The following is a 56,272-nucleotide window of genomic DNA, read 5'->3' as shown; positions in this document are numbered from 1 at the left end:
AGGAATGGCTGAAGAGCTTATTGTTGAGGATGGAAAATGCTTAGGGATCGTTACGAAAACAGGCGCTGAGTATCGTGCAAAGACAACGGTTGTTACAACGGGCACCTACTTGCGCGGCAAAATTATTATGGGCGAGCTGATGTATGAGAGCGGACCAAATAATCAACAGCCATCGGTTAGACTTTCGGCAAGCTTGAAGGAGCATGGTTTGGAGCTTGTACGTTTCAAGACGGGTACGCCTCCGCGTGTTCACAAAGATACGATTGATTTTTCGAAAACAGAAATTCAACCTGGCGACGATAAACCGAAATTTTTCTCGCATGAGACGGAATCTTCAACAAACGAGCAATTGCCTTGCTGGTTAACGTATACATCTGAAGCGACGCACAAAATTATTAATGACAATCTTCATCGTGCCCCAATGTTCTCAGGTGCGATTGAGGGAACGGGCCCAAGATATTGTCCTTCTATTGAAGATAAAATCGTCCGTTTTGCTGATAAGCCCAAACACCAAATCTTCTTAGAGCCAGAAGGTAAAAATACTTCTGAGTATTATGTACAAGGCCTCTCCACAAGTATGCCGGAAGATGTACAGCTCGGCATTTTACGTTCTATACCAGGTTTGGAAAAAGTTGAGATGATGCGTAACGGATATGCGATCGAATATGATGCGGTAGTTCCTACACAGCTGTGGCCATCTTTGGAGACAAAGGTGATTGACGGTTTATTCACAGCTGGACAAATAAACGGAACTTCTGGTTATGAGGAAGCAGCGGGACAAGGCGTTATGGCTGGCATCAATGCTGCACGCAAGGTACAAGGGAAAGAACCAATTATTATTGGTCGTGCAGATGGCTATATCGGTGTAATGATCGACGATCTTGTTACGAAGGGGACGAACGATCCTTATCGTTTGCTTACTTCAAGAGCGGAATACCGATTGCTGCTTCGCCATGACAATGCAGATTATCGTCTAACGCCAACGGGCTACGAAATCGGTCTTATTTCGGAAGAACGTTACAATAAATTTTTGCGTAAAAAAGAATTGGTTGAAATGGATATTGAACGTCTACGCGGAACTAAAGTAAAGCCTGATCAAGCGAATGAAATGCTGATAGCAGCTGGTACAGCTCCAATGGAGCATGGCACGGATGCGTTATCGTTGCTTCGTCGACCGGAAGTTACTTATGCGATGCTGGAAACGGTCGTACCTTCCGTTCCCGAAATGACAGAGGAAATGAAGGAACAGGTTGAAATTCAAATTAAATATGCAGGTTATATTGAGAAACAGCTTGTGCAAGTGGCACGTTTGAACAAAATGGAGAAAAAACGTATTCCTGATGACATTGATTATAGTGATGTTCGCAGCTTAGCATCTGAAGCAAAGCAAAAGCTTTCTGTTATCAGACCACTATCTATTGGTCAAGCGTCACGGATTGCCGGCGTTACGCCAGCTGATATTTCCATACTGCTTGTATACTTGGAGCATTACAACCGTGTTACTGCAGCGAGAGGATCATAATATGGACGAAACTTTAAAATGGTTTACAAAACGAATGGAGGAGAGCGGCATTCCGCTTTCTCCCGTTCAGCTCGAACAGTTCGAAACTTATTTTCGCCTGCTCGTTGAGTGGAATGAGAAAATGAATTTGACCGGCATTACCGAACGTGATGCTGTATACGAGAAACATTTTTATGATTCCGTTTCGCTTTCTTTTTATACGAAGATGGACAGTGTTCGCAAGCTTGCTGATATAGGCTCAGGAGCGGGTTTTCCTAGTATTCCTTTGAAAATTTGTTTTCCTCATTTGCAAATCATGATTGTTGATTCTTTGAATAAAAGAATACAATTCCTAACGCATCTGACAGAGCAGCTTGGTTTAGATCAGGTTTTATGTTTGCATGGCCGGGCTGAAGATATTGCACAATTGCCAGACCACCGTGACAAGTATGATTTAGTAACGGCAAGGGCAGTTGCGAGATTAAATGTATTAAATGAATTTTGTTTGCCCTTCGTAAAAAAAGGCGGATTGTTTGCTGCAATGAAAGGCTCGCAATCGGATGAAGAAGTTCGGGAGGCAGCTTTTAGCCTAAGAGAGCTCAAAGGAAAAATTAAATCTCAGCATCAGTTATCGCTTCCAAACGAGCAATCCGAGCGACATATTATTTTAATAGAGAAGCTAGATGCTACTCCGCGTAAATACCCTAGAAAAGCAGGCACTCCACTAAAACAGCCACTTATGTAGCTGGCATCTAATGTTCCACGTGAAACATTTTGCAAATGGTTACTTGGGGAAAAGAACTTCCATTTTCTTATAACAATTATTTGTTCTAAAATGATGTCAAGCAGGAGATCGTCCAGTGATAGTCGAATTATTATAGTAGATGAAGAGACTGGACGATACCGTTACATAGACGAACCAAGAAACGTCTTCATAAGACACATTGAAGTTCGTATCACGGGCAAATATAAGCATCGTATCAAGCTTTACAGCCATACCTGATTATATTTTAACTGAAGCCTCTCCTATCATTTCCGAATGAATTTTGTTATGGATGTTCGCCGTGCAGTTGACGATTATTACCTGAGAGAGGTTCTAGTAACCGAAATAATCCAATTGGCAATGAACCAATCTTACTGCTGAAGCGTATTTATTGCAAAAACCTTGTAATTGCTTTTTAATAGAATGGAGACATTTTCCTAGTTTACTAGTGTTAATGCTGACATTTTGTGTGAAACGCATGCTTCCCATTACTATGATGGCGATATGGTTTCTTTTAAAGTGATTAGAAACAAGGTTTATCTCATGATCGGGTGGTAATTATCGATATGAAAGAACAATTTTCTCGATTGTTCGGCCTGTCCGAGCAGCGCATACCGCAAGAAGAAGTTCGGCAAATACCGATTCAAGAAATCGACGCAAGCCCATTTCAGCCGCGGACGATTTTTGATGATGACCGAATTGAAGAATTATGTCAAACGATAAAAACGCATGGTGTTATTCAGCCAATCGTTGTTCGTATGCGTAATGGAAGATATGAAATCATAGCAGGGGAACGTCGCTGGCGTGCTGTTACTAAGCTTGGTTACGATACGATCCCTGGTATTGTTCGTGAATTCAACGATTCACAAACAGCTTCCATTGCATTAATTGAGAATCTTCAAAGAGAAGGTTTATCAGCAATTGAGGAAGCGATAGCCTATCAAAAATTAATCGAGCTTCATCAATTAACACAGGAAAGCTTGGCTCAGCGTTTAGGGAAAAGTCAATCGACGATTGCCAATAAATTAAGATTGTTAATGTTGAATGATACGATTAAGATGGCTTTAATGGAACGGAAAATTACGGAACGACATGCAAGGGCTTTGTTGTCGCTCGATAATGAAGAATTGCAGCTTAAAGTATTAGATGAAATCATAACTAAAGATTTGAATGTTAAGCAGACTGAGGTTAGAATCGCTTTCCTAAAAGAGTCAACCAAACTCAAGAAAGCGAAACGTATTTCTTTTACTAAGGACGTACGTCTGGCCCTTAATACAATCAGACAATCCATTGAAATGGTTTCTGGTTCTGGATTGCAAATTAAGACGAATGAAAAGGATCATGAAGATCATTATGAAATTACGATCCAGATCCCTAAAAGATAGAGTTATATCTTAAAATAGTATAATTTAATGCTTATTTGTGCCGTCCTCACTGAGGGCGGCGATGCCATTTGTAGCTAGTTTTTTATTAAATGTGCTGCACGTGTATGATTCATGATAATTAACAAGTTTTATGTTATTATCATTTTTACGTTAATGGATCTTAAGAAAATAGCACATAAAAGTTGTACACATAGAGGTGAGCCGGTTTTGTCGAAGATAATTGCAATAGCCAACCAGAAGGGCGGTGTCGGAAAAACGACAACGTCTGTCAATTTAGCTGCCTGTCTTGCATCACTTGGTAAAAAAGTGCTGCTAGTTGATATTGATCCACAAGGGAATACAACAAGTGGTCTCGGTATTAACAAAGGGGACGTAACGAATTGTATTTACGATGTGCTTATTAATGAGGTCCATCCAAAAGATGCAATGTTTGAGACGGCTGTTCCAGGTCTGAAAATCATTCCAGCAACGATTCAATTGGCTGGTGCCGAAATCGAATTAGTGCCGACGATATCAAGAGAGCTGCGTTTGAAAAAGTCTTTGCATAGTGAAGCGCCATCACATGGACAAGCTATTATCACATACGACCCGCGTTCTAAAGGTGCAGAAGTTTATCTTGAACTCGCAAAGGAAGTGATTATGTATGAGCAAGCGGCTAGGTAGAGGGCTGGATGCGCTTATCCCATCGCTTTCTGTGAATGACGATGATAAAGTGATTGAAATTACCTTATCCCAACTAAGGCCTAATCCGTATCAACCTAGGAAAACATTTGATGAGGATTCGATTAAAGAATTAGCAGAATCCATTAAGCAGCATGGGATCATTCAACCTATTATTGTTCGTACAGTATTGAAAGGTTACGAAATCATAGCAGGTGAAAGACGTTTCCGCGCTTCGCAATATTGTGGAAATGCGACTATACCTGCTGTTGTAAGATCGTTTACTGATCAACAGGTTATGGAAATTGCTTTAATAGAGAACCTACAGCGCGAGGATTTGAATGCAATTGAAGTTGCAATTGCTTATCAGGCGCTTATCGATAAGTTCAAGCTTACGCAAGAAGAGTTGTCCATGAAGGTCGGAAAGTCCCGTTCTCATATTGCCAACTTCGTTCGATTGCTTTCGTTGCCAACTGAAATAAAAGATAATGTTTCACGTGGAACAATTTCTATGGGTCACGCAAGAGCGTTGGTCGGCATTAAAGATGATAAGGTGCAAAAGGAATTAGCAGATCTTACCGTTTCTCAAGAGTGGAGTGTCCGCGAACTTGAAGAGGCGATTCAGAAGCTTGATTCGAAGCAGCCGGAAGATACAGCCAAGCCGAGTCAGAAAAAACGCGATCCGTATATTGACCATTTAGAGGAGTCGCTTCGTGAACGATTTAAAACGACAGTAAAAATTAAACAGCAAAAAGATAAAGGTAAAATTGAGCTTCAATACTATAGTAAACAGGATTTGGAACGTTTGCTAGAATTGCTTCAATACATGGCATAGACTATACCAAACAATGGCATACCTTAGTTGTAATCTTGCTTTTGAAAGATTAAACTAAGGTATGCCATTGTTGTGAGCAGGCAGCTAGGAAAGGTGTGAAATTCGTGAGCAATCATAATCAATCACTCATTTATTTGGATCATGCGGCAACCTCTTGGCCTAAGCCGCCTGCAGTAACAGAAGCAGTCGTTAATGCTATGTTAAATGACGCTGCTAATCCGGGAAGAGGCAGTCATGCTATGGCTGTGCGAGCAAGTCGAATATTATTTGAAACGCGTAAACAATTGGCTAAACTATTTAACATAAAAAACCCGAATGATATAGCATTCACCTCTAATACGACGATGTCATTAAACATGGCGATAAAAGGTTGGTTGAAGCCTGGTGATCATGTTATCGCAACCTCAGTTGAACATAATTCAGTAAGAAGACCTTTATATTTTCTGGAACAGACAATCGGTATTGAAGTGACATATGTAGAATCGGATGAACGTGGAAATATTAACATAGATGATGTTGCCTCAGCTATTCGTTCTAACACAACACTTGCTATTGTTAATCATAGTTCCAACCTGTTAGGAACAATTATGCCTGTAGCGGATATAGCTGAACTAACAAGGAAGCATGGAATAAAATTGTTAGTTGATGCCGCGCAAAGCGCAGGTATTTTACCTATAGATGTAAGAACAATGGGCATTCACATGCTGGCATTCCCGGGACACAAAGGGTTGCTCGGTCCACAAGGCACAGGAGGGCTGTACATCGATCCCGAGCTTGATTTGGTGCCTTTACTGCATGGCGGAACAGGGAGCCAATCTGAGGCTGTAGAGCAGCCTCAAGTGAGGCCTGATCGTTATGAGGCGGGAACACAAAATACACCGGGATTGGCAGGGCTCAAAACCGGTGTACAGTATGTTCTGAATGAGACGGTGCACAATATCCATACTAAGGAATGGATGCTTACTCAGAGATTAATGCAAGGCCTTGAACCAGTAAAGGGAGTCAAAATACTGGGACCAGAGCTTGGGGAACAAAGAACAGGTATTGTAGCTTTTAACCTAGAGGGCGTTGATCCTTCTGAATTATCATTCATCTTGGATCAGCATTACCGAATTGCTGTGCGAGCTGGATTTCATTGCACTCCACTCGCACATGCTTGTGCAGGAACATTGGAAACAGGAGCTATACGAGCAAGTGTCGGTGTATTTACAACGAATGAAGAAATTGATGAGTTAACAGGTGCAATCAGAGAGATTGCACAGCAATATGGCGTTTAGCATTGAACTGGGGGCGGAGTAGCTAAGATGGAAGATTGGACATCAAATCCGATGAATGCAGTTACGGTGGGCATTGCGTTATTTGCCATCGTATTATTCATTTGGATAGCGGTTTTAGGCGGACGGCTGAAAAAGCTAAGAAAGCAATATACAGCGGTTATGGGGAATACAGGTGTGACGAATATGGAAGATGTCATTGTTGAATTGAAGCAAGGCCTTGCCGAGCAGCAGCAAGCGAATGCGGGGCTGAAGGCGCAGCTAATTGAAATGCAATCTACTGTAACAAAGCAAAAAGGAAAAGTAGGCGTCATTCGTTATAACGCTTTTGCTGAACAGGGCAGTGATCTCAGCTTTTCAATCGCAATTATCAATGATGAGAAGGATGGAGCCGTATTTTCAGGTATTCATAGCAGGGAAAATACTTATGTCTATGCAAAACCTCTTGAAAAAGGCCAATCCGTTTACCCATTAACCCCAGAAGAGCATAAAGCAATTTTGGAGGCAAAATAGGAAGCTTAATTGTTATTAAATATTATCCGATGCTGCGGTTTGTTCAAGAACGCTGGTCGTGATATGCGCATTGTTCGCAATAGCAGTAAATAGACTGAGCGAAATAATGTCGGCCATTTTCATAACGAGATGCAGACGAGTGTTTTGCAGCACAAAATACTCCATAAATCCGCCTACATTAACGATACCAGTAATATGAATGTCGCCAACTGGAGGAAGGTCCTTGTTGACGCCAGCACCAGGACGCACAGGGCCTACACCAACTTGAATGCTGCCTACGCTGGATACTTGACCAAGGCAGGCATCAATGCCAATCACAAATGGTTTGTGGAACCGCCGATTGATCTCGATAAGGGTATCATCTAAATTCATAGCATGAACCGGATTTTCAAGCGTGCCAAATAGCGAAAAATGAGGGCTGCGGTATTTCGATAGCGAGGTTCCAATCAGCGGTCCTAAAGAGTCACCTGTTGAACGGTCCGTGCCTACGCAGACAACTACGATGGGGCGTGCAGCAGCCATTTCTTCGAGCATGGCTGTAAGTCGATTTACTAGCATGCCAATTACGTTTGCGGTGGTGTAGGGTACCTTCAAAGGCGTCTCTTTAATAAATGAAAGCTTCATAGAATCCCTCCGATTATACCGATATGCTACTAGTATATGGATAGGACAACCATTTTATACGTCAGATAGTTTTGATATTTTGTTTGCGAAGAAAGTTTGTCATGCTAATTTAATGGAGGTCTTGCTTGTGTTAATTGCCTTCGATTCAACTCAGCAAGCATTGCGTGCAGAAATGCTGCTCGAATACGCAGATATTGAAATTGACATATGTCCCACGCCGAAGGAAATTACAGCCGGCTGCGCATTATCTATTCATTTTCCTGAGGAAGATTTGATAACGGTTAAGGAAGTTATTGTGCAGGAAAACGTGGAAGTTAGAGGTATATTTAAGCCGATTGAAGCCGGTTATGAGCAAATCGACATGTAAATATATTCAAAGTTAATGAGGAGGAATTGTGATGTCAATCAGAGAACGATATGATGAATTTGTTGATTGGTTGACAAACAATGAATTATGGCAAGCATTTGGTAGTTCTGCGCTGCGAATCGTTATGTTCTTATTCATTGGCCGTGTAGTTGTATGGGTAATCCATAAAACCATTGATCGAATTATTTTAGAGCGTGAGAACAAGATGTTGATCAACCACACAAGGCGAATGACAACCGTAGGCAAGCTGATGAAAAATGTAACTTCCTACGTCGTCTATTTTATAACCATTATGCTCATATTGTCTGAATTCGGGATTAATTTAGGGCCATTGCTCGCAGGAGCAGGCGTACTCGGACTTGCTGTCGGGTTTGGTGCGCAAAGCCTGGTGAAGGATATTATTACGGGATTTTTTATTGTACTCGAAGATCAGTTCGCTGTAGGCGATGTGATTCAGACAGGGCAATTCAAAGGGACCGTAGAAGTCATTGGACTTAGGACAACCCGTATTCAGAGCTGGACAGGGGAGGTTCATATTGTTCCCAATGGCATGATCAATGAGGTTACAAACTTCTCGATTAATAATAGCATCGCAGTTGTTGATATTTCGATTGCTTTTGAGGAAGAAGTCAATCGTGCGCTAGAGGTCATTCGACATACGATGATCACGATGAAGGATGAAAATTTAATTAATGCACCGGAAGTGCTTGGTATTCAGGCTATTGCTCCAACAGGGGTAACGCTTCGAGTGATTGCTGAGTGTCGACCGAATACGCATCCGATCGTATCACGCAAGTTAAATATGGAGCTGAAAAAAGCATTAGATGCGAGTGGTATTGAAATTCCGTATCCTCGAATGGTCACTTATCATCGCAATGGAAAGGGAGGCGAAAAAGATGGAGCGTAAGCAATTTGAGCTAGGTGATGTTGTTCAAATGAAAAAACAGCATCCATGCGGCTCTAATGAAATGGAAGTCATTCGAATGGGGATGGATATCCGCATTAAATGCGTCGGTTGTAAGCACAGCGTTCTAATACCTAGAGCTAAATTTGAAAAAAACATGAAAAAGGTGCTGCGCTCCAAAGCCTCAGAAGAAGGCTTAACGTAATCAGAAGTACGAACGGCTGAGGGATTTTAAGGAAATACTTGCGCGTTGACAAGCACTGTGATACAATAATTTTTACATGCGGAGAGGTACCCAAGAGGCCCAAGGGGGCTGACTCGAAATCAGCTAGGCGGGTCAAACCGTGCGTGGGTTCGAATCCCACCTTCTCCGCCATTATTTCAAACATTTACGGTTCCTTCAGAGGAACCGTTTTTTTATGTCTTTTTTAATAGATTTGGAACAACAACGGACTAAATAATATAGAAAAGAGAGCTCTTGCGAGCTCTCTTCCTGACGGTGAGTAATGGCTGAGTCGATCAATTCTCACTGCAAGCTGTTGAAACATCATTCGTCAATCGGAACAAATCAGCTAAAGCTTCATTAAATCCTTTTGAGCACAATCATACACGGCCGATTGAACGGTARCGTGTATCAATGCTCGAATGCGCGTGTGTTACAGACAAGTGTCTTTGGCACAACCCTCCGCTTCTCTCCTGAGTGGACGAAATCCTCACGCTATGAGAGCTAATCCGTTTTTAGACGGGTATAGTGTCTCTGCGTTTGCCGAAATGGTTCAATGGAACCACACCTCTCTTGCACCGTCAAAAATTAGAATGGCCAAACTGATGTTTTATTATTCAAAACCAAGTAGAAAAATTAATGGCCCATTCGTTTCCATTTACGCTCGTGATTAGAGGTTTCAGGAAAACGCTGCCCTTTGCTGAGCTTAACCTTCTTCGGATTATTGATACCCATATGAAATGAGTTCACACCGTCCTCGATGTATGTGCCATCATTCGGAGCTTTGTCGCCCGGCGAAAACATTGTACCTTCACCCATTATGATCAGCCTCCAGCTTATAGTTAGAGCGGATAGATAAATACACTGGTCTATCCCTTCATGTTGTAGTATTAGCGGGCAATGGAATTTGCATGAGTAGCAGATAACGGCTATAAAATGGATGAACCATCGCCAAAAGTTGCCTGCGCAGTAACATCATCTATTTTCGCTTGTCATAGGCGTTCAGATTTGATATAGTATAGAGATGCGAGCAGAAGCTCGTTCCTTGCTCCATTTATGGGGCCGTTAGTCCAAGAGGAGGTGAAACAATATGCGCAAATATGAAGTAATGTACATCGTTCGTCCAGACGTTGAGCAAGAAGCCTTGCAAGCGATCGTTGACAAATTCCATGGCATTATCTCCAATGGCGGAGAAGTCACAAAGCAAGATGTGAGCGGAAAACGTCGTCTTGCGTATGAAATCAACAAGCTTCGTGATGGTTATTTTGTACTCGTTCATTTCAATGCAACTACTGAAGTTGTAAATGAACTTGACCGTATCATGAAGATTACGGATGAAGTTATCCGTTCGTTGATCGTCAGAGACGCCGCTTAATCCAAGCTGGATTGTTCGATTGGGAGGTCAGAAACGATGTTGAATCGTGTTATACTAATTGGTAGATTGACGAGAGACCCAGAGCTTCGCTATACACCTGCAGGTGTCGCAGTTACACAATTTACGTTAGCGGTAGATCGTCCGTTTACAAGCGGTGGTCAAGGTGAGCGTGAAGCGGATTTTATTCCGGTTGTAACATGGCGTCAACTGGCCGAGACTTGCGCCAACTATTTGCGCAAAGGCCGCTTAACAGCGGTTGAAGGTCGCATTCAAGTTCGGAATTACGAGAACAACGAAGGCAAACGCGTCTACGTGACGGAAGTTATCGCTGATAACGTTCGGTTCTTGGAATCCAACAAAGATGGCGGTGGATCGCGTGAAGAGGGTGGAAGCAGCTACAGCGGCGGTACAAGCACCGGCGGAAGCAATTTCGGCGGCAATGYGTCCCAAAGCAGCGGTAACCGTCCATCTGGTAATAACTCACGTAACGACAGCCGTGATCCGTTTCAGGATGACGGACGCCCGATTGATATATCAGAGGATGATTTGCCATTTTGATAATGGTGTAGCTCAGGCTGCACATGTCAATGGAGCAGTTGCACAGCCTTTATTGAGATATAAAGCTGTTGTGTAATTGTAATATTTTCAACGATAAGGAGGATACCTATCATGGCTTTCAAGCAAAGAGATAACGGTGGCGACGAGCGTCCAGAACGTAAGTTCAGCGGACGTAAAGGCGGACGCAACAAACGCCGTAAAGTTTGTTTCTTCACTGTAAACAAAATTTCTAAAATTGACTATAAAGATGTTGATTTGTTGAAAAAGTTTATTAGCGAGCGCGGCAAAATCTTGCCACGTCGTGTGACTGGTACAAGCGCGAAATACCAACGCTTGCTTACAATCGCAATTAAACGTTCACGTCAAATCGCATTGCTTCCTTACACGACTGAATAGGTTGATGTCTGGAATCAAAAAGCCTACTGAGGTTTCTCAGTAGGCTTTTTTTGTATTTCTAATCGAATGATACGCATATATTCACGAGGTAAATAAGGGGAATATGGCTCTAAATGATGGATGGAATCATGCGCTGAATATATTTTGTATTGCAGTAAGGATGCAGGCTGCAGCAGCTGTTTGCTCCGCTGCTGATCCATTTGCTGATCCAAATGCCATGCGCCAGCTAAAATCAGAATGAAAATGAATGAGCTGATCGCTATTTTTGTATGCCGCATGATGATCACTCCTTTAGTAAGAGTAATCCCCATTTTAACTATTTTCATTCTCCTCGCTTTGTCATCTCAATTCTTTTGACAATTTTAGACTTGAACGATATACTAAAGTGTAGTCAAAAAACAACTAAATTAACTTTTTTTATCGGAGGAGCCTGCCAACAGCGGGCTCTTTTTGCGTTTTTTTAAGGCTCCGGCAGAAAAGGAAGTAACTTTTATAGAAATAGGGAAAAGCTATGGAAGTCATTTGTAGAGGAAGGGGAGAGTGTTCTTGCTATCTATCATCATCATTTTACCATTTATTATGGCTGCTATTAGCCCTTTGCTGCGAAAGCTGCTGCATGGACTTCATACGGGTTGGATTATTCTGCCTTTGCCAATTCTGCTGTTTAGTTATTTTCTATGGAAAATACCAGCGATTCAARGCGGTGAAACCATAACAGCAACCATCCCGTGGATTCCTTCATTAGGAGTCAATTTCACTGTTTATTTGGATGGCTTAGGTTTATTATTTGCCTTATTAATTACGGGAATTGGCGCGTTAGTCGTCCTTTATTCGATTTATTATTTGGATAAAAATAAGGAAGCGATAGCATCCTTTTATGTTTATTTGCTTCTATTTATGGGAGCTATGCTCGGGGTTGTCCTATCAGATAACCTTATTGTGCTGTATGGTTTCTGGGAGCTGACGAGCATTTCCTCGTTCCTGCTGATCGCTTTCTGGAACCATAGAGAGAAATCGAGGTATGGCGCATTAAAATCTATGCTCATTACAGTATTCGGCGGCCTTTCCATGCTTGCTGGTTTTGTACTGCTGTATGTGATGTCAGGCACCTTTAGCATTCGTGAAATCATCGGCGGCGTTGATACGCTAAGCGGCCATTTATTGTTTTTGCCCGCGATGCTGCTTATTCTAGTTGGTGCATTTACAAAATCGGCGCAGTTTCCATTCCATATTTGGCTGCCCGATGCGATGGAGGCTCCAACGCCTGTAAGTGCGTATCTGCACTCAGCGACGATGGTTAAGGCAGGTTTATATTTAGTCGCAAGGTTCAGTCCAATTTTCTCTGGAGAGTCGGCATGGTTCTGGCTCGTTTCGATCTTTGGTCTTGTGACGATGATTTATGGCTCTTTCCGAGCGATGAAGCAGACGGATTTAAAATCATTGCTCGCTTTCTCAACGATTAGCCAACTAGGCCTGCTGATGAGTTTATTTGGACTTGGATCGGCGGCGGCTTTCTACACAGGAGGTACAGATTCACTCTTTTATGCAAAAGCAACGATGGCGGCCATCTTTCACTTGATCAACCATGCCGTATTTAAAGGCGCTTTGTTCATGGTTGTCGGAATCGTTGACCATGAAACAGGGACGAGAGACATTCGCAAGCTAGGCGGTCTTATGGCTCTAATGCCAATAACCTTCTCCATTGCGCTTATTGGAGCTTTCTCGATGGCAGGCCTGCCGCCGTTTAATGGCTTTTTGAGCAAGGAAATGTTTTTTACAGCGGCTCTTAATATTAGGCAGCTGGACTTTTTCAACGTTTCATTTATGCTGGCTATCATTCCCGTTATCGCATGGGTTGCAAGCATATTTACATTTGTATACAGCATGATTTTGCTATTTAGAACGTTTACGGGACCAGCACAGTTTGAGAAGCTGGCGAAGAAGCCGCATGAAGCGCCGCTCGGCATGCTTATTTCTCCGGTCATTCTTGCTTCTTTAGCTGTCGTTATCGGTTTGTTCCCAAATCTGCTTGCGTACTCTTTAATTGAAYCGGCGATGGCTGCGATTCATCCGAATGTGCTGCTGCCCGGCGAGCGATTCCTTGTGCATATTCAATTCTGGCATGGCTGGACAGCTGAGATATTTATGACGATGGGCGTTGTTATTGCAGGGACACTTTTGTTCAAGTTTCATCAACGTATCCAGTGGATCAATCAACCGCTCTTCCAGCACATCTCATTGAACCAAATGTATGATGGAGGGCTTCGAGTATTGGATAAAGGCTCCAATCGGTTGACCAACCGTTATATGACGGGTTCCATTCGCCACTACTTGATGTACATTTTTGTATTTTTAATTGTGTCGCTTGGGTTAACGATGATCCAAGAGAAAGTGAATGTGTTTCAGTTCTCGGATTATGCTCCAATATCCGTATATGAGGCGGTTATTATTATCGTCTTAGTCATATCGGTTATTGCTATACCGTTTACGAAGTCGAGAATGATGGCTATCATTTTGACGGGTGCGGCAGGTTATATGGTCACCTTGTTTTTTGTCATCCTACAGGCGCCTGATCTAGCTTTGACTCAGATGATCGTCGAGACAGTATCGGTGACGCTGTTCCTCTTGTGCTTCTATCATTTGCCGAAGCTGAGCAAGGAAATAGCCGCACTGCGTTTTCGACTATCTAATTTCGTTATTGCGCTTAGTGTGGGGATTATAATGACTTTAATTGCGCTTGGTGCAAGCGGCAATCGCGCGTTTGATTCTATCTCAGACTTTTTCTTAAAAGAGAGCTACGAATTAGCGGGCGGCAAAAATGTGGTTAACGTCATCCTCGTTGATTTCCGCGGCTTCGATACAATGCTTGAAATTGTTGTCCTTGCCATCGCATCGTTAGGTATTTATGCCATGATTAAGCTGAAGCTGGACACAGAGGATGAAAGAGTGTTTCTGCCTAAGCAAAGCAATAGAGGAAAGCTGGCGTTTCCAGTAGTAAGAAGCAACGATGTTATTCTGAAGACGATAGCGAAAGTCGTTATCTTCATTATATTGACGTTCTCAGTGTATTTAATGTTCGCAGGGCATAACCATCCAGGCGGAGGATTTATCGGGGCATTAATGGCGTCGGCTGCATTTATTTTGCTTACGATGGCCTTTGGATTGCAGACGATGCGTGAGGTTATTCCTATTGATTTCCGAGTATTAACAGCGATTGGGCTGTCGATTGCTATTTTGACGGGAGTAGGATCTTTTATATTTGGCGCACCATTTCTCAGTCATGCCTTTGGACACTTCGAGCTGCCGCTATTGGGCGATACGGAGCTTGCTACGGCAATGCTGTTTGATTTAGGGGTATATTTGACCGTTATTGGCGTGACGATGACCATCATTTTAACGATAGGGAGGGATAAGTAGCTATGGAATTGTATATGTCACTCGCAATCGGTGTTATTTTTACAGTCGGGGTGTATCTGATCTTGTCCAAAAGCCTGCTGCGTATCATTTTGGGAACCTCTATCCTTACCCATGGCGTTCATTTGCTGCTGCTTACGATGTCCAAGCTGAAAACAGGAGCTGCGCCGCTGCTTGGCGAAAAGGCGGAAACGTATGTTGATCCGCTGCCGCAGGCTCTGATTCTTACTTCTATCGTTATCAGCTTTGGCGTAACTTCGTTTTTCTTTGTACTCGCATATAAGGCTTATCAGAAGCTGGGTACTGATGATATGGAGCAGTTAAGGGGGAATGACGATGAATAACCTGCTTGTATTCCCGCTTCTCATTCCTTTGTGTACGGCAGTTATTCTTTTATTTTTTAAAAATAGTGTGACCTTGCAGCGCTGGATAAGTGCGGTTGGTATGCTTTTTAATCTGGCTGCAGCTATTGTCCTTATTTATCAAGTAAAAACGGAGGGCATTCAAACGCTCCATATGGGAGGCTGGCTGCCGCCCTATGGAATTGTGTTCGTTGGGGATATGCTTGCCGCATTGCTTGTTCTGGCTACTTCGATTGTCGGCACCTTCTGTTTGTTCTTTGCATTCGGTACGATCGGCAAGGAGAGAGAGAAATATTATTTTTATCCATTTTATCAGTTTCTGCTCGTTGGTGTGAGCGGGTCGTTTCTTACGGGAGATTTGTTTAATTTATTTGTTTGCTTCGAGGTTATGCTTATTTCCTCCTATGCGCTTATCGTGCTTGGAGGGACGAAGAAGCAGCTCCGCGAAACGTTGAAATATATTTTAATTAATATTTTATCCTCAACACTATTTGTAGCAGCAGTCGCCTATTTGTACGGAGTTGTAGGTACTTTGAATATGGCGGATTTATCACAGCGCATAGCTGAAGTAGGTCAGAGCGGCGTCTTGAACGTCATAGCGATACTGTTCATGATCGTATTTTCTTTAAAGGCGGGACTGTTCCTATTTTTCTGGCTGCCCGGCTCTTATAGTGCGCCTCCAGCAGCGGTATCCGCTTTGTTTGGAGCGCTGCTCACGAAAGTAGGCTTATATGCTCTTATACGGACATTTACGCTTATCTTTTATCATGAACCTGCGATTACGCATCATTGGATGGCTTGGATGGCCGCTGCAACGATGGTTTTAGGCGCTTTCGGGGCAGCCGCTTATTCCGATATTGGCCGTATTTTGAACTACAATGTCATCATCAGCGTTGGTTTTCTAGCTTTTGGGTTAGCAGTGAGCTCAAAGGAAGCGCTAGATGGAGTCGTGTTCTATTTGCTGCATGATATGGTTGCCAAGGCACTCCTTTTTATTATTGGAGGAATGCTTATGTATATTGCTGGTACGGGGCGTTTAAAGGAAATGGGAGGCTTGATCAAGCGTTATCCGTTTATGGGCTGGATGTTTTTTATCACAGCGTTAGCCATTGCAGGCATTCCTCCACTTAGTGGATTCACAGGAAAACTGCTGATCATTATGGGCGGCTTTCAGGAAAAATATTTCTGGCTTACAGCTGTGTCGCTAGCATCAAGCTTCATCGTGCTCTATTCCTTGATCAAAATATTTATGGCGGCTTTCTGGGGGACAGAAATGAAAAACGCCGAATCGCTGCCTGCCGTTAATAAAGGATTTATCGTTTCCGCAGCAGGGTTATGCTTGATCGTCGTTGCGATGGGCATCGGATCGGAATGGGTGTATCAATACGTTTCTGAAGCAGGGCATACGCTTATCAATCCGGCGCAGTATATCGATGCCGTATTAAAGGAGTAGATGAGATGGCTTTGCAAATCTTATTAAACTTAATCATTTCTATCGTATGGATGTTTCTTCACAATGACTGGTCGGCTCCGCGATTCATCGTAGGTTACATCATCGGTATTTTATTTATAGGGCTGCTCAGCCGCTTTTGGCCGCATGACTTTTATATGAGGAGAGTATGGGCAATCCTTAAGCTGCTTGTCCTGTTCATAAAAGAATTGTTTGTATCCAGCTTCGTTGTGATTGGACTAATCGTTCGTCCTAAGCTCGCCATACGTCCAGGAATTTTTGCTCTGCAAACCGAGCTCAAAACAGATTGGGAAATCACAGTGCTGTCCTGCCTAATCTGTTTGACACCAGGGACGCTGACGCTCGACGTATCCAAGGATGGCCGAACATTATATATTCATGCGATGGATATGGATGATGCGGAGCTGCTCTCACAGCAAATCAAGGATTCTTTTGAAAAAGCGATTATGGAGGTGACTCGGTAATGCTGTCCACTTTGCTTATTGCATCATTAGTTATACTGTCACTAGCTATTTTGGGTTGTATGTACCGGCTGCTCAAAGGTCCATCCATAACGGATCGGATCGCTGCATTGGATACGATTGGCGTCATTTTATTATCGATGATTGCAGTCATTTGCATGCTGTTAAAAACACAAAATTATTTCGATATCATATTATTGATCGGCATATTGACCTTTATTGGGACAACCGCTTTTGCAAGATATATTGAAAGGGGTGTCGTCTTTGAACATGGAGATGATAAGTAAAGCAGGAGAGCTGATTATTGGGCTGATGGTTTTGTTTGGTGCATTAATTGGTGCTCTAAGCGCTTTTGGCTTAATTCGGCTTCCTGACGTTTATTTACGATCACATGCGGCAACCAAAAGCGCGACGCTTGGGGTGTTGTTCATTTTGGTAGCCGCTTTCCTATACTTTATGATTTATTTGGAGCATACGAGCGCCAAGCTGCTATTAGGTATTGTGTTCGTATTCATCACTGGACCGGTAGCCGGACATTTGAATGGAAGAGCGGCCTATCGTTCAGGCGTACCGCTATGGAATAAAAGCATACAGGATGATTTGAAGGACGCCTCTAAAGAGGAACAGGGATAATTGCCAGCAAAGGCCAGCATACCTTTCTAATCGATCCGTTTCAAAAAGGAATGAAACATGGTTTTTAATAAAATAAGATGATAGGCGAGCCCGATGCCAAATACCCCTAAAGCAGCTGAAGGCTCGCCTGCTATGCCTAATAAATAGCTTTTGGCAGGCCAGTAGCTTGGAATCCATGCACCTAAATATTGCCACGGCAAGGGGGTGAAGGCAGCAATAATAGGCCCTGCAAAAAGTAAACCGCTTATTTTGGACAAGGCTAAGCCTTCGACCTTATTTGATGCAAAAGTCGCTAGAAACAAAGCCAAACATGGAGCCTCTAGGGTTAGCAATACGATGGTATACAAACTTTCGATTTGAATCTTTGCCATGCCCGATAATAGGATAAATAAACTGGCTAAGCTTATTGCAAGAGCGCATGGCAGCAGTAATCGATACAAAAAATAGCCTTTGCGTGTGAAAGGGGTAATCGCATAATAAGCAATCATATTTTCATCCCGTTCATCGAGCATTAGAAGCCCAGCCATTGTCCCTGGAAGCAGCGGTATGACAAGCATAAGGAACGTTACCGCGAAATTGGAATAATCCATCAATAAAAAGTCGTACTGCTCCTGTATCCAATCGGATAATGGAGGGAAGGCATAACGTGCAACCACGATAATGGCTAGGGGACCAAATAAACTGGCCATAAGCATAGGATCCATCCTAATTTGCCTCGCATCATTTTTCATAAAAGCTTTAATTTTCAGTATCATCATGAATCCCCTTTTCCTATTTTCATAAGAATGACCTGCTGAAATGACCGTTTAGCCCATAAGAAAACGAGTGTGTTGCCCAATAGTAAAATGAAAATGGCATACATCGTTTCTGCGACAGTGGGCTGTTTGATCATCGATTTTAACAACAAGAGGGTCCCTTCCGTAGGGATGATCATGTATAAATATGGATTGCCAATCTGAAAGAAGCCGAGTAGAGGAAGCGCAAACGGCAGAGCATAGAGCTGTGAGAGTAGAATAAAACCGTTTACCGATTGCGAGCGTACAACTACGCCAATGGATAACAAGGTGAAAAAGCTGGATGTAAGCAGGATGCCAATCGTGAAATGAAAGGGTGAAGCGGGTACACCAATGGAAAATAGATGTATAGCCCAGGCAGATGAAATCGAGAGCAAGGCAAGAGAACAAGCTTTGGCAAGCAAATATTCGGTTACACGAAGCGGGGTAACGAACAGACTGTCATGAATGCCTTGGTCCTTCTCAAGCAAGACAATGCCGCCGGCAAGAATTAACCCTAACGCACTTGGATCAGAGAAGGTAAGCAATAGAGCAACGGTTGCTTTGTAGTCTGTGGGAATAGAGTGGAGCAGTAGGAGATATATTGTGCAGACGAGCATGTAGATCAGGTAAAATTTATGGCGCCACTGGAATCGAAGATCATGACATACGGTCATCCACATTCTCATACTAAAGCCCTGCCTGTCACATCAATAAATATTTGTTCAAGAGTTGCTTCTAAGGAATGAATCGTTTCGATTTTTTCATCACGTATAAGGTTCATAAATTGCTGATTCCCCGCAAGCCCATCCATAGAAAAATGTTCGGTTATCCGATCATGCTGCTTTAAATATTCAATTCGAACACTGTTTTGGCCATGTCGCAGTCTTAGCTCTCTAGGAGAATCAATAAGCTTAATCTGACCATCGACAATAAAAGCAACACGGTCGCAAAGCTCCTCGGCTGCTTGCATGTTATGCGTTGTGATGACAATGGTAGTGCCTGCAGCTTTCCTCTCCAAAATCAACTCTTTCATCCGCTTTGCATTTACGGGATCAAGGCCGGAGGTCGGTTCGTCGAGAAACAAAATATTTGGCTGATGCAGCAATGCACGACAAAAATTCAACCTCATCTTCATGCCTTTGGATAGCTGCGAAACCTTCATATTCGCTGCATCCTGCAGCCCGACCTGGGAGAGGAGCTGCATAGGGTCCAAGGTAACGCCTGCATAAAGAGAACGAAACAATTTTAAGTTTTCAAGGACTGTAAACTTGCTGTAGAAGTTGGGGAATTCAAAAGCAACGCCGATTTGTTCATAGTAGTCGGGACCAGTGCTCTTGATTTCATGATCCAAAACGCGCACACTGCCTGCGTAACCTTTGAGTGCACCGATTAATATTTTTTGCGTGGTGCTCTTTCCAGCACCTGATGGACCGAGAAAACCAAATACTTCTCCCGGCGCGATTGAAAAGGTAAGGCCGTGCAGAATCGTATTTGTTGTACCGGGATACCTGTACTCAAGCTGGTTCACTTCGATCATTTGATAATTTCGCCTCCTAAATCACGCTTTGCATACATACCTTCCGCAACAATATCAAGCATAAATGAAATGGTATCGGAATAAATGCCTGGCCCGATTTCTTGCTTATGCAAGGTAAGAAGGACAAGCGCTCTAATCATACTGACGATAAGCTCAGGCTTTGTATGAGCGAGAATGCCAGCTGCCTGCCAATGGTGAATAATTGGCATTAAGGCATCTGCATCATCCGAGAAATTATGTTCCAAGAGCTCTGGAGGCAGCTTGCGTACAAGCTGAGCAAATTCACCTTCCAAATACATTTGACGAACCAAAGGGCTTTCGCCTAATAGACGGAAGGATTCAATAAGAAATTGATGAATACTCTCTTTGGTTACGAGTTCACTCCGATTTAACGAAGCAAGCAGACGATTGCGAATTAAAGCCTCCTCTTCAAGCAGAATGTGATAAAAGAGCTCCTCCTTCGAATTGAAGAACATATAGAAGGAGCCTTGTGCAATGCCGCAAGCTTTCGTTAAATCTTCAATGCTTGTTTTGCGAAGACCAGCAGCTTCGAAGCAGCGTTTGCCCTCTTCGAACAGCTTTTTGCTAATCCATTGTTTCTCTTGCTCACTGAATTTTTTGGGCATATGGATTCTCTTTTCTTTTTATGATTTTATGAATAATTTTATTTTATATTCACAATAAGCGATAAAGGAGATTTCAGTCAAGCATAATAAAAGAGCAGTACCCAAGTAGAGGATACTGCCCTTATTTTGAAATCTTAGAAAGCAGATCATTTGCCGCTGTTATCTTATATTTCTCTGCCAAAGCGGCTAGTATCAGCTTCAGCGTCGCCGTGAAATTCTGCTTTTGCCAACTTTAATGGAAGGTTTAGACGTTCGCGGCTTGGTGAATACTTTGCTTGTGCTATTCTTTTGCTTATTGTCTTTCACAATCTTGTCTTTGGTCGCTGGCTTTGTCGTAATTTTATTCGTGCTTTCTTTGGAGGAGGAGGAAACACCCGCCTCTTTGGAGCGTCTCATGACCGAGCCGGTACGATTAACGGTAACTGGCGGTGCAAGCTTCTTATCATCAACAGTAGGTATGCGGTACGTTGTCTTAGGCTTGTATGTATCCTTTGACGAATAACCTCGGTATTTGCCGCTGCCGTATTTGCCCTTATCAAACAGATCATCAAGAACACTCGCGATTAAATAGGCTTGGAGAAAGCTTGAGCTATAATTCTGACGTACATATTCCGTTGAGTTAATTTCGATTAGTGTATCTTCCGGTGCATCAGGAGCCTGCTGCAAATCGATGACTTCATCGGAATAGACGAGAAACATCCGCTCAGTACTTGTCTCGCTCTGCTGCTTCGGTTTACGCTGCTCGTTAAAGTCTGAAGCGACATCAGGAACGGAACGATTTGCGGCACGATAGACGTAAGAGGTTTGATTGCCAGAGCCGTTGACTGATTCTAACGGGTACTGCTCCTTAACCGTATCTGAAATGGTGCATGCTGTGAGAAGCGGGATGATAAAGCTAAGCAGAAGCAGGTATTTCAAAGATTGATGCCACCATTTGTTCATCGTTATCCTCCTAGCCGCCGCGCAGCACGCGAACATCTGCAGGCAGCACGCTTTCTCCTTCATAGAGCATGAAGCGCCCGTTTTGCCATTCGATACGAAGCAGCTTCATATCATCCGATTGATATTGCCAGACAGACTGTTCGCCTCCCTGCATGTATGGCGTTTTGCCGGCCGCTGTAATTAAACCGGAGAATTGCTCCTCCATATGATAGGTACGTTCATCCAGCTCCAAAATGGTAGGCACCTCGTCAATCGATTCCAAGCGCCCGTCTATAGAGTCATAAAGCGCGAATACGGTTCTTTCTCGTTCCTCTATCGTTAAATAACGAATGGTTATGCCATCCTGAAGCGTTAGGACAATCGCGTTGCGTGCACGATTATGAGTTCTGCCTGTGACGTTATAGGTTATTAAGGAAACCTCACAAGCATCGCCAGGTGACAATGTCATTATGCTCTTCTCAGCAATGGGCGGCGGAGAAGCAGCAATCAGGTTTTTGATCCGTTTGAACAAGCTCATCGTATATACTCCTTCTGAATAATTAGATAGACCCGATAATTAGTGCACCTGCAACATGCAGAGAGCCTGCAAATAATGCGTAATTGACTTTACCCTCATGAATACCTTGCTCCAGCTTCATACCGCTGATAGCGATGACGATTTTCTCTACGATCAACTCTAGTATGAGCAGCAACACGAAGGAGATGAGCGAGATGAGTAGAGCTTCCCACATTTCACTTGATTTACTGATGGATTGGGACAATATGTACGCTTGAGCAAATAATTTGAGTACGAAGCGAGTCGTTACCGCGGTATTTCCTTTTTTAATTTCCTGCAAATCATTGTACTTCGTAAAACGCGAGTCTAAAAACATGATGATGATTAACAAAATAGCTCCAGCACCTGTCCAAATTGGAATTCGAATAAGGTCAATCCAAGACATCGTCAGTTCCTCCAATGGTCCAATTTATAAAAAAGACCGCTTCCGTTAAAACCGGTCCTCCGATTCGTAACATAAGCGGCCACACTAGATAATATTTATGAAGTGACTAAGCTATTACTGTTTCTCGTATTGCTTCATCAAGGCGGCAAGCTCATCATCGACCGCTTTATCCTTGCCGAGCTTCTCAAACTCAGCATCAAGCGATTTTCCTTTGGCGCTCAATTCGTTGCTGGCTTCAGCTTGCGCTTCCATTTGCAGCATCTTCTCTTCCATACGCTTCATGCCTGAAGCAGCAGAATCGGTTCCGAAGCCAGACATTGCTTTATTGATTTCCGTTTGTGCCTTGGCTGCGTTGTAACGAGCGACGAGTGTCTCACGTTTGTTTTTAAGCTCAGTGAGCTGCTGGCGCATCTCATCCAACTTGCCGCGTAGATTGTCTGCGAGCAATTTATTCTGATCGAAGCTCGTTTTGTACTCCGTTGATTTTTGTTCGGCTGTTTTCTTCTCTTCCAAGGCACGACGAGCGAGCTCAATGTTTTGCGCTTGTGCTGCCAGATGGGCTTGCTCACTGCGCTTCTCTACCAGCTGTGCTTGCTCTTCATAAAGCTGCTTGAATTTTTTCTCAATGGCAATTTGTGCTGCGACTGCTTTCTCGGCATCGGCTAGATCCTCTTGCATGTCGCGAATATATTGATCGGTCAACTTAACAGGGTCTTCCGCTTTCTCAATTAGAGCATATACATTCGATAAAGTTAGATCACGCAGTCGTTTAAATATGGACAATGAAATCCCTCCTAGAATCGTAGTACGCATAAGTCATAATACGCGAAGAGCAAGCGAGTCGTTGCAAGTAAATGCAGAATCGGTGCCATTCGCGTTTATATTTAAAGAAATGCTACAATAAACCAAAATGATCACCTGTATGAGAAGAAAAGAGGGAGCATAACCATGGAAAATAGCAAAACTGGAACGGAGCGGTTTAAGCGATTTATTTTGAACAATAAATTCGTATTATTTCTGCTTGTTTTGTTGCTTGTGGGACTGAACATTATGGTACTGACGAAAATTTCATACATTTTCACGCCTTTAACTGTGCTGCTCAAGACCTTGCTGCTGCCGGTCATATTGGCGGGAATAGCTTATTACTTACTTAATCCAGTCGTCGACTTCTTAGAACGAAAGGGAGTCAAACGGATATATTCTATTATTATGCTGTTTCTGGTTGGAGCAGGACTGATTACAATTTTGCTGGTCATCGTCATTCCATTATTAAATGGGCAAGCCGTGAGCTTCGTGAACAGCTTCCCTAAATATGGCGAGCAATTGCGGGTTAAATTTGAGCAGTTTATGGATAGCGCTGGATTTATTCAAGTACAAGAGTGGTTTAATTTAAATCCGGAGAAGCTGACGTCCAATATTACAGAGCAAGCCACGTCCATTTTGAATGGAACGTTAACTAGCGTGGGTTCCTTTGTGGGAGCACTTAAAGAGGTTATTCTTGCGATATTGACGCTTCCATTTATTTTGTTCTATTTGCTAAAAGACGGGAAAAAGCTGCCGGAAACGATCGTTAGTGTCCTGCCTAACAAGCTTCAGCCGCACACGAAACGAATTATGGCAGAGATGAACGGACAAGTCAGCAGCTATATTCGAGGTCAAATTATAGTGAGCTTCTGTATTGGGCTGCTATTATATATCGGTTACTTAATTATTGGCCTTGAGTACTCACTTGTGCTTGCGCTGGTAGCTGCGTGCACAAGCGTTATTCCGTATCTAGGACCTGCCATTGCGATTACACCAGCTTTAATTGTCGCTATGGTGACTTCGCCTGTCATGCTCCTGAAGATGGTGGTTATATGGACGATTGTTCAATTAATCGAAGGCAAGTTCATCTCGCCGCAAATCATGGGCAAAACGCTGCATATTCATCCGATTACCATTATTTTTGTTATTTTGACAGCAGGCAACTTGTTTGGCCTTGCAGGGATTGTACTTGCGGTACCGGGGTATGCAGTCATCAAGGTCGTTGTAATTCATCTGTTCGAATGGTTTAGAAGCCGCTCCATTCTCTATGAAGAAGATAAGAAAGGCGAAAACGTGCTATAATAACCGATTTCGCTTAAGCAGCTTGAAATATATAAATACAATACCGAAAGCCAGCAGGTAGGATAAAAAGGTATACCCTATATTCCAGCCGTTGCCGTAGGTTACTTTGCCAAAGATTAGAGCCATAAACTCAAGCAGTGTAGTGCCCAGTACGAACAAGAACAAGATTAGCATGGTTAATACGGGGCGTGAATTGATCAACCAGATCATAAAGCATGCTAGCAGCGGGTAAAGACCGATATCAAGCGGCAAAGCGGAAACGGACTCGTCATTGGGGATAAGAGGCGTGAAATCCCAAAACTTTAATTGAAAACCAATTGAGTTAATGACTAAAGAGGAGACCGCTCCGATAGGGAAAATAAGAAGCAAGGTTTTGGGGCTTTTTATGCCCAAATATATACCGGCAATCCAAGGAACAAAGAACCCAAATATAATGTTGATAAGCATTATAAGTTCCTTTCTTGAACATTTTTTATTAGAATGTCCTGAATCCAGTTCAGCATGCGTAAAAAAAGAAAAAAGGAAGGMGCCAAGTGCGCCTTCCTCTTTGTTTTAACCTACCTCTGGTTTGAGCAGTCGAATGGGTGGACCAATCGTCAGCTCAACTTTATTGATGCGATGTTTGCTTACTTCACGAACGGTAAAGGTCAAATTATGAAAGCCAAATTGTTTACCTGGCTTAGCTTCTTCCATTTCACTGTACAGCCAGCCGCCGACCGTATCGACCTCTTCATGCTCAAGCTCAGCTCCTATGAGGTCGCCCAGCTCAGTAAGCGATACCTTGCCATCCAGCATATAAGAGGTATCCGACAGCATCTCAATATCTTTGCGTTCATCGGCATCAAATTCATCTCTGATGTCGCCGACAATTTCCTCCAAAATATCCTCAATCGTTACAAGGCCGGAAGTGCCGCCATACTCATCTACGACGATCGCAAAGTGCACACGCTCCTGCTGCATCCGTTTTAGCAATGTCTTGACAGGCATCACCTCGGATACGGACATGACAGGCTGTATAAGTGTTTGCAAATCAATTTCTTTGTTTACTTGATATTGAAGAAACAATTGCTTCGTGTTGATCATCCCGACGATATGGTCTTTGCTGTCGCCGGCAACAGGGAAGCGGGTATACTGTTCCTTGCGAATGATATCCATGTTTTCTTGCAGCGAATTGTTCTTATATAAGACGATCATATCTGTACGCGGAACCATAATTTCTTTAGCTAAAATTTCATCAAAAGCAAAGATCCGATTTACGTAGCCATATTCCGTATTGTTGATTTTACCGCTCTCTAAGCTGTCTGTTAAAATAATTTGAATTTCTTCTTCGGAATGGGCATTCTCATGCTCCTTCGCCGGCTTTAAGCCAAATAAACGAACCAACGCATTGGCAGATCCATTCAAGACCCAGATAAAAGGGTACATGACTTTGTAGAAAAAAATAATCGGTTTTACAACAGCGAAGCTGACAAGCTCTGCCTTCTGGATGGCAATGCTCTTAGGAGCAAGCTCACCAACCACCACATGGATAAATGTGATGAATAGAAAGGCGATTAGAAATGACAAAATGTGACTCAAATTACTGTTTAGATTCCATTGCTCGAATAGAGGGAGAAGCAGTTTTTCAACGGTAGGTTCTCCTAACCAACCAAGTCCGAGCGCTGTAATTGTAATGCCAAGCTGACAGGCAGATAGGTAACCATCCAAATTGCTTACAACACGTTGAACGGCAATTGCGTTTTTCTTGCCTTCAACGACTAACTGGTCGACACGGCTGGAACGAAGCTTAATGATTGCAAATTCAGTAGCTACGAAAAAAGCGGTTAACACAATTAGTAAAGCAACTAATAGCAGATTAAGTCCTATACCCATAATAAATGTTCACAATCCTTCTTATTCGTATTTAATTGATGTTATTTAATAGTACGAACTTTCTGCCAATTCATCAAACCGCTGAAAAAGGGTTATACGGCTGCAAAAGCTCAATTTTACCGATTTAGAGAAGCCAGTAGAACAATATTAGCCGATACCTAGCGATTACGAGATTATTTGTCTGGTTTAATGAATAGTTCTTATGAACTCGAAATGAATAAAAAAAAGAACGGCAGCAGGCCGTCCAGTTTTTGAAATATAAGAAAGGATATGATTTGCAGCGACTTACCTTATATTTCGTAGTCTAGGCGATATTAAAACTTATTTGCCTGCTGCTCTGACCACTCACCGATGACAGGCAGCTTATTCAGCTTCCCTTGCAGCGTGAGCAGCATGAGGCCAATCCATGCAATGAAAGCGGCTAGACCGAGCAATATCCCTAGCAGCCAACCAATTATCGGGATAAAGCCTAACAAAATATTAGCGGCGATGAAAGCGACCGATAAGACGATAGACTGTACAGCATGCAATCTAACGAAGCGGCTCTTCTTCTCTAGCACAAGGAATATAATGCCGGTTATAAAACCTGCCAGGTAGCAAAGCAAGCCTGCTACTTTCGGATCAAGTCCCGTTGATGAGCTGTCTGGCTGTAAGGATGGAGGTTGATTCAAGAGATTCACCCTTTCTATTTTACCTATACTTGCAATGATTGTATTCGTCATACATTTTCAGTAGACCTCTTTATTTTATAAAATATTATCCAAAATTGGTATCAAAACTTTGTAAAAGGTTTGTAACCTGTTTCGACAAATTATCGTCTAAACTAAAGAATGCGTATTTATAAAAGAATTGATAAGATAGGAGAAGTCATCATATTATGAATAAAATGAATAAACGTAGATGGTTAATTGCTGCATCAGCTGCAGTAGTGCTTCTTGGTGTTGTTGGTTTTTTCAACAGAGGAACATTGGCTATGCTAGGGTTTGATTGGTTTCTGGAAGGTCAGGTCAAGAAGCAGCTCGAGCAATCTTATAAACCTATCGATGGACGGGAACCCGTTCCAGTGAGTACAATTAATAAGAAACAAGATCCATTCTCCATCCTGCTGCTCGGCATTGACCAACGCGGCAAGGAGACTGGACGGTCGGATACGATGATCTATACGGTCGTTCGTCCAAATGACGGCGAGATGCTCATGGTTTCCATACCGCGTGATACGTATGTAGATATCGTCGGTAAAAATAAAGAGGACAAGATTACGCATGCATACGCTTTTGGCGGTGCGGGAATGGCAATGAACACGGTTGAGAAGTTTCTAGACACACCTATTCAATATTACGCTTCAATTAACTTTGAAGGATTCCGCAACGTGATCGACACGCTTGGCGGAATTTCGCTTCCTATTGAAGAGGATATTGTGAACAAAGATGCTGATCATGAGAAATTTGTCATTAAAGCTGGCCAGGAAACTTACAACGGTAAGGATACACTGAACTATGTTCGTTATCGTGAGGATGCTGGCGGCGATATCAATCGTACAGAGCGTCATCAGATTTTCTTGAATCTTCTTATGGATAAAGCGAAACAAATGAATCAATGGTCCAAAATTCCTGAGCTTATGGATATTATGGGCGATAATTTCAGTACAGATATGCGTCCGCAGCAGCTAGTCGATTTAGGTCAAATCATGCTCATGGCGAAGGATCGCAAAATCTACAGCCATTCGCTGCTTGGTGACGGACATCGCTTGAAGAGCGGCGGAGCTTGGTATTATTTTGCCGATGAAGAAGATTTGTCGAAGGTGCAGACCATGATCAAAAACTGGTTAGATGCAGATACCCCTGCTTCCAGCTTAATATTGCCTGATAAGTACAATGAAGATAAGGTCAAAGATGTAGGTGCATTATCAAGCAGCGAAACGACGACTAAGCAGCCTTAATGCTGCTTGCTCCGCTCCGTCTTGCTGCTTTAGGACCAATGGGAATGGAAGAGCAAACGGAACGGAGTGGTTTAAGAAAAATGAATATCGCGTTTTTTTTGTTGCCGAAGCAAGAGGTTGTGTGTGTTACTCAGGATGTAACGTTAAGACAAACGCTAGAGCGTATGGAGTATCATCGCTATACGGCGGTTCCTATCATTAATGATGATGGCGGTTATGCAGGTACGGTTACGGAAGGCGATTTGTTATGGTATTTTAAAAATCATGCCGACTTATCACTGGAACAAACCAATAAGGTGAAGCTAATCGATGTGCCGCTTCGAATGAACAACAAGACGGTACGAATTGATGCCAATATGGATGATTTGATCTCGCTGGCGAAGGTGCAAAACTTTGTACCGGTTGTCGATGATATGAACCGTTTTATTGGCATTGTACGCAGAAGTGAAATCATTGATTACTGCCAAAAAATTATTATGGAGCAGCATAATGTGCTTCAGGATAAATAAGAAACGGCAGCGATTGGGATTGTCTTCAGGTACTATTTTCAAACTAGGCAGGGCAATATAATAAGCAATAAGACGGAATAAGCTTGCTGTTCCGTCTTTTTCTTTTATAGGAAGCGCCTAAGCGGACGTTTCGACTAAAGAGTGAGCCTGCTGGAATGTGCGTGATATGTTTAGCTTTTATGCTATAATGAGTTGTAAAAGTTTCGTAAGAAACCAGATTATATAAGCAAGAGGTGAACGGTTTGAGAACCGGCTTGAAACCAGTGCTGTGGAGCTTTGCGGCACTCCTTTTATTATTGTCCCTTCTAGTACCGCTATTTAACGTAATTACCATGCTGCTGCTTATGGTGCCGTATGTCGTGCTGTATACGATACTGTCGCCAAAATCTTTTGTGCTGCATCTGCTTCCGGTATGGGCGCTGGCATTTATTATCGGCGGGCCAGCTACACTTATTATCGGATTATTTTTCCTCATACCGTCTATTGTGATGGGTCACTTGTTTATGAAACAAGCACCTGCCTCTAAGGTACTTCGGACGGTCAGCGTCGTTGTGTTGGCGCAGTTGATGCTGGAGCTGATTATATTCCAGGCATTCCTGAATATATCACTCATCAAAGAGATTAGGACGTTCATAAGGTCAACCGTGGATGAGTTGATGACGAAGCAGCTGCTTCCCGCAGGATGGAATTCGGATTTAACGGAAGTTGTAGCTCGTACGATGGTTAATTCTATTCCTGTAACGTTCATCATTATCGCCTTCACAGTCACTGCAATTACGCAATTTGTAGCTCGCAGAGCTGTAAAGTGGAGTGGCGGCCCTGAAGTGCCTAGGTTTACGCGTGCCAAAGATTGGCGTTTGCCTCGTATACTCGTTGTGCTTTATTTAATTACTTATGTAATCGAGCTGTTCTCGTCGACGACGAGCGATTCTTTTTTTGCAGTGGCTTTGATGAACTTGGTACCTCTGCTTAGTTATGTTTTTGCGTTTCAGGCTGTCGGATTTTTCTTTTTCCTTGCTCATCAGCGAGGATGGAACAAAGCGGTACCGATTCTTATTGCGATTCCGGTGCTATTGATCCCGCCGCTTAGCTTGATCGGCGTGCTGGATACTRCTTTTCCAATCCGCAAGTCGTTTACGAAACCATAGCACAGGAGCGGATAGGAAATGCCGAAGTTTTTGGTTACACGATGGCACGGAATGCATCAAATGTGGGCCTTTGCATTGATGGTGCTCATGTCAGTGGGACTTGCATGGTTCGAGTGGCTGCTTGGGCTGCTCGGATTACTGCTCACGGCCTTGGTATTGTTTTATACCATAATGGCAGAACGTGCTTTCCGCAAAGATTTGAAATCGTATCTAGGCACGTTGTCCTACCGGGTTAAAAAGGCAGGAAACGATGTCGTCAGCGAGCTTCCTTTCGGAATTATTTTATATAACGAAGATCGTATGGTGGAATGGCATAATCCTTATATTGCTAATATGGTGGAGCGGGAAACCGTCATTGGCGTTCCGCTTGCGGAGCTTTTCCCGTCATTGCAGCAAGTGAAGGAACGCGAAGGAACGATTGAAGCTACAGTAGGCTCGCAAGTTTACCAGCTGATCTTCAAGCAGAAGGAACGCATTCTTTATGTGAAGAACATTACGGATTTGTGGCAGCTTGGCCGCAAATACGATGATGAGAAGCTCGTTATCGGCATTGTAATGATCGATAATCTTGAAGAAGTTACGCAGGGTCTCGACGATCACCAGCGCAGCTCTATGCTCTCGAAGGTGACGACGGAAATTACCGAGTGGGCTCAAAAGTATCATATTTATTTGAAGAGGCTCACGTCGGATCGTTTTCTGCTCGTAACGGATCAAAAAACGTTAAAGCAGCTTGAACAGTCTCGTTTTGTCGTGCTGGACGAGGTTAGAGATATTACCGGCGATCACAAAATTCCGGTTACGCTGAGCATCGGTTTTGCGGCAGGGGCTGAGCATATAATCGAGCTCGGCCAATGGGCGCATATGAGTCTTGATATCGCGCTCGGACGAGGCGGCGACCAAGCAGCGGTGAAGGTTGGCAGTCGGCAATCCTTCTATGGCGGCAAGTCGAATGCGGTGGAGAAACGGACACGCGTGCGCGCACGGGTGGTCGCACATGCATTACGTGATCTGATACGCGAGAGCCATAACGTAGTCATTATGGGGCACAAAATGCCCGATATGGATGCGATTGGAGCAGCTATCGGTGTTATGAAAGCGGCGCAGCTGTTCGGCAAGGAAGCTTATATTGTATTAGAAGGCGTAAATCCAGCCATTCAGAAAATGATGGAGCTCATCCGCGAAGACGAGAAGCTGTCCAGACGCTTTGTCTCACCAGAGCAGGCCTCGGCATTGATCACACCTCAGACGCTCGCTGTCGTTGTGGATACGCACAAGGTATCGATGGTGAAGGAGCCTAAGCTGCTTACACAGACCGACCGTATTGTTGTCGTCGACCATCACCGCCGCAGCGAGGAATTTATCGCGAATGCGATATTAATTTATATGGAGCCTTACGCTTCATCAACATGTGAGCTCGTAACGGAGCTGCTGCAATACATCCATGATCGAGTTGTACTTGATGTACGGGAATCAACAGCTTTGCTTGCCGGTATTACGGTGGATACAAAGAGCTTCTCGCTTCGCACGGGTGCGAGAACGTTTGAAGCGGCATCATTCCTGCGCCGTAATGGGGCAGATTCGATGATGATTCAGCGGATGCTGAAAGAGGATCTTGAGGAATACGTGCGCAAAGCCGAGATTATTAAGCATGCTGAGGTGCTTTATGAGCATGTCGCCATTGCAGTAACCGAAAGCGGTCGTAAATATTCGCAGCTGCTCATCGCACAATCAGCGGATACGCTGCTGAATATGACGGATATACTCGCTTCCTTCGTTATCGGAGAGCGCCAAGATGGACTTATTGGCATTAGTGCGCGTTCACTAGGCCATATGAATGTACAGGTCGTCATGGAGAGAATGGGCGGAGGCGGACATTTGACGAATGCTGCCGCTCAGCTGGAAGGCTCTGTGGTGGAAGTAGCGGAGCGTTTGAAACAAGTGTTAGAAGAAATTGAAAAGGAAGAGGGGTTATTTGAATGAAAGTAATCTTTTTGCAGGATGTTAAAGGACAAGGGAAAAAAGGGCAAGTAAAGGATCTGTCCGAAGGGTATGTACGTAATTTTCTATTGCCGCAAGGGCTTGCGAAGCTGGCATCCGACGGCAACCTGAAGACGCTTGAAGTACAGCATGCTTCTGAGCAGAAGCGCAAGGATAAAGAAAAGCAGGACGCGCAAGAGCTAGGCAAGAAGCTTGAAGAGATGACCATCGTAATTAAGACAAAAGCAGGCGAGGGCGGCAGACTATTTGGTGCCATTACGAGCAAACAAATTGGCGAAGCATTAGCGGCGAAAGGCATTAAAGTAGATAAACGCAAAATCGAGCTTGATGATCCAATCCGTACGCTGGGTGTTACACAAGTCGTTGTGAAGCTTCACCCTGAAGTGAAAGCAAAGCTGAACGTGCAGGCGTCTGAAGAATAGAGAAGTCTAAAGCATAAGCCAAGGTTTGTTACAGAACCTTGGCTTATGCTTACGAAGTAGGTTTTTTTGAAAAACTTAGCTATATGCTTACGATGTAGGTTTTCTTCGAAAACCTAAGTGTATGCTTACGAAGTAGGTTTGCTACGCAAACCTTTTAGGAGGGGCCCATGAGCACTGAATTGATGTTTGATCGTGTTCCACCGCAAAACTTAGAAGCGGAACAAGCTGTTATCGGAGCGATATTGCTGCAATCAGAAGCCTTGATTACAGCGATGGAGCGCGTGCGCAGTGAAGACTTCTACAGCGGTCCTCACAGACAAATATATGAGGCGATGGTTGAAATCGCGGAGAACAACCAGCCGGTTGATCTCGTGACCTTGACTGCGCATTTGCAGGATCAGCATTTGCTTGAGGAAATTGGCGGAGTCAGCTATTTGGCGAAGCTTGCCAACTCGGTGCCAACCGCAGCAAACGTTGACTACTATGCACAAATTGTAGAAGAGAAGTCGATGCTGAGGCGCCTTATTCGCACAGCAACAAACATCGTATCCGATGGTTATGCGAATTCGGAGGATGTAGGTGTACTTCTCGGAGATGCAGAGAAACAAATTCTCGAAATATCGAATCGCCGCTCCGGCAGCGGGTTCATCTCCATTAGAGACGTATTAATGGAGGTATTCGAGAAGGTAGAGCAGCTGTACCAGGATAAAGGCGGCACAACAGGCATTCCATCCGGATTTACCGATCTGGATCGGATGACGGCCGGCTTCCAGCGAAGCGACTTGATCATCGTTGCTGCCCGTCCTTCTGTAGGTAAAACGGCATTCGCGCTTAACGTTGCACAAAATGTCGGCGTTCGCGCACGCGAGACCGTCGCGATCTTTAGTCTGGAGATGTCAGCGGCACAGCTTGTACAGCGTATGATTTGCGCAGAAGCAAATGTAGACGCCCAGCGGATGCGGACAGGGCACCTTGAAGGCGATGACTGGGAAAAGCTGACGATGGCGATAGGGTCGCTTTCGGAGGCACAAATCTTTATTGATGATACACCGGGCATTACGGTCGCAGAAATTCGCGCCAAATGCCGTCGCTTGAAGAAGGAAAAAGGGCTAGGCATGATCATGATAGACTATTTGCAGCTCATCTCCGGCCGCGGCAAAGCGGGTGAGAATAGGCAGCAAGAGGTATCCGAAATTTCACGAACACTGAAGCAAATTGCGCGTGAGCTTGAAGTTCCCGTTATTGCACTTTCTCAGCTAAGCCGGGGCGTTGAGCAGCGGCAAGACAAACGTCCGATGATGTCCGACCTTCGGGAATCGGGATCTATCGAGCAAGATGCTGATATCGTATCGTTCCTTTACCGGGATGATTATTACGACAAAGAGTCTGAGAAAAAAGATATTATCGAGATCATTATCGCTAAGCAGCGGAATGGACCGGTAGGCACGGTTGAGCTCGTGTTTCTCAAAAAGTACAATAAATTCGTAAGTATCGACCGCGCGCATCAAGATCCGATGCAAGCGTCGTGAATATCCGAACAATTGCATGTGTAGTTATGCAATTGTTCGTTTTTCGTTTGACTTCTCGATGTTGGACTGCTACACTATTAATGCTGTCTTTTGACTTGTGACACGGGCCCTTTTATTAAAGGTTTGCTGGTGTATAAAGCATTGGGACGGTAATTTTCGGTGCTTATAAACACCGGACGGGGGTATAATTATGTCTACGGTTGTTGTAGTTGGTACACAGTGGGGAGACGAAGGTAAAGGCAAAATCACTGATTACTTGGCAGAGGGAGCCGACGTCGTCGCTCGTTACCAAGGAGGAAACAATGCCGGACACACCATCCTTATTGATAACAAAAAATATAAATTGACGATGATTCCATCGGGTATTTTCAATCATGATAAAACTTGCGTCATCGGTAACGGAATGGTTATTAATCCGGAAGCTCTGATTGACGAAATTAACTATATTCACGAAAATGGCTTCTCTACTGATAATTTGAAAATTAGCGATCGCGCTCATGTCATTATGCCTTATCACCTTGTGCTTGACGGTCTTGAAGAGGATCGTAAAGGCGATAATAAAATCGGCACAACTCGCAAAGGGATCGGCCCTTGCTACATGGATAAAGCGGCACGCAACGGCATTCGTATTGCTGATTTGATGGATGCTGAGGAATTTGAATCCAGAGTTCGCAGCATCATCATCGAGAAAAACCAATTGATTGAGCAAGTATATGGCGGAGCGCATCTTAATGCGGATTCCATCGTTGCGGACTATCTTGGTTATGCAGAGGTGCTTCGCAAATATGTAACAGATACTTCTGTTATTCTAAACGATGCGATCGATGCAGGTCAGAAGGTTTTGTTCGAAGGCGCTCAGGGCGTTATGCTTGATATTGACCAAGGAACTTATCCGTACGTAACATCATCCAACCCGTCAGCTGGCGGAGTTTGTATCGGTTCTGGCGTTGGCCCGTCAAAAATCCAGCAAGTTATTGGTGTTGCTAAAGCATACACAACTCGTGTAGGCGATGGTCCTTTCCCAACAGAGCAAGACAACGAAATCGGTCAAATGATTCGTGACAAAGGCCATGAATACGGTACAGTAACAGGTCGTCCACGCCGCGTTGGCTGGTTCGATACGGTAGTTGTTCGCCATGCACGCCGCGTTAGCGGTATTACAGGTCTTTCTCTGAACTCGCTAGACGTTCTTACAGGCCTTGAAACAGTTAAAATTTGCACAGGCTACAAATTGCGCGGCGAAGTGATTGATACTTACCCAGCAAGCCTCAAAATGGTATCAGAGTGCGAAGCGATTTACGAGGAGCACCCAGGTTGGTCAGAGGATATCTCTGGCGCGAAAACACTTGAGGATCTTCCAGTGAATACACGCAATTACTTGAACCGTGTATCCGAGCTTACAGGGATTCCAATTGCAATCTTCTCCGTTGGCCGTAACCGCGAGCAAACAAATCCGGTTCGTCCGATTTACGAATAAAATGTTTTTTACAAAGGATGGCCTGCGGGCCATCCTTTTTTTTGTATATAAAAATGTTGAAAACTCGCTTTAAAACACTCATTTATAGGAAATTAATAGAGTGTAGAAGAATGGTTGCCCCTAATGTTGACCATAATGATATATAACAGATTATGGCAATTGCAGCTGCTAAATAACAATTTGTCAGCTGCTGGACGAAGGGATTGGTGCGGCAATGTTGAAAAAAGTAGAATGGCTGGCGAAAATTGTAGCAGCAGGATTAATCGTAAGCTTCTTATCCATTTGGACGACGGGATATATTGTAACCAGCTATGTGGAAACGATATTAAAACAATTCAATTTACCGCTTGAAGTGCCGCCGATGGCAATGTCAGGCGTATGGGGCAAGCTATGGGGAGCAGATCCGCTAGTAACGACGGATATTGCAGATAAAGAAGAGAAAAAGACTATAGATGATGGTGAGGATACTCCAGCAACAGATGCAGGTGGAAATGAGCAGGCTGATCCACCGGCAGCCATCGACGCCTTTGGCCAAGCAACGGATGCTCCGCTTACCGATATGGGCATTGGCGGGGGCACTGAAGCAGGAAGTGGCGCAAAACCCGAAGATGGCAGTGTTGAAGAGGGAACAGCTGGTGTTGATGATACCGAGACAGCGATGACAACGGATGATTTGACTGAGGTAAAGGATCAAATGAGCGATGAGGATAAGGAAAAATTATTCAGTCTGCTTATGACAAAATTACCGCAAGAATCGTGGCAAACGATCTCTCAATATATCGAAAACGGGCTGACAGAACAAGAGTTGACAGAGATTCAACAAATAATGGCACAGCACCTCGACAAGACCGAATATGGGCAAATGATGGAGATTCTGAAAAAATATTAATATTGTGAATAGGGTGTAAAGGTTGCTCCAATTGTTGGGCATATGTTACAGTATTAGGCGAACGATCCGACAGGATAATTCGTCTTTTTTTATGTCGGAATTCGGAAAAAAAGTTGCATTAGCGCGAAAAGGAGACAATCATGACCGTTTTCAGGGACAAGGGTCGGATTCAGAAAGTATGGAATCAAGCGATTCAGTACTTTCGGCATGACCGATCGCAACAACTGGATGGCAAGACACAGCAACAATCCGCAAGTGATCAGGCAAACAAGCCGTTTTGGCGAAAAAAGCCGGTTCAGTTAGCGGGCGGGGCGCTCGTACTCCTCACAGTAGCCGGATTTAGCGGAATCCAATATGTTCAAGCAAACACAGTCGAATTTTATAACGTATATATGAATGGAACAGCCGTTGGAACCGTAAGTGATCCACAAGAAGTAGAGCAGCTAGTTTTGCTGGAAACCGAAGAGGTTCAGCAAGCTAACCCGGGCATTAACATGGTGCTTGATACAGGAACAATTACCTATGAGCCTGATCATGCATTCAAAGGAACTCCAGAAACTGCTGATACGCTGGACAAGCTTGAAGGGTTGTTTACCTCTCATGCGGTTGGTGTCGAAGTGAAGGTTGATGGAAAAGTCATCGGCATAGTGAAAGACCAACAGACAGCAGATGAAGTTTTATTGCGTGTGCAAAGCAAGTTTGCACCAAAGCTTGCCGCAGTGAAGAAGGAAGCAAAGGAAGTGAAGTCGCTTTCGTTCAATGCAAAAGATGCAAAGCCGCCAGCGCTTGATTCAAAGGCAGCCTCTAAGCAGCCTGGGCGTGAAGTGACAGAAGTTGAATTCATTGAAGCGGTAATGATGGAATCAATCGATACCGATCCAGAACAGATCATGGAAGCAGAAGCCATTTATAAGATGCTCGTTCAAGGCAGTATTCAACCAACTAAATATACGGTACAAGCAGGCGATTGCGTAGGCTGTATCGCACAGAAATTTGATATTTCCCCAGAGGTTATTTATAAGAATAACGCATGGATTAAAGATGATAAGATAACGATTGGCGATGTTCTTGATCTAACGGTGCTACAACCGGAGCTCACAGTAAAGACAACAGAGAATTTAGTTGAAGTTGAAACGATTGAACCACCCGTTGAAATTAAGAAAAATGCGAGCATGCGTGTAGGCGAGTCGAAGACAATAGCAAATGGTACGGCTGGCTCTAAACGAATGACTTATCGTATCGTGAAGCAAAACGGTTACGTCGTATCCGAAGAGCTTCTCACGAAAGAAGTAATTAAAGAAGCGACTCCAAAAATTGTTGAACGAGGTACGAAGGTTGTTTTGGGAGAAGGATCAGGACGTTTTGCAATGCCTGTCTCCGGATCTAGAATGACTAGTAAGTTCGGGAAACGCTGGGGACGCATGCATAACGGTATTGACCTTACTGGCAACAAGAACATTCTTGCATCCGATACAGGAAAAGTTGAGTTTGTTGGTACGAAGCCAGGTCTAGGCAAAACGGTTATTATCAATCATAAGAACGGCTACAAAACCGTATACGGTCACCTTAGCTCTTACAATACCAAAGTAGGGGATATTGTTGAGAAGGGTGAAAAGATTGCTATCATGGGCAGTACAGGAAACTCTACTGGCGTTCATTTGCATTTTGAAGTACACAAGGACGGCGTTTTGCAAAATCCATTAAAGTACTTATAACATATACCCATAATTTACTAGAGAGAAACACTTTTGCTATAAGCGAAGTGTTTCTTTTTTTTGCGTATATAAATGTTGTGTATGGACATGGCGTATTTAACTTATTCATGCAGTGATGGCGGACTGAGGAAAAACCTTTCAACATGAGGGAAGTTTCATTGTGAAGCAAGGGATAACAGTGTTAAAATAGAAGGTAATAAAAAGGACAAGCGACGGGCGGGTGTAGCGATGCACGGAAAAATATTAGTGGTCGATGACGAACAGCCGATTGCAGATATTATAAAGTTTAATTTGGAGAAGGAAGGGCATCAGGTTATTTGCGCTTTCGATGGCGGCGAGGCGGTTCGGCTTGCATTCGAGGAGCTTCCTGATCTTATTTTGCTGGACCTGATGCTGCCTGTAAAGGACGGTATGGATGTATGCCGCGAGGTTCGCGCCAAGCTGCAAATGCCAATCATTATGCTGACGGCTAAGGATACGGAAATTGATAAGGTGCTTGGGCTAGAGCTGGGCGCTGATGATTATGTGACAAAACCATTTAGCACAAGGGAATTGCTCGCGCGAGTGAAGGCGCATCTGCGCAGGCAGCAAAAGACAGAAGAAGCTGCAAGCGGTGATCATTCTGGCACTGCCGATCATTCCGCCGAGCAGGAGCAGCAGGGCTTTAAGCTGTTCAACCTATTTGTGGATACAGATATGTATGTCGTTTATAAGGACGGCGTACCGCTTGATCTGACACATCGTGAGTATGAGCTCGTTTATTATATGGCCCGCAACAGCGGCAAGGTGATGACGCGGGAGCATTTGCTTCAAGCCGTATGGGGATTTGAATATTTCGGAGACGTGCGAACGGTTGATGTTACGATTAGAAGATTGCGCGAGAAGATTGAGGATGATCCAAGTCGCCCTGAGTACATTATGACACGGCGCGGTCTCGGCTATATGATGCGCAACTCCAAGTCCGGAGGCTTCGGCCCAGGATGAAGGGCAAAAGTTTTTTTCGCACAATCCAAGTAAAGCTGGTCATCATCTATTTGCTGCTTATATTGGTGGCTATGCAGTTGATCGGTGTTTATTTTATAAGTACGGTCAAAAACTCCTTAATTGACAGCTTCACGAAAAATTTGAAGGAGCAAGCGGATATTTTATCTAAGTTTGCAGCTCCGAGCTTAGCGGCTAAACCAGATACTGAGGGTGATTCTGCGGAAAGCACGACAGAGGATCTTAGTTTGGTCGTTCGCAATCTGTTCAGCATTAGCGGCGCCGAGGTGCAGGTGCTTGATTCGAACGGAAAGATGGTAGCGACGTCCGTTCAAAGCAACGAGACCTATATTGGCCAGAAGAACAAATCGCTTGCTGTAAGCCGGGCACTTCAGAACATTACAGACAATGAGCAAGAAATTATAGATGATGATAATACACGCAAAAAGATGATTGCCCAGCCAGTGACGATTAATGACAACAAGGTGGTTGGGGTTGTATACGTTGTTGCGTCGATGAACGAGCTGTATGAGACCGTCAACAGGGTCAATCAGATCTTTTTCTCAGGGACACTTATTGCGCTTGGTCTCACGGGTGTGCTTGGCATATTGCTTGCTCACACCATTACGAGCCCGATTCAAGGTCTGACGAGGCAAGCAGAGGCGATTTCACAAGGGAAATTTGATCTTCAGGTGCCCGTGCTTGGCGATGATGAAATTGGCAGCTTGAGCGTTGCCTTCAACGATATGACGATTCGGCTGAAAGAAGCTCTATCGGTTAATGAAGAGGAAAATGAAAAGCTGAATTCCGTTCTCTCCAACATGAGCGATGGCGTTGTTGCAGCGGATGAGAATGGCAAGGTCATCGTATGGAATAGGAGAGCACTAGAATTGCTCGACGTACGCTCCTGTGAAGGACTTGAGTTGTCCGAGCTGTTTGATCTATCCGAGGAACGGCTTGAAGAGCTGCAGCAAGGACGCGGTCAGACACTGCTTATTGAACGTGATGAGGATGGGCAGGAGATGAACGATAATGATGAGGGGCTGCTTAAAGTAACATTTACGCCTATTCATCGTCGGGATAAGGGCATTACCGGAACGATAGCTGTCTTGCAGGATGTGACAGAGCAAGAGAAGCTTGAGCAATCGCGGCGTCAGTTCGTCGCGAATGTATCGCATGAGCTGCGTACACCGCTTACTACAATTAAGAGTTATGCAGAAGCACTCAATGACGGTGCGCTGGATGAACGGGAGTTATCCGAGCGGTTTGTTGGCGTTATTCGCAATGAAACCGAGCGGATGATTCGGCTCGTCACGGATCTGCTGCATTTGTCGCGGCTCGATTCAAACCAAGCGCCGCTGCGCCGCAGACAGACAAATGTTCATGACATGCTTGATGAAGTGGCTGATCGTTTCTCATTTCAGCTTAGGCAGAAGTCGATTAAAGCCGCAGTGAGCGTGGATCAAGGGCTGGAGTCCGCTTGGCTGGATCGCGATCAGATCGATCAGGTGCTTGATAATTTATTCTCCAATGCAATCAAATATACGCTGGACGGTGGAACGATTGAATTAACGGCGAAGAAGCCGGCCGATTCGGCATCACTTTCAATTAGTGTGAAGGATACTGGCATTGGAATTCCGAAAAAGGATTTGAATCGTATTTTTGACCGCTTCTATCGTGTAGATAAAGCACGCTCACGCAACATGGGCGGAACAGGCCTTGGACTTTCGATTGCCCGGGAAATTGTGAAGGCACATAGCGGTACGATTTCACTTGATTCCGAGCTAAATGAAGGAACTACGGTTACATTTACTCTTCCACTTCTACAGGAAGGGGGCGAGCTGGCATGAAAGAAAAAATAAAGACAACAACGCTTATCCTGCTGGTCGTGCTTAGTCTCCTTCAAAGCTATTTGCTTGCATACAGCATGCCTGGTCTTGGCGCTACGGTAAGAAGCGATCAGGATTATGTTAACGCAGAGCCAATAGGAAAAGTGACAAGCGTAGAGAGTGTTATTTTTCCAGAAGCGTTAGTTATCCACTTGGGCGGCAATAAACATACCATCATCTATCCGGGGACACAGTTCTACGAGATGATTCTTAACCAGCGCATTCAGGGTAGAGAATTTAAAGGGTTCCAGCGAAGCCCTTCGGATGTGCTCAACTGGGAAGAAATTCGCAAAAACGATATCGGTATCGAGCTTCGCTTTGATAACGGCATTCCAGTAGAGCTGCTGCAGAAGCTGCTTAAGCTGGAAGGCGATTTGCTGTTCTTGAACGAAACGATTGACCGCATCTGGATCTTCAAGACATCGGGCACTGAGGAAATTCGAACGTTCTTTTTTAGCGCTGATGGCGAGATGGTTTATGAGTCCGTTCGTGCGGATCTGACGGTACGCGATGTGCAGGACTATGTGGGGTTTGGGCAGTTCCAGCCTAAGTACACCATGACAGCAGACGGCCTTTATATTCCGGTTGCGCCGATTCAGTCAACGGAAATCGTATTTCCTTACGAGACGTATTCGCCAGATTTGATGAAACGAAGCTTATTCTTCGATCAAAGCACGACAAGAGCAATTGAAGACCGAGGCGGTTCGCAAATTTATACAGACGGCAAGCGCGGATTGCAGGTAGAACAGAACGGCAAGTGGATCAGCTATACAGATCCGAGCGCTCCGCAAATTACGGAAAACTTGCTTAGCGACAATGTGTATGCCTCAGTAGATTTTGTCAATCAGCATGGCGGATGGGACGGCACACATCGTTTTGTGAATGCTATGCCAGGCAGCGAAGGCAAGGATATTAGATTTAAGCAATATGTCGAGCAGTATCCTGTTATGGACACGAAGCCGTTCCGCTATGGGTACATGAGATTAAGGCTTCAGCAAGGTGTCGTAACCGAATATTCGAGAACACTTATTACGCTTGGAGCGCAGTCGGAATCGAGGAATGTTCGCTGGTTGCCAGGCGGGGAAGAGCTGGAGAAAACGCTCAGTAATTACGATAGACGCAGCGAAGTGACAGCATTGTTCCCAGCGCTGCAAGCAGCTCCGATCGATGAGAACAGACTTCGGTTCATACCGGTATGGGCTGTTCGCTTGAAAGACGGTACGGAAGAAATATTGGTAGAGGCTTATCGAAGCGGATTTACACCGCCTGAGCAGAAGGATGAGGACGCTGTGCAAGGTGAGGCTGATGACAATTCAGATAAGCCAAATGATACGACAGCAACAGCAGCTAATGCTGCAGGAGCGGTAAGCTTATCAGTGGGTGCGAGCCAGATTCGTTCGCTTAATGGACCATAGAAATAGGATACGAAAGCAGGAGGTGAAAGCGATTGGATTGGGGACGAGCGAAAAACGTGCTTATTATTTCGTTTTTGCTGCTCAATGTATTGCTTGGTTATCAGCTATGGCTGGATATCAGGGAACAGTTGAACATTAATGTAAACACGGCGGAGCTGCCGCAGGATAAGTTACTGCTCATGCAGCAGAAGCGTATTTCGTTAGAAGCCAATCTGTCGCTGGAAACACCTGAGCTCAAGGACTTAACTTATTTGCTCCACTCTGACAGCCGCAAAAATGCGGAGCCAGTCATATTGAAAGAACCGGTGGATAGTACGATCATCTATTCCAAAAAAGAATTAATAAAGACACTGGGAGATCGTATTCCTGAGCTTGATCAATATGCATTTGATTTGCTGAACAGCAGCGTAGGCGAGTCTGTTTTTTATCGAGTAGTAGAAGGACGTCCGATGTTTGATGTGAAGCTGAAGCTTTATATTAAGGATCAGAAGATTACTTCTTTTTTGCAGGATCGTGTAGAGCTGCTCGGATCAGGTGAAGCCAAGCAGGTGCTGCCAGCTGCCAAGGTGGTAGCGAGCTTGATTGAAACTTATTTACCCGATGGTGCGGTCATTACCGATATCCAGCTTGGCTATAAAGGACAAATCTTTGATTCGGAGCGTCAAGTGTCGGTGCCGTCATGGCGTGTTATGCTGGAGGACGGTCATCTGTTTTACGTGCATGCCATCAGCGGCGAGGTTGCAACGGATGATGAGCAAGGGGAAGCGGCAGCGAACGGTTTACGTTAACGGGAGCAGGAGAAGGGACAGGAAAAAGTTATTATGGGACTTCGATTTACAGTACTAGGAAGCGGCTCGACCGGCAATGCAACCATCGTGCAGGGGAATGACAAGATGGTCATTGTAGATGCCGGTATGAGCGCGAAGAAGCTGGATGAACTCATGCGCGAGCGCGGAGTAATGGGTCATCAATTGGACGGGCTGTTCGTCACACATGARCATTCCGATCATATTAAGGGATTGGGTGCTTTTGCAAGGAAATATGATTTGCCCATTTATGCCAATGAGGCAACGTGGGCTGCAATGGAGAGGCATGTTGGCACGATTGCTCCAGAGAAGCGAGTTTTTATGGAGACAGGTGAAGAGGTGAACCTCGGTTCAATGGCTATTCAATCGTATCCGATCTCGCATGATGCGGCAGAGCCTGTAGGCTATTGCTTTGTAGAGAATGGCGAGAAGCTGAGCCTAGCTACTGACCTAGGGTATGTAAGTGAAAAGGTCAAACGTCAAATTATTGATTCTGATGTGCTTGTGCTTGAGGCCAATCACGATACGGAAATGCTTCGCATGGGGCGTTACCCGTGGAATACGAAGCGCCGGATATTGAGCGACGTTGGCCATTTATCCAATGTGGCTGCAGGCGAAGCGCTGCTAGAGCTCATGACAGATCGAACGAAACGCGTTTATTTGGCTCATTTGAGCCTTGACCATAATTTAATGGATTTGGCAATGCTGACCGTGAATACTATATTAGAGGACCATGGAATATTTTATAAGAAAGAAGAACATCCTCTACGCGCAACCTATCACGACCGACCTACGTCATGGGATGTAGTGAAGCAGAAATAAGGGATTCCAGCTGTGCATCAAGCGCATCCGCTTTAGCACTTAGCTCTTCTCTAGTAAGTATGCCCTTATCTATAAACAATTCTAGCATCGCACTTAAGGTGAGAACGGTACGGTAGTGATCATCCTTTAAATCTGCTAGCTTTGCAGCAAGCTGAACATGTTCCCAAGCGACAGGCGTTTTGGCTTTCATATAAGCATTTCTCCTTTAGTGGAACGACTTTTGAAGCGCAAAAAAAAACTTCTGATAAGCATCGCATGATTCTATTATTATTTTAGTCATTTCTTCCGAAAACATTCCTAGATTCAAAAAAATAGTCTTGATGTCCGAGGCAATGAGAGGGGCGATAGTAATGAGCTTATTCGACGACGATTTTTATTCAACCAAAGTATCCAAGCGTGCTGCTCGCGAGAGTAAGAAAGGAGACTTTGCATTTCGATATAAGAGCGGTGGACGCAAGTGGTCCAACGTTCGTATTGCATTTGTATCTTCTATTACGAGCGCGGTAGCTGCAACGTTGTTGTTCGGTGCTGTGTTTGGCGGCGGAGGCAGTGGTACGACCAGCGGCGGCGGCGCACCGGTAACGGGTGGTATACAAGTGATTGATCCGCTTGAGCGTCCTATACAGGCTTCAGCGAAAGTAAGACCGGCCGTCGTAAGCGTCATTAATCAGCAAATGTTCTCTCTTGGCATTGGAAAGGACAAATCGCAGCCGGAAAAAGAAGCGGGCAAAGGTACGCTTCGCGAAGCGGGTGTGGGCTCAGGTGTCATCATTAGCAAGAAGGATGGCAAAGCGATTATTATTACGAATTACCATGTCATTGATCAGGCACAGGCGGTAAAGGTTGTACTGATGAATGGAGAAGCGCGAGAGGCACGTATTGTCGGTAAAGATCAAATTACGGATCTTGCTGTGCTGGAAATTGACGCAAAAGGAATCGAAGTTGTTGCAGAAATTGGCGATTCGTCTGCGCTTCGCCCTGCTGAATATATTATTGCGATCGGCAACCCGCTCGGACTCGGAGAGTCTGTGACAACGGGCAGCGTGAGCAAGACAAGACAAATTGTACCGGTATCACTTAATCAAGATGGCGTGTATGACTGGGAACAAGAGGTTATTCAGATTGATGCATCCATAAACCAAGGAAACAGCGGCGGGCCGCTTATTGATTTGAATGGACGTGTAGTTGGTATCAACAGCATGAAAATAGCTGATCTTGGCGTAGAAGGCATTGGCTTTGCTATCCCCATCAATCTGGCTATGCCGATTGTTGAAAGCTTAATCAAGCTGGGCCATGTGCCGCGTCCATATCTTGGCGTATACACGATGGATTTGGAGCAGTATTGGGAGCAGCAGGACTTTGCGGATGCGTACAGCAATCCTGGTGAAGGCGGGATTTTGCCGGAGGGCGATGTTCCTCATGACGAAGAAGAGGCTGACCCAGGCGATGATCAGATTCTTGAGGGCGGACCGAAGCTTACGCTGCCAGACGAGGTTTACGATGGTGTAATCGTGCTTGAAGCGGTTGGCCCTGCTAAGGATGCAGGTTTGCTGTTCAATGACGTGATCGTTAAGCTGGATCGTCATCCGATCAGCAGTACGATGGACCTTCGCAAATATTTGTACCAACAGAAGAAGATTGGTGACGAGATTGAGATTAGCTTTTACCGTGATGGGAAGCTGAAGGTTACAAAGTTTAAGCTGGCTGAGAAGACAGATGAGGAATAAGTTCGAGTGCATAAGCTGGATAAAGCTTGGTTAGTTCAAGCTTATTGAGCTGGAATGTTAGGAATAGCTCAAATGAACCGCGGTATGCAAATGGTAGCCCATTTGTGTGCTGCGGTTTTTTTTGTGCGTGGATGCGGGGAGCATACTGGGAAAGGGATTGTGCGGAGATAATACGAAAATTGTCGTCTTCACATGGAGAGGCGTTTTCTGATATGCTGTGTATAGACAATAAGGACGACCATCAACTAGGGATAGGAAGCGTGCAGACGATGTATTGTGTATGTAAAGAGCATATTGAGAAAGCATTGGACCGTTTTGTAGATGAGTATGAGGATGCACCAGACGTAGTAGATCTGAAGGAAACACAATTCGCAGATTGGGATCCACCGCGCAAATGTGATTTTTGTGAAGAGCCAGCTACTTTTTTGGTGGTGTAGAAATGCATATACAGATAGCTGCTGTTGGTAAGCTGAAGGAAAAGTACTTAGTGCTAGGCATAGCGGAATATGCCAAGCGGTTAGGGCCATACGTGAAGCTTACGCTCACGGAAGTGCCCGATGAGAAGGCGCCGGAGACGATGAGTGCGGCGGAGGAAGCGATTGTGCGCGAGCGAGAGGGCGAGAGGCTTCTAGCGCAGCTGAAGCCTGATGCGCATGTTGTCGCGCTCGCGCTGGATGGCGAGCTCTGGTCAAGCGAGGATCTCGCGGGCCAGCTCGATAAATTAGCCACGTATGGGCGCAGCCACGTGGCTTTTGTTATTGGCGGGAGTACGGGATTGTCTCCCGCTGTGATTAAGCGCGCCCAGCAGAAGCTGAGCTTTGGGCGCATGACCTTGCCGCACCAGCTCATGCGACTGGTGCTGATTGAGCAGATTTATCGCGGAGTGAAGATAAATAGGGGGGAACCTTACCATAAGTAACGGCGAAAAATGTCTGCGAAAATCCTCTTTTTGGTGGTTCAGGCTTTAGCTTTCTGCTCATTCAAAATAAGTTGAAAACAGCACGACGGCAAACTCTTGATGACGTCGTGCTAAATGACTTCAGCTATTTCTCACATCCGTCAAAAATGGATTAAAGCTCTTCTGGGCATATTCCATAGCATCGATATACGTTTGCTGTTTTGAGCGCTCCATCATTTCTTCAGGACTAACGTCCTCTATTTTCGATGTTATCCACCATATATTCCCGAATGGATCAACCACTCTTCCACCTCGTTCTCCCCATGCTTGGGTTATCACTTTCGTCATAGATGTAGCTCCGGCCTTTATGGCCTGAGCATAAAATTCATCGCTGTCACCCACGTACAGACGAATAAAGCAAGGAAACGACGGCCAATCGGCAGGAGAATCGAACATTAGAATTTTTGAATCGCCGATGCGTACCTCTGCATGTCCTATGCTTCCGTCAGCATTGTATACCCGGCCAAGTTCCTGAGCATAAAATGCGGAAGCCAAAAAGGCAATCAATTTTTCTGTGCTTTTTGTAGTGATCCAAGGGGTAATGGTACGGTTCTCAATTTGCAACATCTGGTTCTCGTTCATTCGGCCCAACCTCCAATGATTGAATTCGATTTGATTGTATCATGGAAAACTTGACAACATTATGTCATAGTTTTAAAGGCAGAGGGGGTGATAGGATGAATATTGACCGATTAATTTCCATTATTATGCTTCTCATGCAACGCAGAAAAATAGATGCTAAAGAGTTGGCCACAATTTTGGAAGTTACTACCCGTACGATTTACCGGGATGTTGAAGCTATCAATCAGGCGGGTATTCCGATCGTAACCTACCCTGGACGTCAGGGCGGCATTGGTATTCTGGAAGAATATAAAGTAGATAAAAAGCTTTTCACAAACAAGGACATTCGCACGATGCTTATTGGCTTGTTAGGCGTACAATCTGTATTAAAAGACGAGCAATCCAAAAATGCCATTATCAAAGTTAAAGGTATGGTACCTATTAATCAATTATCGTTGGTTGAAAGGCAAACAAAACAAATCGTCATTGACCTGACACCGTGGTATGCAGACGCTCGTTTGGAGCAATTTCTAGAATGTGTGCAAAGAGCTTTGGATCAGCAGAAAATATTACATTTTGAATATTGCAACGCACAGGGAAGGTCGTCCAACCGGGAAGTCGAGCCGTACCGACTTATTCATAAGGGAAATCATTGGTACTTGCAAGGCCTTTGTCGGCTAAAGCAGGAGTTTCGAACATTTCGAGTTTACCGAATATCTAATATTTCTCTATCAGACACAACATTTGTCCCGAGCAAGTTTGAAATCGATGAGATGGATGCATCATTCTCCAAAGAAGTTTCATGGATAAACGTTCAAATCAGATTTCATGAAAATATTAAAAAGACGATTATAGATTTTTATGGTGAAGATTGTATTGTTTCTTATACAGATGGCTGGTATACTGCAACAATTTCATTGGAAAATAATGAGCAAGGTTATGACTCCTTATTCAGGTTTACCAATCACTGTGAATGTTTGAGCCCTTTGCATATTAGAGAACATTTAATTGAAAAAGCGGCCAGTATCTTGTCTTTATATGGACGATAGACAGACAGCAATCTGGATGAAATGTCGTAAGAAGGAGCTGAACACGACAGCTCCTTTCGCATTTTTCGCCGATAGCCCCGTTAAGCTGAGCCTTATCATAAGTAAGCCGAATTATTTTAAACAAAATTCTTATTTGATACTGCATAGCGCAATTGGGTTAGGGTGAGACTTAACATAGATATTATTCAAACAGATCAAAAAGCCGATTCTTCCTTCTGGGAGAATCGATTTTTCGTTAGAGGGGCTTGTTGGAATTACGGGAAAAGAACGACAAAAAGGGCAAGAGGAATTGTCCTTGTTTATCCTATAACATTCAAATTAAATTGAAATAGGGTGGGAGTATGGATAAGGAATATAAATTAGCTAGCCAATTATTAACACTGCTTGATACGGAACAAAGGTGGTTTACCTTAGCCGAAGTTGAGAAAAGTCTAGGAATCTCAGATAAAACCATACGTAAGATGGTTGAAGAGATAAGCAAGCAGCTGCCACCCGATATCACCATTGAGGTGACTAGAGGAAAGGGAGTATTTCTTCGACGTGATGGACGAGGGAAGACGATTAGTGAAGTGGTTTCTTTTATGCTCAGGCAAACCACCTTTTATCGGCTGATGAGTCTATTGTTTACCACTGACGGACGATTCTCAGTAGAGGAGCTTGCTGGTGAAATGTTTATGAGCACCTCGTCTTTGAAGAAGTTGATTGTAAATTTAAATAATAATGATCTGAAGCCGTATAAGCTGCACATTACTTATTCCAGCCCTAAGATCAAAGGGAATGAAATGAATATACGGTATTTTTATTGGAAGTTGTATTGTGATGCCTATGACTTTACTGGATGGCCCTTTGAGAATATTGACTTTGCTTATATTAATGAATTAATCACAAATATAGAGAATGAGAAAAATATCGTTTATTTTATCAATTCCAAAAGGAAATTATCCTTTTTGCTGGCGATTGTAGTAGATAGAGTGACGAGAGGGAAATGTGTAAAAGTCGACTACGTCAGATATCCCTGGGAAAAAGGGATGTTTTATTTGCCGGTCAAAGCTCTTGCGAAGAGTCTAGAAGAACAGCTTTCTATAGAATTTCCTGAAAGTGAAATATTCTTTATGCAATCACGAGTGAGACTCAGCCAATACCATTATTACGAAGGATCGGAAATGACACCGATAAAAGAATTCGAATTATACAAGGATAAAGAAGAGTATCAAATGGGTAATTTGCTTTTTGCATTACTGGCAAAGGTATATCCGAATATGGATATGGAAGAACGATTTACATTGGAGGTATATGACTTCATTGACAAGCTTTTAATGGATAATGCCATTCCTGAATGGATGATGATTTCAAAAAGCAATCTATCGACATATGTTCAAAAAGAGTGCCAGCAGATATATCAACAATTGCAAGACTGCATGAAAACGTGGAATGAAGCTTATCCTTCTGTCCTGTATAATGATTTCCATTTAACAAAACTAACCTTAATTGTTCGTTCAAGCTTGCGTTATAAAAGAAAAAAGGCCTTCTTAGTGATCGGTGAAGAATTTTCGATTCGCCATTACATAGCGGATTTGATTAAAAAGGAAATTGGGGATCAGTTGATCGTTAATACTTCCATTATGAAAGGACTAACCGACGAGATGGTGCAGCAGCATCAAATCGATTTCGTCATTAGTAATTTCCCAGTTTCATTAAAGACAGTACCTGTTGTTACTATTTCTACGATTCCATCTAAAAGAGATCTGGACAATATTCGCAAAGAATTACTTTTATAATTTGACCAATTATTTTCCGTACCTTACGTAAGATTTTGGTCTAGTTTGCGATGATAAAAAACCTTATGCTCAAAGCAGGTTCTAAACGATTAAGGCTGACCTTCCTTAAGGAAATTCGTTTGGAAAATACTAAAGCATCTATTTTCCCGTCGGTAAATGGAAGCGATTTCGGAAAATCCGAGTGCAGTATTCAGATTATTGGAGGAAACCATATGAGCAGGCATTTAGGTGCAAAAAAAGGAGAAATAGCAGAACGTGTTTTGCTTCCAGGAGATCCTTTGCGTGCAAAATTTGTAGCAGAGAATTTTTTAGAGGAAGCCTATTGCTATAACGAAGTAAGAGGTATGTATGGATACACTGGGTTATACAAAGGTATGCCGGTGTCGGTTCAGGGGACAGGGATGGGGAACCCATCGATGAGCATATATGCAACGGAACTGATCATCGATTACGAAGTGAAGAAATTGATTCGCATTGGCACATGTGGCGCGATGCAAAAAGAAGTAAATATCCGTGATATTGTATTAGCTCAAGCCGTGTCTTCAGACAGCAATCTTACTGAGAAGATTTTCCATGGCTGCAACTATGCGCCTACGGCTGATTTCTCATTGTTAATGAAAGCATATCAACACACACAAGGTAAGCAAGCGAAAGTCTTTGTTGGCAACATTTATAACTCTGATGAATTTTATCGTGAAACGTTGGATCGACTTCACAAATTTATGGACTTTGGCGTATTAGCAGTAGAAATGGAAAGCACATCGCTCTATACTTTGGCTGCTAAATATGGGGTAAAAGCACTGTCTATTTTGACCGTGGGCAGTCAATTATTAACGCAGGAGCACTTAACTCATCAAGAAAGTGAACAGTCCTTTTATGAAATGGTAGAAATAGCTCTTAATACAATCATTGATGACACTAGTTTATAGGGTAAAGGGTTAGGAAAAGAGAGTGAGAAAGAAATGAGAGTAATTCTGTCCGGATTGCAGTGGATGATTTTTATGATCGCAGGCGCAATTGCTGCACCAATTGCTATCGCAGATTTATATAACTTAACACCCATTGAGACTGCTGGACTCATCCAGAGTACCATTATTACTTTGGGGATAGCGGGCTTTTTACAAGGCCTGATGGGTCATAAACTTCCTATTCATGAAGGTCCGGCAGGGTTATGGTGGAGCATTTTTACCATTTACGCGAGTTTAGTGGGGGTATTATATTCTTCTAACATTGATGCTCTGCAAGCTTTAAGTGGAGGAATGATCATTAGCGGTGTCTTATTCATCCTCATTTCAGCCTTTAAGCTAATGGATAAAATAGCCCGATTATTTACACCAACCATCACTTTTATATATCTACTGTTATTGATCTTTCAATTAAGCGGTTCTTTTATGAAAGGGATGATGGGAGTTACATCTAGCCATACGATGTTAGATGTTAAAGTGTTTTTGCTTAGTGGGATTGTGGTTTGCATTACCTTTTGGTTAGGGAGCTGCCGCATCGCGTTACTTCGACAATTTTCGGTGATCATTAGTATATTGTTAGGTTGGCTATTATTTACAGTTTTTGGTAATATACCGGTTTTTTCACATGCAAAAAACCTAGTTAATCTACCTGAAATGTTGCCATTTGGATGGCCGCGATTTGACGGTGGGACCATCACTACAGCGTTGTTATTAACCCTGCTGTTAATAACCAATGCGATTGCATCCATCCGGTTGATGGAAACCGTGATAGAGCAAAAGCAATCCACAGATCATCGCCGTTATTGGCGTGCTGGAATTATATCCGGGATTACACATTTTATTGGCGGCACCTTAGGGGCGATTGGCTCGGTGCCTATTTCGGGAGCAGCGGGATATGTTGAACAGACAGGTATGAGAGAGCGTAGGCCGTTCTTAATAGGGTGCAGCTTAGTGATCGTTATATCATTGTTTCCGCCAATTATGAATGTCATATCCGGCATTCCAGCTCCGATTGGCTATGCTGTTACATTCGTTATTTTTGTGAAGATGGTTGGAATATCGTTGAGGGAATTGCGAAAGGTCATTCATGAAGAGCGACCTTTTATTGTTAGTGGAGTTTCCCTGCTAATGGGTGTGGGTTTAATGTTTATCCCTTCATCAGCCACAATCCATTTGTCTCCGATCGTGATCGCCATTTTAAATAATGGGTTAATATGTGGAAGCCTGTTAGCGATTATTTTGGAACAGGGGTTCATGTGGAGGGAAAAACAGCGGAGTAAAGTAAAACAATAAACAAAAATTTGGAGGGGTAAAGATGCATTATCTCATCTCTGTTGCTGGTCTAATTCTTGTTCTAATACTGGCATGGCTTGCAAGCAATGATAAGAAAAAGATTAAATATGTACCAATTATTGTCATGATTGCGGTTCAGATTGTTTTAGGAATACTTCTACTAAAAACGAGTATAGGGGAATTATTAATTAAGGGCTTTGCCAATAGTTTTGATAAATTACTGGGATATGCAAATGAAGGGATTAACTTTATTTTTGGTGGAATGGCAAACGAAGGGGCACACACGTTTTTCCTCTTTGTATTGATGCCTATCGTATTTATGTCAGCAATTATCGGGATTCTGCAACATTATAAAATACTGCCGTTTATTATAAAGTATATTGGCTTGGTCCTAAGTAAAATAAATGGTATGGGGAAATTGGAATCCTATAATGCGGTTGCGGCTGCCATTGTCGGACAAAATGAAGTGTTTATTTCCGTAAAAAATCAACTCGGATTATTGTCTAAGCAGCGTCTGTACACATTATGTGCATCAGCAATGTCGACGGTATCCATGTCAATCGTTGGTTCCTATATGACGATGCTGGAGCCTAGATATGTTGTAGCTGCATTAATACTAAACCTATTTGGCGGTTTTATTATTGCATCCATCATCAACCCATATGAGGTTAAACCTGAAGAGGATATCGTTGAAGTTCAGGAACAAGAAAAACAAACGTTTTTCGAAATGCTGGGCGAGTATATCATGGATGGCTTTAAGGTAGCCGTCGTGGTTGGGGTTATGTTGGTTGGTTTCGTTGGGTTAATTGCTCTAATTAACGGCGTTTTCGCTGGAATATTCGGTATCTCGTTCCAAGAAGCATTAGGTTATGTCTTTGCACCAATCGCATTTGTTATGGGTGTGCCATGGTCTGAGGCTGTTAGTGCAGGCAGTATCATGGCGACCAAATTAGTGGCGAATGAATTTGTGGCAATGCTTGATTTTGTAAAAATTCAAGACAGCTTTAGTGATCGTACGACAGCCATCGTCTCTGTGTTTCTAATCTCATTTGCTAACTTTGGGTCCATTGGTACAATCGTGGGTGCCGTAAAAGGCTTGAATGAAAAACAAGGGAATGTGGTTGCTCGATTTGGATTAAAGTTGTTATATGGCGCGACACTTGTAAGCGTTTTATCAGCCATCGTTATCGGAATCATATTTTAGTTGAGTACAGCTAAAATAGAAGGAGCATTAACATGAAACAAACACCTCGGTTTAAGCGGATTTTCGTCATCGTTATGGATTCTGTAGGCATCGGTGAAGCTCCGGATGCTGAAAAGTTTGGGGATACAGGATCTCATACATTACGGCATATTGCAGAAAAAATGAATGGGCTGCATGTTCCTGTTTTATCTAAGTTAGGGTTAAGCCATATTGACCAAATACCCGGAGTACCCAAAGTAGAGCAGCCTTTAGCTTATTTCACCAAAATGCAGGAGGCTTCGAACGGGAAGGATACGATGACTGGGCACTGGGAGATTATGGGCATAAAAATCGATGTTCCTTTCAAAGTGTTTCCTGAAGGGTTTCCAAATGAATTAATTAACGAATTAGAACAAAAAACGGGACGAAAGGTTATTGGGAATAAGCCAGCTAGCGGTACAGCTATTCTGGATGAACTTGGGCAAGAGCATATGAACACTGGTGCACTCATTGTCTATACTTCAGCAGATTCAGTGATTCAGATTGCGGCTCATGAAGAGGTTGTTCCTTTGGAAGAGCTATATCAAATCTGTAAAATAGCCAGAGAGGTTACGCTACGTGAGGAATACATGTTAGGCAGAGTGATTGCCAGGCCATACCTCGGAGAGTCTGGAAAATTCAAGAGAACATCGAACCGTCATGATTATGCCTTGAAGCCTTATGGAAGAACCGTGATGAATGAGCTCAAGGATGCTGGGTTCGATGTATTAGCGATTGGCAAAATCTCAGATATATATGATGGTGAAGGTGTCACCAAGTCTTTGCGCACAGTATCAAACATGGATGGCATGGATAAACTCATGGACACCATTCATACTGATTTTACAGGACTTAGTTTTTTGAATCTTGTTGACTTTGATGCACTTTATGGACATCGTAGAGACCCGATCGGGTATGGGAAAGCGCTAGAACAATTTGATGCTCGATTAAATGAAGTTCTTGCCAAGCTGAGCGAAGATGATCTTCTCATGATTACAGCAGACCATGGCAATGATCCCATTCATGCGGGTACAGATCATACCCGTGAATATGTTCCTTTACTCATCTACAGCAAGAGTTTCACTGCGCAAAAAGAGTTACCTGTAAGTAAGACATTTTCGGATATTGGGGCAACGGTTGCAGATAACTTTGATGTGAAAATGCCGCAGTTTGGACAGAGCCTCTTACAGAAGCTTAAATAAAATTGATTTGAATTGCCAATGTACTGGTTAGTTGAGAAAACGAGGGCCAATGATAATAGTGTACCTAGAGACGGTAACGTCATAATAAGTGAAACATGCCAAAATGGCTCCTTTCGACATTGACCTAAATAGCTTGAAAGGAAATGGGAAATGACCAATTGAAGATGGAATGGGTGAAAGTCGGCGGCACAGAGAGCGGCAACAACATTACCAGAGATGTTAATCACTTCACAAAATACGCTATATTTGCGGTGGCCGAATCTGCCACCCGGCAACAGTGGGCTTCATCGTTATCGCCGCACAATGGGGAAGCCTGTATCAAGCAAGCGGCAAGCGTCGTCAGATGCTGGAACAAAAGTACTAAAAACAATTTATTTGAGGAGTCTAGCCAGCATCCTTGTCATGGATTAACTTCGTACCGATGGGAATAGGGATGAAATTGGATGCTTCCGGGCATGTTAGGTAAAAACATCGAGGGGAGTGCTGCATGATGGCAAGAAGAAGGAGAAAATATGCGGTGCCAGGGGTCGAACAGGGAATGCAAGCTTTCAAAGCAGATGTAATGAAACGCGAAGGATATGCCGTGAATCCGAATCAACCGGATGACGTGAAATACGAAGTGGCAAAGGAGCTTGGTGTACCACTGCACCCAGGAAACAATGGTCAACTGACTACGGAATCAGCAGGCCAAGTTGGCGGCAAAATTGGCGGTTCCATGGTTAGGGAAATGATCCGCCTCGCCCAGGAGCAAATAGCAAATAGGGAGTAATCCTGAAGTGTTCTGAGATTATGGATGAAGTTCGCTGAGCACTGACTTGATATTAAACCCAGTGGTTTTAAAGACGATAACTTACCCCTTCTCCCAAAAAGGGGTTTTTGTTATCTCCAAGTATTTTTTTGAATTACATTTAAATGGGCAGACGCTAACAATGATAAAATTGAAAAGTGAGCTAACGATACGATCGAATCACCTCTATTTGTTGAGATCGCTGGTCTTGTTTTGGGCAATGCCTATAAACATATGCTACACTGATAATAAATATAATCAGAGGTAGGACTCTTTTAAATTTACGATATTAATTTATTACGCAAAGATAACTTTTAACACAGATCTTAATTGATGAAAAGGAAGAGATTCAGTGGGAAGAAAACAATCTTTTACTGAGACAGAGCTGCTGGATACGACAAAAAAATTAGTGCTTGAGCATGGCTACGACGGTTTTCATCTCAAGCTGCTCTCACAGCATCTGTCCGGAGCCCGGAGCACTATTTATCAATATTACTCTAATAAAGAAGAGATAGTTGCTGCTTGTATGAAGCGCGTAATAGCAAAGGTATTAGAAAATTGTTCAGCAATTGATGAGACTGATCCTATGGACGCTCTCGAGCAGTTACTTCTCATTTATGTAGAAGAATCTACGCTCCATCAACTTCTGGGGGATTCTAGTAAAATTAGTAC

General features: G+C 43.7%; 63 protein-coding genes and 1 tRNA gene (1 of these 64 cut by a window edge). 47 read left to right on the top strand and 17 right to left on the bottom strand.

Annotation, left to right across the window (positions count from 1 at the left end):
- Both mnmG and rsmG read left to right on the top strand, forming a co-directional pair.
- Positions 1-1,522, top strand: partial view of a tRNA uridine-5-carboxymethylaminomethyl(34) synthesis enzyme MnmG gene (gene mnmG / locus AB4Z17_RS07680; protein ID WP_076266591.1) — the 3' portion only. It extends 368 nt beyond the left edge of the window; 1,522 of the gene's 1,890 nt are visible here — the last part of the coding sequence; its start codon lies beyond the left edge, outside the window; its stop codon occupies positions 1,520-1,522.
- Position 1,523: 1 nt separating this feature from the next.
- Entirely contained in the window at positions 1,524-2,246 is a 723-nt protein-coding gene (gene rsmG / locus AB4Z17_RS07675; RefSeq protein ID WP_441959064.1) for a 16S rRNA (guanine(527)-N(7))-methyltransferase RsmG, read from the top strand.
- A 96-nt stretch (positions 2,247-2,342) separates the two neighbouring features.
- On the opposite strand, the gene AB4Z17_RS07670 is transcribed toward rsmG, so the two are convergent.
- Positions 2,343-2,498, bottom strand: a complete 156-nt coding sequence (locus AB4Z17_RS07670) for a hypothetical protein (protein ID WP_441959062.1) — start codon at positions 2,496-2,498, stop codon at positions 2,343-2,345.
- Between the two features lie 332 nt (positions 2,499-2,830).
- On the opposite strand from AB4Z17_RS07670, the gene noc reads away from it, so the two are divergent.
- The 5 genes from noc to AB4Z17_RS07645 all read left to right on the top strand — a co-directional run bounded on the left by noc (position 2,831) and on the right by AB4Z17_RS07645 (position 6,931).
- Positions 2,831-3,649 (top strand): nucleoid occlusion protein, encoded by an 819-nt coding sequence (gene noc, locus AB4Z17_RS07665; RefSeq protein ID WP_076266589.1) that lies wholly within the window; start codon positions 2,831-2,833, stop codon positions 3,647-3,649.
- Between the two features lie 207 nt (positions 3,650-3,856).
- The gene (locus AB4Z17_RS07660) at positions 3,857-4,312 is read left to right on the top strand and encodes a ParA family protein (RefSeq protein WP_441959060.1); all 456 of its coding nucleotides are present in this window, start codon (positions 3,857-3,859) and stop codon (positions 4,310-4,312) included.
- On the top strand, positions 4,293-5,144 hold the full coding sequence (locus AB4Z17_RS07655) for a ParB/RepB/Spo0J family partition protein (RefSeq protein WP_076266587.1): 852 nt from the start codon (positions 4,293-4,295) through the stop codon (positions 5,142-5,144). The genes AB4Z17_RS07660 and AB4Z17_RS07655 overlap by 20 nt, the downstream gene beginning before the upstream one ends.
- A 104-nt stretch (positions 5,145-5,248) precedes the next feature.
- Positions 5,249-6,421: an aminotransferase class V-fold PLP-dependent enzyme gene (locus AB4Z17_RS07650; protein ID WP_441959058.1), complete on the top strand. Its 1,173-nt coding sequence runs from the start codon at positions 5,249-5,251 to the stop codon at positions 6,419-6,421.
- Between the two features lie 27 nt (positions 6,422-6,448).
- Positions 6,449-6,931 (top strand): DUF4446 family protein, encoded by a 483-nt coding sequence (locus AB4Z17_RS07645; RefSeq protein ID WP_441910983.1) that lies wholly within the window; start codon positions 6,449-6,451, stop codon positions 6,929-6,931.
- Positions 6,932-6,946: 15 nt separating this feature from the next.
- On the opposite strand, the gene yyaC is transcribed toward AB4Z17_RS07645, so the two are convergent.
- Positions 6,947-7,555: a spore protease YyaC gene (gene yyaC / locus AB4Z17_RS07640; RefSeq protein WP_339205822.1), complete on the bottom strand. Its 609-nt coding sequence runs from the start codon at positions 7,553-7,555 to the stop codon at positions 6,947-6,949.
- Positions 7,556-7,667: 112 nt separating this feature from the next.
- Between yyaC and AB4Z17_RS07635 the strand changes: the two genes are divergently transcribed.
- The 4 genes from AB4Z17_RS07635 (at position 7,668) to AB4Z17_RS07620 (ending at position 9,202) form a co-directional block, all read left to right on the top strand.
- Positions 7,668-7,922 carry a DUF3343 domain-containing protein gene (locus AB4Z17_RS07635; RefSeq protein WP_076266583.1) on the top strand — a complete coding sequence of 85 codons (255 nt, stop codon included), beginning with the start codon at positions 7,668-7,670 and terminating at the stop codon, positions 7,920-7,922.
- A gap of 31 nt (positions 7,923-7,953) precedes the next feature.
- A complete protein-coding gene (locus tag AB4Z17_RS07630) occupies positions 7,954-8,829 on the top strand; it encodes a mechanosensitive ion channel family protein (RefSeq protein ID WP_076266582.1) in 876 nt (291 codons plus the stop codon).
- Positions 8,819-9,031, top strand: a complete 213-nt coding sequence (locus AB4Z17_RS07625; RefSeq protein ID WP_054025760.1) for a DUF951 domain-containing protein — start codon at positions 8,819-8,821, stop codon at positions 9,029-9,031. The genes AB4Z17_RS07630 and AB4Z17_RS07625 overlap by 11 nt, the downstream gene beginning before the upstream one ends.
- Before the next feature lie 80 nt (positions 9,032-9,111).
- Positions 9,112-9,202: transfer RNA gene (locus AB4Z17_RS07620), tRNA-Ser, on the top strand.
- 483 nt (positions 9,203-9,685) lie between these two features.
- On the opposite strand, the gene AB4Z17_RS07615 is transcribed toward AB4Z17_RS07620, so the two are convergent.
- Positions 9,686-9,868, bottom strand: coding sequence for a YjzC family protein (locus AB4Z17_RS07615; protein WP_441910981.1), 183 nt, complete (start codon positions 9,866-9,868; stop codon positions 9,686-9,688).
- A gap of 271 nt (positions 9,869-10,139) precedes the next feature.
- Between AB4Z17_RS07615 and rpsF the strand changes: the two genes are divergently transcribed.
- The 3 genes from rpsF (at position 10,140) to rpsR (ending at position 11,378) form a co-directional block, all read left to right on the top strand.
- Positions 10,140-10,424 (top strand): 30S ribosomal protein S6, encoded by a 285-nt coding sequence (gene rpsF, locus AB4Z17_RS07610; RefSeq protein ID WP_054025758.1) that lies wholly within the window; start codon positions 10,140-10,142, stop codon positions 10,422-10,424.
- 36 nt (positions 10,425-10,460) lie between these two features.
- Positions 10,461-10,982 carry a single-stranded DNA-binding protein gene (gene ssb / locus AB4Z17_RS07605; protein ID WP_441959056.1) on the top strand — a complete coding sequence of 174 codons (522 nt, stop codon included), beginning with the start codon at positions 10,461-10,463 and terminating at the stop codon, positions 10,980-10,982.
- 111 nt (positions 10,983-11,093) lie between these two features.
- Positions 11,094-11,378, top strand: coding sequence for a 30S ribosomal protein S18 (gene rpsR, locus AB4Z17_RS07600; RefSeq protein ID WP_054025756.1), 285 nt, complete (start codon positions 11,094-11,096; stop codon positions 11,376-11,378).
- A gap of 23 nt (positions 11,379-11,401) precedes the next feature.
- Here rpsR and AB4Z17_RS07595 read toward each other — a convergent pair whose 3' ends face one another.
- The gene (locus AB4Z17_RS07595) at positions 11,402-11,656 is read right to left on the bottom strand and encodes a hypothetical protein (protein ID WP_441959055.1); all 255 of its coding nucleotides are present in this window, start codon (positions 11,654-11,656) and stop codon (positions 11,402-11,404) included.
- Positions 11,657-11,918: 262 nt separating this feature from the next.
- On the opposite strand from AB4Z17_RS07595, the gene AB4Z17_RS07590 reads away from it, so the two are divergent.
- From AB4Z17_RS07590 to mnhG, 6 genes are read left to right on the top strand one after another with little or no spacing between them, the layout of a single operon-like run.
- Complete coding sequence (locus AB4Z17_RS07590; protein ID WP_441959053.1) at positions 11,919-14,795, top strand: Na+/H+ antiporter subunit A; 2,877 nt, start codon at positions 11,919-11,921, stop codon at positions 14,793-14,795.
- A 2-nt stretch (positions 14,796-14,797) separates the two neighbouring features.
- Positions 14,798-15,136, top strand: coding sequence for a Na(+)/H(+) antiporter subunit C (locus tag AB4Z17_RS07585; protein ID WP_054025754.1), 339 nt, complete (start codon positions 14,798-14,800; stop codon positions 15,134-15,136).
- A complete protein-coding gene (locus AB4Z17_RS07580; protein ID WP_441959051.1) occupies positions 15,129-16,607 on the top strand; it encodes a Na+/H+ antiporter subunit D in 1,479 nt (492 codons plus the stop codon). Before AB4Z17_RS07585 ends, AB4Z17_RS07580 begins: the two co-directional genes overlap by 8 nt.
- 5 nt (positions 16,608-16,612) lie before the next feature.
- Complete coding sequence (locus AB4Z17_RS07575) at positions 16,613-17,089, top strand: Na+/H+ antiporter subunit E (RefSeq protein WP_441910976.1); 477 nt, start codon at positions 16,613-16,615, stop codon at positions 17,087-17,089.
- Entirely contained in the window at positions 17,089-17,373 is a 285-nt protein-coding gene (locus AB4Z17_RS07570) for a Na(+)/H(+) antiporter subunit F1 (protein WP_339205809.1), read from the top strand. Before AB4Z17_RS07575 ends, AB4Z17_RS07570 begins: the two co-directional genes overlap by 1 nt.
- Positions 17,357-17,719 (top strand): monovalent cation/H(+) antiporter subunit G, encoded by a 363-nt coding sequence (gene mnhG / locus AB4Z17_RS07565; RefSeq protein WP_076266573.1) that lies wholly within the window; start codon positions 17,357-17,359, stop codon positions 17,717-17,719. Before AB4Z17_RS07570 ends, mnhG begins: the two co-directional genes overlap by 17 nt.
- A 26-nt stretch (positions 17,720-17,745) precedes the next feature.
- Here the strand turns inward: mnhG and AB4Z17_RS07560 are convergent, their stop codons facing one another.
- The 8 genes from AB4Z17_RS07560 to AB4Z17_RS07525 form a co-directional block, all read right to left on the bottom strand.
- Positions 17,746-18,477, bottom strand: coding sequence for a hypothetical protein (locus AB4Z17_RS07560; RefSeq protein ID WP_441959049.1), 732 nt, complete (start codon positions 18,475-18,477; stop codon positions 17,746-17,748).
- Positions 18,474-19,181: a fluoroquinolone export ABC transporter permease subunit gene (locus tag AB4Z17_RS07555; protein ID WP_441959047.1), complete on the bottom strand. Its 708-nt coding sequence runs from the start codon at positions 19,179-19,181 to the stop codon at positions 18,474-18,476. Before AB4Z17_RS07555 ends, AB4Z17_RS07560 begins: the two co-directional genes overlap by 4 nt.
- A complete protein-coding gene (locus AB4Z17_RS07550; RefSeq protein ID WP_441959045.1) occupies positions 19,178-20,032 on the bottom strand; it encodes an ABC transporter ATP-binding protein in 855 nt (284 codons plus the stop codon). Before AB4Z17_RS07550 ends, AB4Z17_RS07555 begins: the two co-directional genes overlap by 4 nt.
- Entirely contained in the window at positions 20,029-20,658 is a 630-nt protein-coding gene (locus tag AB4Z17_RS07545; RefSeq protein WP_441910968.1) for a TetR/AcrR family transcriptional regulator, read from the bottom strand. Before AB4Z17_RS07545 ends, AB4Z17_RS07550 begins: the two co-directional genes overlap by 4 nt.
- Positions 20,659-20,856: 198 nt before the next feature.
- On the bottom strand, positions 20,857-21,600 hold the full coding sequence (locus tag AB4Z17_RS07540) for a DUF4247 domain-containing protein (RefSeq protein ID WP_441959043.1): 744 nt from the start codon (positions 21,598-21,600) through the stop codon (positions 20,857-20,859).
- A 10-nt stretch (positions 21,601-21,610) separates the two neighbouring features.
- Complete coding sequence (locus tag AB4Z17_RS07535; protein WP_441959041.1) at positions 21,611-22,117, bottom strand: DUF4178 domain-containing protein; 507 nt, start codon at positions 22,115-22,117, stop codon at positions 21,611-21,613.
- Positions 22,118-22,139: 22 nt separating this feature from the next.
- Complete coding sequence (locus AB4Z17_RS07530; RefSeq protein ID WP_441910963.1) at positions 22,140-22,541, bottom strand: DUF350 domain-containing protein; 402 nt, start codon at positions 22,539-22,541, stop codon at positions 22,140-22,142.
- A 114-nt stretch (positions 22,542-22,655) separates the two neighbouring features.
- A complete protein-coding gene (locus AB4Z17_RS07525; RefSeq protein ID WP_076266566.1) occupies positions 22,656-23,324 on the bottom strand; it encodes a PspA/IM30 family protein in 669 nt (222 codons plus the stop codon).
- Positions 23,325-23,489: 165 nt separating this feature from the next.
- Between AB4Z17_RS07525 and AB4Z17_RS07520 the strand changes: the two genes are divergently transcribed.
- On the top strand, positions 23,490-24,647 hold the full coding sequence (locus AB4Z17_RS07520) for an AI-2E family transporter (RefSeq protein ID WP_441910960.1): 1,158 nt from the start codon (positions 23,490-23,492) through the stop codon (positions 24,645-24,647).
- On the opposite strand, the gene AB4Z17_RS07515 is transcribed toward AB4Z17_RS07520, so the two are convergent.
- The 3 genes from AB4Z17_RS07515 to AB4Z17_RS07505 all read right to left on the bottom strand — a co-directional run bounded on the left by AB4Z17_RS07515 (position 24,642) and on the right by AB4Z17_RS07505 (position 27,241).
- Positions 24,642-25,094 (bottom strand): CBO0543 family protein, encoded by a 453-nt coding sequence (locus AB4Z17_RS07515; RefSeq protein WP_441959039.1) that lies wholly within the window; start codon positions 25,092-25,094, stop codon positions 24,642-24,644. The two genes, AB4Z17_RS07520 and AB4Z17_RS07515, sit on opposite strands and share 6 nt — an antisense overlap.
- Positions 25,095-25,199: 105 nt before the next feature.
- Positions 25,200-26,519, bottom strand: a complete 1,320-nt coding sequence (locus tag AB4Z17_RS07510) for a hemolysin family protein (protein ID WP_441910957.1) — start codon at positions 26,517-26,519, stop codon at positions 25,200-25,202.
- A 314-nt stretch (positions 26,520-26,833) separates the two neighbouring features.
- Complete coding sequence (locus AB4Z17_RS07505) at positions 26,834-27,241, bottom strand: DUF4870 domain-containing protein (RefSeq protein WP_441878104.1); 408 nt, start codon at positions 27,239-27,241, stop codon at positions 26,834-26,836.
- A 155-nt stretch (positions 27,242-27,396) separates the two neighbouring features.
- Between AB4Z17_RS07505 and AB4Z17_RS07500 the strand changes: the two genes are divergently transcribed.
- From AB4Z17_RS07500 to AB4Z17_RS07435, 14 genes are all read left to right on the top strand, one after another.
- Positions 27,397-28,458 carry an LCP family protein gene (locus AB4Z17_RS07500; protein ID WP_441959037.1) on the top strand — a complete coding sequence of 354 codons (1,062 nt, stop codon included), beginning with the start codon at positions 27,397-27,399 and terminating at the stop codon, positions 28,456-28,458.
- 80 nt (positions 28,459-28,538) lie between these two features.
- Positions 28,539-28,967 (top strand): CBS domain-containing protein, encoded by a 429-nt coding sequence (locus tag AB4Z17_RS07495; RefSeq protein ID WP_076266562.1) that lies wholly within the window; start codon positions 28,539-28,541, stop codon positions 28,965-28,967.
- A gap of 242 nt (positions 28,968-29,209) precedes the next feature.
- The gene (locus AB4Z17_RS07490) at positions 29,210-30,115 is read left to right on the top strand and encodes a DUF2232 domain-containing protein (protein ID WP_441959036.1); all 906 of its coding nucleotides are present in this window, start codon (positions 29,210-29,212) and stop codon (positions 30,113-30,115) included.
- An 18-nt stretch (positions 30,116-30,133) separates the two neighbouring features.
- Positions 30,134-32,095 (top strand): DHH family phosphoesterase, encoded by a 1,962-nt coding sequence (locus AB4Z17_RS07485; protein WP_441959034.1) that lies wholly within the window; start codon positions 30,134-30,136, stop codon positions 32,093-32,095.
- The gene (gene rplI / locus AB4Z17_RS07480) at positions 32,092-32,535 is read left to right on the top strand and encodes a 50S ribosomal protein L9 (protein WP_076266559.1); all 444 of its coding nucleotides are present in this window, start codon (positions 32,092-32,094) and stop codon (positions 32,533-32,535) included. Before AB4Z17_RS07485 ends, rplI begins: the two co-directional genes overlap by 4 nt.
- Before the next feature lie 167 nt (positions 32,536-32,702).
- Positions 32,703-34,064: a replicative DNA helicase gene (dnaB, locus tag AB4Z17_RS07475; protein ID WP_076266558.1), complete on the top strand. Its 1,362-nt coding sequence runs from the start codon at positions 32,703-32,705 to the stop codon at positions 34,062-34,064.
- 190 nt (positions 34,065-34,254) lie between these two features.
- The gene (locus AB4Z17_RS07470) at positions 34,255-35,541 is read left to right on the top strand and encodes an adenylosuccinate synthase (protein WP_076266557.1); all 1,287 of its coding nucleotides are present in this window, start codon (positions 34,255-34,257) and stop codon (positions 35,539-35,541) included.
- 214 nt (positions 35,542-35,755) lie between these two features.
- Positions 35,756-36,430 carry a hypothetical protein gene (locus AB4Z17_RS07465; RefSeq protein ID WP_441959032.1) on the top strand — a complete coding sequence of 225 codons (675 nt, stop codon included), beginning with the start codon at positions 35,756-35,758 and terminating at the stop codon, positions 36,428-36,430.
- A gap of 140 nt (positions 36,431-36,570) precedes the next feature.
- Complete coding sequence (locus AB4Z17_RS07460; protein WP_441959030.1) at positions 36,571-38,145, top strand: peptidoglycan DD-metalloendopeptidase family protein; 1,575 nt, start codon at positions 36,571-36,573, stop codon at positions 38,143-38,145.
- Between the two features lie 228 nt (positions 38,146-38,373).
- Entirely contained in the window at positions 38,374-39,129 is a 756-nt protein-coding gene (gene yycF / locus AB4Z17_RS07455) for a response regulator YycF (RefSeq protein WP_076266554.1), read from the top strand.
- Positions 39,126-40,976 (top strand): cell wall metabolism sensor histidine kinase WalK, encoded by a 1,851-nt coding sequence (gene walK, locus AB4Z17_RS07450; protein ID WP_076266553.1) that lies wholly within the window; start codon positions 39,126-39,128, stop codon positions 40,974-40,976. The genes yycF and walK overlap by 4 nt, the downstream gene beginning before the upstream one ends.
- Complete coding sequence (locus tag AB4Z17_RS07445; protein ID WP_441959028.1) at positions 40,973-42,430, top strand: YycH family regulatory protein; 1,458 nt, start codon at positions 40,973-40,975, stop codon at positions 42,428-42,430. The genes walK and AB4Z17_RS07445 overlap by 4 nt, the downstream gene beginning before the upstream one ends.
- A 32-nt stretch (positions 42,431-42,462) precedes the next feature.
- Complete coding sequence (gene yycI, locus AB4Z17_RS07440) at positions 42,463-43,218, top strand: two-component system regulatory protein YycI (RefSeq protein ID WP_339205778.1); 756 nt, start codon at positions 42,463-42,465, stop codon at positions 43,216-43,218.
- 33 nt (positions 43,219-43,251) lie between these two features.
- Complete coding sequence (locus AB4Z17_RS07435; RefSeq protein ID WP_076266550.1) at positions 43,252-44,058, top strand: MBL fold metallo-hydrolase; 807 nt, start codon at positions 43,252-43,254, stop codon at positions 44,056-44,058.
- Here the strand turns inward: AB4Z17_RS07435 and AB4Z17_RS07430 are convergent.
- Positions 44,027-44,248 (bottom strand): hypothetical protein, encoded by a 222-nt coding sequence (locus tag AB4Z17_RS07430; RefSeq protein ID WP_054025729.1) that lies wholly within the window; start codon positions 44,246-44,248, stop codon positions 44,027-44,029. The genes AB4Z17_RS07435 and AB4Z17_RS07430 overlap by 32 nt on opposite strands.
- Before the next feature lie 160 nt (positions 44,249-44,408).
- Between AB4Z17_RS07430 and AB4Z17_RS07425 the strand changes: the two genes are divergently transcribed.
- The 3 genes from AB4Z17_RS07425 to rlmH all read left to right on the top strand — a co-directional run bounded on the left by AB4Z17_RS07425 (position 44,409) and on the right by rlmH (position 46,704).
- Positions 44,409-45,785 (top strand): S1C family serine protease, encoded by a 1,377-nt coding sequence (locus AB4Z17_RS07425; protein ID WP_441910944.1) that lies wholly within the window; start codon positions 44,409-44,411, stop codon positions 45,783-45,785.
- Between the two features lie 269 nt (positions 45,786-46,054).
- Positions 46,055-46,222, top strand: a complete 168-nt coding sequence (locus AB4Z17_RS07420) for a CxxH/CxxC protein (RefSeq protein ID WP_063847536.1) — start codon at positions 46,055-46,057, stop codon at positions 46,220-46,222.
- 2 nt (positions 46,223-46,224) lie between these two features.
- A complete protein-coding gene (gene rlmH / locus AB4Z17_RS07415; protein WP_441959026.1) occupies positions 46,225-46,704 on the top strand; it encodes a 23S rRNA (pseudouridine(1915)-N(3))-methyltransferase RlmH in 480 nt (159 codons plus the stop codon).
- Positions 46,705-46,824: 120 nt separating this feature from the next.
- Here the strand turns inward: rlmH and AB4Z17_RS07410 are convergent, their stop codons facing one another.
- On the bottom strand, positions 46,825-47,325 hold the full coding sequence (locus AB4Z17_RS07410) for a VOC family protein (RefSeq protein ID WP_441910942.1): 501 nt from the start codon (positions 47,323-47,325) through the stop codon (positions 46,825-46,827).
- A 95-nt stretch (positions 47,326-47,420) separates the two neighbouring features.
- Between AB4Z17_RS07410 and AB4Z17_RS07405 the strand changes: the two genes are divergently transcribed.
- The 9 genes from AB4Z17_RS07405 to AB4Z17_RS07365 all read left to right on the top strand — a co-directional run.
- Entirely contained in the window at positions 47,421-48,353 is a 933-nt protein-coding gene (locus AB4Z17_RS07405; protein WP_441959024.1) for a helix-turn-helix transcriptional regulator, read from the top strand.
- 341 nt (positions 48,354-48,694) lie between these two features.
- The gene (locus tag AB4Z17_RS07400; protein ID WP_441959022.1) at positions 48,695-50,131 is read left to right on the top strand and encodes a helix-turn-helix domain-containing protein; all 1,437 of its coding nucleotides are present in this window, start codon (positions 48,695-48,697) and stop codon (positions 50,129-50,131) included.
- Positions 50,132-50,343: 212 nt separating this feature from the next.
- On the top strand, positions 50,344-51,060 hold the full coding sequence (gene deoD, locus AB4Z17_RS07395; protein ID WP_441959067.1) for a purine-nucleoside phosphorylase: 717 nt from the start codon (positions 50,344-50,346) through the stop codon (positions 51,058-51,060).
- A gap of 33 nt (positions 51,061-51,093) precedes the next feature.
- Positions 51,094-52,389, top strand: a complete 1,296-nt coding sequence (locus tag AB4Z17_RS07390; RefSeq protein ID WP_441959020.1) for a purine/pyrimidine permease — start codon at positions 51,094-51,096, stop codon at positions 52,387-52,389.
- A gap of 22 nt (positions 52,390-52,411) precedes the next feature.
- Positions 52,412-53,593, top strand: a complete 1,182-nt coding sequence (locus tag AB4Z17_RS07385; protein WP_441959018.1) for a NupC/NupG family nucleoside CNT transporter — start codon at positions 52,412-52,414, stop codon at positions 53,591-53,593.
- A 32-nt stretch (positions 53,594-53,625) separates the two neighbouring features.
- Complete coding sequence (gene deoB / locus AB4Z17_RS07380) at positions 53,626-54,813, top strand: phosphopentomutase (RefSeq protein ID WP_441959017.1); 1,188 nt, start codon at positions 53,626-53,628, stop codon at positions 54,811-54,813.
- A 143-nt stretch (positions 54,814-54,956) separates the two neighbouring features.
- Positions 54,957-55,244 (top strand): hypothetical protein, encoded by a 288-nt coding sequence (locus tag AB4Z17_RS07375; RefSeq protein ID WP_441959015.1) that lies wholly within the window; start codon positions 54,957-54,959, stop codon positions 55,242-55,244.
- 56 nt (positions 55,245-55,300) lie between these two features.
- A complete protein-coding gene (locus tag AB4Z17_RS07370; RefSeq protein WP_441959013.1) occupies positions 55,301-55,582 on the top strand; it encodes an alpha/beta-type small acid-soluble spore protein in 282 nt (93 codons plus the stop codon).
- A gap of 370 nt (positions 55,583-55,952) precedes the next feature.
- The coding region (locus AB4Z17_RS07365; RefSeq protein ID WP_441959011.1) for a TetR/AcrR family transcriptional regulator at positions 55,953-56,272 on the top strand (320 nt) is incomplete at its 3' end.

The sequence above is a fragment of the Paenibacillus sp. TAF43_2 genome (assembly GCF_052113545.1).
Taxonomy (GTDB): Bacteria; Bacillota; Bacilli; order Paenibacillales; family Paenibacillaceae; genus Pristimantibacillus.
The sequence above is the reverse complement of the archived record's forward strand: the minus strand, read 5'-3'. Positions and strand labels throughout refer to the sequence as shown.

Bases quoted from the DNA above. Each gene is read 5' to 3' on its own strand.
- rlmH (WP_441959026.1), top strand. From the start codon at position 46,225: ATGCATATACAGATAGCTGCTGTTGGTAAGCTGAAGGAAAAGTACTTA.
- yyaC (WP_339205822.1), bottom strand. From the start codon at position 7,555: ATGAAGCTTTCATTTATTAAAGAGACGCCTTTGAAGGTACCCTACACC.
- mnhG (WP_076266573.1), top strand. From the start codon at position 17,357: ATGGAGATGATAAGTAAAGCAGGAGAGCTGATTATTGGGCTGATGGTT.
- AB4Z17_RS07570 (WP_339205809.1), top strand. From the start codon at position 17,089: ATGCTGTCCACTTTGCTTATTGCATCATTAGTTATACTGTCACTAGCT.
- AB4Z17_RS07530 (WP_441910963.1), bottom strand. From the start codon at position 22,541: ATGTCTTGGATTGACCTTATTCGAATTCCAATTTGGACAGGTGCTGGA.
- AB4Z17_RS07370 (WP_441959013.1), top strand. From the start codon at position 55,301: ATGATGGCAAGAAGAAGGAGAAAATATGCGGTGCCAGGGGTCGAACAG.
- AB4Z17_RS07410 (WP_441910942.1), bottom strand. From the start codon at position 47,325: ATGAACGAGAACCAGATGTTGCAAATTGAGAACCGTACCATTACCCCT.
- AB4Z17_RS07390 (WP_441959020.1), top strand. From the start codon at position 51,094: ATGAGAGTAATTCTGTCCGGATTGCAGTGGATGATTTTTATGATCGCA.
- AB4Z17_RS07555 (WP_441959047.1), bottom strand. From the start codon at position 19,181: ATGAGAATGTGGATGACCGTATGTCATGATCTTCGATTCCAGTGGCGC.
- AB4Z17_RS07540 (WP_441959043.1), bottom strand. From the start codon at position 21,600: ATGAACAAATGGTGGCATCAATCTTTGAAATACCTGCTTCTGCTTAGC.
- walK (WP_076266553.1), top strand. From the start codon at position 39,126: ATGAAGGGCAAAAGTTTTTTTCGCACAATCCAAGTAAAGCTGGTCATC.
- AB4Z17_RS07515 (WP_441959039.1), bottom strand. From the start codon at position 25,094: ATGCTTATCAACATTATATTTGGGTTCTTTGTTCCTTGGATTGCCGGT.
- AB4Z17_RS07460 (WP_441959030.1), top strand. From the start codon at position 36,571: ATGACCGTTTTCAGGGACAAGGGTCGGATTCAGAAAGTATGGAATCAA.
- AB4Z17_RS07575 (WP_441910976.1), top strand. From the start codon at position 16,613: ATGGCTTTGCAAATCTTATTAAACTTAATCATTTCTATCGTATGGATG.
- AB4Z17_RS07560 (WP_441959049.1), bottom strand. From the start codon at position 18,477: ATGATGATACTGAAAATTAAAGCTTTTATGAAAAATGATGCGAGGCAA.
- AB4Z17_RS07420 (WP_063847536.1), top strand. From the start codon at position 46,055: ATGTATTGTGTATGTAAAGAGCATATTGAGAAAGCATTGGACCGTTTT.
- AB4Z17_RS07615 (WP_441910981.1), bottom strand. From the start codon at position 9,868: ATGGGTGAAGGTACAATGTTTTCGCCGGGCGACAAAGCTCCGAATGAT.
- AB4Z17_RS07375 (WP_441959015.1), top strand. From the start codon at position 54,957: ATGGGAAATGACCAATTGAAGATGGAATGGGTGAAAGTCGGCGGCACA.
- AB4Z17_RS07470 (WP_076266557.1), top strand. From the start codon at position 34,255: ATGTCTACGGTTGTTGTAGTTGGTACACAGTGGGGAGACGAAGGTAAA.
- AB4Z17_RS07585 (WP_054025754.1), top strand. From the start codon at position 14,798: ATGGAATTGTATATGTCACTCGCAATCGGTGTTATTTTTACAGTCGGG.
- AB4Z17_RS07505 (WP_441878104.1), bottom strand. From the start codon at position 27,241: ATGACGAATACAATCATTGCAAGTATAGGTAAAATAGAAAGGGTGAAT.
- AB4Z17_RS07495 (WP_076266562.1), top strand. From the start codon at position 28,539: ATGAATATCGCGTTTTTTTTGTTGCCGAAGCAAGAGGTTGTGTGTGTT.
- AB4Z17_RS07545 (WP_441910968.1), bottom strand. From the start codon at position 20,658: ATGCCCAAAAAATTCAGTGAGCAAGAGAAACAATGGATTAGCAAAAAG.
- AB4Z17_RS07580 (WP_441959051.1), top strand. From the start codon at position 15,129: ATGAATAACCTGCTTGTATTCCCGCTTCTCATTCCTTTGTGTACGGCA.
- rpsR (WP_054025756.1), top strand. From the start codon at position 11,094: ATGGCTTTCAAGCAAAGAGATAACGGTGGCGACGAGCGTCCAGAACGT.
- deoD (WP_441959067.1), top strand. From the start codon at position 50,344: ATGAGCAGGCATTTAGGTGCAAAAAAAGGAGAAATAGCAGAACGTGTT.
- AB4Z17_RS07400 (WP_441959022.1), top strand. From the start codon at position 48,695: ATGGATAAGGAATATAAATTAGCTAGCCAATTATTAACACTGCTTGAT.
- deoB (WP_441959017.1), top strand. From the start codon at position 53,626: ATGAAACAAACACCTCGGTTTAAGCGGATTTTCGTCATCGTTATGGAT.
- AB4Z17_RS07645 (WP_441910983.1), top strand. From the start codon at position 6,449: ATGGAAGATTGGACATCAAATCCGATGAATGCAGTTACGGTGGGCATT.
- AB4Z17_RS07500 (WP_441959037.1), top strand. From the start codon at position 27,397: ATGAATAAAATGAATAAACGTAGATGGTTAATTGCTGCATCAGCTGCA.
- AB4Z17_RS07510 (WP_441910957.1), bottom strand. From the start codon at position 26,519: ATGGGTATAGGACTTAATCTGCTATTAGTTGCTTTACTAATTGTGTTA.
- AB4Z17_RS07485 (WP_441959034.1), top strand. From the start codon at position 30,134: ATGCCGAAGTTTTTGGTTACACGATGGCACGGAATGCATCAAATGTGG.
- AB4Z17_RS07445 (WP_441959028.1), top strand. From the start codon at position 40,973: ATGAAAGAAAAAATAAAGACAACAACGCTTATCCTGCTGGTCGTGCTT.
- AB4Z17_RS07535 (WP_441959041.1), bottom strand. From the start codon at position 22,117: ATGAGCTTGTTCAAACGGATCAAAAACCTGATTGCTGCTTCTCCGCCG.
- AB4Z17_RS07405 (WP_441959024.1), top strand. From the start codon at position 47,421: ATGAATATTGACCGATTAATTTCCATTATTATGCTTCTCATGCAACGC.
- dnaB (WP_076266558.1), top strand. From the start codon at position 32,703: ATGAGCACTGAATTGATGTTTGATCGTGTTCCACCGCAAAACTTAGAA.
- AB4Z17_RS07465 (WP_441959032.1), top strand. From the start codon at position 35,756: ATGTTGAAAAAAGTAGAATGGCTGGCGAAAATTGTAGCAGCAGGATTA.
- rplI (WP_076266559.1), top strand. From the start codon at position 32,092: ATGAAAGTAATCTTTTTGCAGGATGTTAAAGGACAAGGGAAAAAAGGG.
- AB4Z17_RS07625 (WP_054025760.1), top strand. From the start codon at position 8,819: ATGGAGCGTAAGCAATTTGAGCTAGGTGATGTTGTTCAAATGAAAAAA.
- AB4Z17_RS07630 (WP_076266582.1), top strand. From the start codon at position 7,954: ATGTCAATCAGAGAACGATATGATGAATTTGTTGATTGGTTGACAAAC.
- AB4Z17_RS07655 (WP_076266587.1), top strand. From the start codon at position 4,293: ATGAGCAAGCGGCTAGGTAGAGGGCTGGATGCGCTTATCCCATCGCTT.
- rpsF (WP_054025758.1), top strand. From the start codon at position 10,140: ATGCGCAAATATGAAGTAATGTACATCGTTCGTCCAGACGTTGAGCAA.
- AB4Z17_RS07385 (WP_441959018.1), top strand. From the start codon at position 52,412: ATGCATTATCTCATCTCTGTTGCTGGTCTAATTCTTGTTCTAATACTG.
- noc (WP_076266589.1), top strand. From the start codon at position 2,831: ATGAAAGAACAATTTTCTCGATTGTTCGGCCTGTCCGAGCAGCGCATA.
- yycF (WP_076266554.1), top strand. From the start codon at position 38,374: ATGCACGGAAAAATATTAGTGGTCGATGACGAACAGCCGATTGCAGAT.
- AB4Z17_RS07550 (WP_441959045.1), bottom strand. From the start codon at position 20,032: ATGATCGAAGTGAACCAGCTTGAGTACAGGTATCCCGGTACAACAAAT.
- AB4Z17_RS07430 (WP_054025729.1), bottom strand. From the start codon at position 44,248: ATGAAAGCCAAAACGCCTGTCGCTTGGGAACATGTTCAGCTTGCTGCA.
- AB4Z17_RS07595 (WP_441959055.1), bottom strand. From the start codon at position 11,656: ATGCGGCATACAAAAATAGCGATCAGCTCATTCATTTTCATTCTGATT.
- AB4Z17_RS07520 (WP_441910960.1), top strand. From the start codon at position 23,490: ATGGAAAATAGCAAAACTGGAACGGAGCGGTTTAAGCGATTTATTTTG.
- rsmG (WP_441959064.1), top strand. From the start codon at position 1,524: ATGGACGAAACTTTAAAATGGTTTACAAAACGAATGGAGGAGAGCGGC.
- AB4Z17_RS07635 (WP_076266583.1), top strand. From the start codon at position 7,668: ATGGAGGTCTTGCTTGTGTTAATTGCCTTCGATTCAACTCAGCAAGCA.
- AB4Z17_RS07425 (WP_441910944.1), top strand. From the start codon at position 44,409: ATGAGCTTATTCGACGACGATTTTTATTCAACCAAAGTATCCAAGCGT.
- AB4Z17_RS07670 (WP_441959062.1), bottom strand. From the start codon at position 2,498: ATGGCTGTAAAGCTTGATACGATGCTTATATTTGCCCGTGATACGAAC.